Annotated in this window: 48 protein-coding genes (2 of these 48 only partly in view); 46 read left to right on the top strand and 2 right to left on the bottom strand. The window is 73.2% G+C overall.

Annotation, left to right across the window (positions count from 1 at the left end; genetic code table 11):
- From rpoB to JQT67_RS06145, 34 genes are all read left to right on the top strand, one after another.
- A protein-coding gene (gene rpoB, locus JQT67_RS06310; RefSeq protein ID WP_021010939.1) for a DNA-directed RNA polymerase subunit beta crosses the window boundary here: on the top strand, positions 1-2,910 show its 3' portion. Its footprint begins 561 nt before the window's first position; the window shows 2,910 of its 3,471 coding nt (coding positions 562-3,471); its start codon lies off the left edge, out of view; it ends in the stop codon at positions 2,908-2,910.
- A gap of 43 nt (positions 2,911-2,953) precedes the next feature.
- Positions 2,954-6,838 carry a DNA-directed RNA polymerase subunit beta' gene (gene rpoC / locus JQT67_RS06305; protein ID WP_208063940.1) on the top strand — a complete coding sequence of 1,295 codons (3,885 nt, stop codon included), beginning with the start codon at positions 2,954-2,956 and terminating at the stop codon, positions 6,836-6,838.
- A gap of 239 nt (positions 6,839-7,077) precedes the next feature.
- Positions 7,078-8,463 (top strand): DMT family transporter, encoded by a 1,386-nt coding sequence (locus JQT67_RS06300; RefSeq protein ID WP_208063939.1) that lies wholly within the window; start codon positions 7,078-7,080, stop codon positions 8,461-8,463.
- Positions 8,464-8,656: 193 nt separating this feature from the next.
- Entirely contained in the window at positions 8,657-14,785 is a 6,129-nt protein-coding gene (locus JQT67_RS06295; protein ID WP_208063938.1) for an Ig-like domain-containing protein, read from the top strand.
- A gap of 16 nt (positions 14,786-14,801) precedes the next feature.
- Entirely contained in the window at positions 14,802-15,782 is a 981-nt protein-coding gene (locus tag JQT67_RS06290; protein ID WP_208063937.1) for a MoxR family ATPase, read from the top strand.
- Positions 15,779-17,149, top strand: a complete 1,371-nt coding sequence (locus JQT67_RS13755; RefSeq protein ID WP_208063936.1) for a DUF58 domain-containing protein — start codon at positions 15,779-15,781, stop codon at positions 17,147-17,149. The genes JQT67_RS06290 and JQT67_RS13755 overlap by 4 nt, the downstream gene beginning before the upstream one ends.
- Positions 17,146-19,452 (top strand): transglutaminaseTgpA domain-containing protein, encoded by a 2,307-nt coding sequence (locus JQT67_RS06280; RefSeq protein WP_208063935.1) that lies wholly within the window; start codon positions 17,146-17,148, stop codon positions 19,450-19,452. The genes JQT67_RS13755 and JQT67_RS06280 overlap by 4 nt, the downstream gene beginning before the upstream one ends.
- A complete protein-coding gene (locus tag JQT67_RS06275; protein ID WP_208063934.1) occupies positions 19,449-20,957 on the top strand; it encodes an RDD family protein in 1,509 nt (502 codons plus the stop codon). Before JQT67_RS06280 ends, JQT67_RS06275 begins: the two co-directional genes overlap by 4 nt.
- Positions 20,954-21,781, top strand: coding sequence for a PP2C family serine/threonine-protein phosphatase (locus tag JQT67_RS06270; RefSeq protein WP_021010931.1), 828 nt, complete (start codon positions 20,954-20,956; stop codon positions 21,779-21,781). The genes JQT67_RS06275 and JQT67_RS06270 overlap by 4 nt, the downstream gene beginning before the upstream one ends.
- Positions 21,778-23,241: an FHA domain-containing protein gene (locus JQT67_RS06265; protein ID WP_208063933.1), complete on the top strand. Its 1,464-nt coding sequence runs from the start codon at positions 21,778-21,780 to the stop codon at positions 23,239-23,241. Before JQT67_RS06270 ends, JQT67_RS06265 begins: the two co-directional genes overlap by 4 nt.
- Positions 23,238-24,731: a serine/threonine-protein kinase gene (locus JQT67_RS06260; protein ID WP_208063932.1), complete on the top strand. Its 1,494-nt coding sequence runs from the start codon at positions 23,238-23,240 to the stop codon at positions 24,729-24,731. Before JQT67_RS06265 ends, JQT67_RS06260 begins: the two co-directional genes overlap by 4 nt.
- Positions 24,724-25,464, top strand: a complete 741-nt coding sequence (locus tag JQT67_RS06255) for a hypothetical protein (RefSeq protein ID WP_021010928.1) — start codon at positions 24,724-24,726, stop codon at positions 25,462-25,464. Before JQT67_RS06260 ends, JQT67_RS06255 begins: the two co-directional genes overlap by 8 nt.
- A gap of 9 nt (positions 25,465-25,473) precedes the next feature.
- Positions 25,474-30,072 carry an FtsK/SpoIIIE domain-containing protein gene (locus tag JQT67_RS06250; RefSeq protein ID WP_208063931.1) on the top strand — a complete coding sequence of 1,533 codons (4,599 nt, stop codon included), beginning with the start codon at positions 25,474-25,476 and terminating at the stop codon, positions 30,070-30,072.
- 106 nt (positions 30,073-30,178) lie between these two features.
- Positions 30,179-30,466, top strand: coding sequence for a WXG100 family type VII secretion target (locus JQT67_RS06245; protein ID WP_021010926.1), 288 nt, complete (start codon positions 30,179-30,181; stop codon positions 30,464-30,466).
- A gap of 161 nt (positions 30,467-30,627) precedes the next feature.
- Complete coding sequence (locus JQT67_RS06240; RefSeq protein WP_021010925.1) at positions 30,628-30,936, top strand: hypothetical protein; 309 nt, start codon at positions 30,628-30,630, stop codon at positions 30,934-30,936.
- Between the two features lie 23 nt (positions 30,937-30,959).
- The gene (locus tag JQT67_RS06235) at positions 30,960-32,177 is read left to right on the top strand and encodes a hypothetical protein (protein ID WP_208063930.1); all 1,218 of its coding nucleotides are present in this window, start codon (positions 30,960-30,962) and stop codon (positions 32,175-32,177) included.
- Between the two features lie 34 nt (positions 32,178-32,211).
- The gene (locus JQT67_RS06230; RefSeq protein ID WP_208063929.1) at positions 32,212-32,823 is read left to right on the top strand and encodes a hypothetical protein; all 612 of its coding nucleotides are present in this window, start codon (positions 32,212-32,214) and stop codon (positions 32,821-32,823) included.
- Positions 32,820-33,608, top strand: a complete 789-nt coding sequence (locus tag JQT67_RS06225; protein WP_208063928.1) for a hypothetical protein — start codon at positions 32,820-32,822, stop codon at positions 33,606-33,608. The genes JQT67_RS06230 and JQT67_RS06225 overlap by 4 nt, the downstream gene beginning before the upstream one ends.
- 61 nt (positions 33,609-33,669) lie before the next feature.
- A complete protein-coding gene (locus JQT67_RS06220) occupies positions 33,670-34,293 on the top strand; it encodes a hypothetical protein (protein WP_021010921.1) in 624 nt (207 codons plus the stop codon).
- Between the two features lie 97 nt (positions 34,294-34,390).
- On the top strand, positions 34,391-34,663 hold the full coding sequence (locus JQT67_RS06215) for a hypothetical protein (protein ID WP_208063927.1): 273 nt from the start codon (positions 34,391-34,393) through the stop codon (positions 34,661-34,663).
- Complete coding sequence (locus JQT67_RS06210) at positions 34,660-36,351, top strand: hypothetical protein (protein WP_208063926.1); 1,692 nt, start codon at positions 34,660-34,662, stop codon at positions 36,349-36,351. The genes JQT67_RS06215 and JQT67_RS06210 overlap by 4 nt, the downstream gene beginning before the upstream one ends.
- Position 36,352: 1 nt before the next feature.
- The gene (locus JQT67_RS06205) at positions 36,353-36,703 is read left to right on the top strand and encodes a hypothetical protein (RefSeq protein ID WP_208063925.1); all 351 of its coding nucleotides are present in this window, start codon (positions 36,353-36,355) and stop codon (positions 36,701-36,703) included.
- Positions 36,700-37,326 carry a hypothetical protein gene (locus JQT67_RS06200; RefSeq protein ID WP_208063924.1) on the top strand — a complete coding sequence of 209 codons (627 nt, stop codon included), beginning with the start codon at positions 36,700-36,702 and terminating at the stop codon, positions 37,324-37,326. The genes JQT67_RS06205 and JQT67_RS06200 overlap by 4 nt, the downstream gene beginning before the upstream one ends.
- Before the next feature lie 236 nt (positions 37,327-37,562).
- Positions 37,563-37,937, top strand: a complete 375-nt coding sequence (gene rpsL / locus JQT67_RS06195) for a 30S ribosomal protein S12 (protein WP_021010916.1) — start codon at positions 37,563-37,565, stop codon at positions 37,935-37,937.
- Entirely contained in the window at positions 37,937-38,407 is a 471-nt protein-coding gene (rpsG, locus tag JQT67_RS06190) for a 30S ribosomal protein S7 (RefSeq protein ID WP_021010915.1), read from the top strand. Before rpsL ends, rpsG begins: the two co-directional genes overlap by 1 nt.
- 83 nt (positions 38,408-38,490) lie before the next feature.
- A complete protein-coding gene (fusA, locus tag JQT67_RS06185) occupies positions 38,491-40,605 on the top strand; it encodes an elongation factor G (RefSeq protein ID WP_021010914.1) in 2,115 nt (704 codons plus the stop codon).
- 146 nt (positions 40,606-40,751) lie between these two features.
- Positions 40,752-41,945 carry an elongation factor Tu gene (gene tuf / locus JQT67_RS06180; RefSeq protein WP_021010913.1) on the top strand — a complete coding sequence of 398 codons (1,194 nt, stop codon included), beginning with the start codon at positions 40,752-40,754 and terminating at the stop codon, positions 41,943-41,945.
- A 113-nt stretch (positions 41,946-42,058) separates the two neighbouring features.
- Positions 42,059-42,838, top strand: coding sequence for a hypothetical protein (locus JQT67_RS06175; RefSeq protein WP_021010912.1), 780 nt, complete (start codon positions 42,059-42,061; stop codon positions 42,836-42,838).
- A gap of 39 nt (positions 42,839-42,877) precedes the next feature.
- Positions 42,878-43,303: a DUF1801 domain-containing protein gene (locus JQT67_RS06170; RefSeq protein ID WP_208063923.1), complete on the top strand. Its 426-nt coding sequence runs from the start codon at positions 42,878-42,880 to the stop codon at positions 43,301-43,303.
- On the top strand, positions 43,296-43,526 hold the full coding sequence (locus tag JQT67_RS06165) for an SCO4848 family membrane protein (RefSeq protein ID WP_208063922.1): 231 nt from the start codon (positions 43,296-43,298) through the stop codon (positions 43,524-43,526). The genes JQT67_RS06170 and JQT67_RS06165 overlap by 8 nt, the downstream gene beginning before the upstream one ends.
- Before the next feature lie 101 nt (positions 43,527-43,627).
- A complete protein-coding gene (locus JQT67_RS06160; protein WP_021010909.1) occupies positions 43,628-43,981 on the top strand; it encodes a hypothetical protein in 354 nt (117 codons plus the stop codon).
- Between the two features lie 81 nt (positions 43,982-44,062).
- Positions 44,063-44,623, top strand: coding sequence for a hypothetical protein (locus JQT67_RS06155; protein ID WP_208063921.1), 561 nt, complete (start codon positions 44,063-44,065; stop codon positions 44,621-44,623).
- An 11-nt stretch (positions 44,624-44,634) separates the two neighbouring features.
- Positions 44,635-44,925 (top strand): hypothetical protein, encoded by a 291-nt coding sequence (locus tag JQT67_RS06150; protein WP_021010907.1) that lies wholly within the window; start codon positions 44,635-44,637, stop codon positions 44,923-44,925.
- 123 nt (positions 44,926-45,048) lie between these two features.
- On the top strand, positions 45,049-45,588 hold the full coding sequence (locus JQT67_RS06145) for an OsmC family protein (protein ID WP_208063920.1): 540 nt from the start codon (positions 45,049-45,051) through the stop codon (positions 45,586-45,588).
- A gap of 15 nt (positions 45,589-45,603) precedes the next feature.
- Here JQT67_RS06145 and JQT67_RS06140 read toward each other — a convergent pair whose 3' ends face one another.
- Positions 45,604-46,365: an IclR family transcriptional regulator gene (locus JQT67_RS06140; RefSeq protein WP_307864237.1), complete on the bottom strand. Its 762-nt coding sequence runs from the start codon at positions 46,363-46,365 to the stop codon at positions 45,604-45,606.
- 43 nt (positions 46,366-46,408) lie between these two features.
- On the opposite strand from JQT67_RS06140, the gene hutH reads away from it, so the two are divergent.
- Genes hutH through JQT67_RS06110 form a run of 6 tightly spaced genes read left to right on the top strand, consistent with a single transcriptional unit; the run spans position 46,409 to position 53,925 of the window.
- Entirely contained in the window at positions 46,409-48,013 is a 1,605-nt protein-coding gene (gene hutH / locus JQT67_RS06135; RefSeq protein WP_208063918.1) for a histidine ammonia-lyase, read from the top strand.
- 49 nt (positions 48,014-48,062) lie between these two features.
- The gene (gene hutU, locus JQT67_RS06130; protein ID WP_026374201.1) at positions 48,063-49,721 is read left to right on the top strand and encodes a urocanate hydratase; all 1,659 of its coding nucleotides are present in this window, start codon (positions 48,063-48,065) and stop codon (positions 49,719-49,721) included.
- 2 nt (positions 49,722-49,723) lie between these two features.
- The gene (gene hutI, locus JQT67_RS06125; RefSeq protein WP_208063917.1) at positions 49,724-50,932 is read left to right on the top strand and encodes an imidazolonepropionase; all 1,209 of its coding nucleotides are present in this window, start codon (positions 49,724-49,726) and stop codon (positions 50,930-50,932) included.
- Positions 50,933-50,965: 33 nt separating this feature from the next.
- Positions 50,966-52,111, top strand: a complete 1,146-nt coding sequence (locus JQT67_RS06120) for a type III polyketide synthase (protein WP_208063916.1) — start codon at positions 50,966-50,968, stop codon at positions 52,109-52,111.
- 3 nt (positions 52,112-52,114) lie between these two features.
- Entirely contained in the window at positions 52,115-52,825 is a 711-nt protein-coding gene (locus JQT67_RS06115; RefSeq protein ID WP_307864236.1) for a methyltransferase domain-containing protein, read from the top strand.
- Entirely contained in the window at positions 52,822-53,925 is a 1,104-nt protein-coding gene (locus tag JQT67_RS06110) for an NAD(P)/FAD-dependent oxidoreductase (RefSeq protein WP_208063915.1), read from the top strand. The genes JQT67_RS06115 and JQT67_RS06110 overlap by 4 nt, the downstream gene beginning before the upstream one ends.
- Here JQT67_RS06110 and JQT67_RS06105 read toward each other — a convergent pair.
- A complete protein-coding gene (locus JQT67_RS06105) occupies positions 53,922-54,839 on the bottom strand; it encodes an arginase family protein (RefSeq protein ID WP_021010898.1) in 918 nt (305 codons plus the stop codon). The genes JQT67_RS06110 and JQT67_RS06105 overlap by 4 nt on opposite strands.
- Before the next feature lie 112 nt (positions 54,840-54,951).
- Here JQT67_RS06105 and JQT67_RS06100 point away from each other — a divergent pair, with 112 nt between their 5' ends.
- From JQT67_RS06100 to rplB, 6 genes are all read left to right on the top strand, one after another.
- Positions 54,952-55,164 carry an Rv0909 family putative TA system antitoxin gene (locus JQT67_RS06100; RefSeq protein WP_021010897.1) on the top strand — a complete coding sequence of 71 codons (213 nt, stop codon included), beginning with the start codon at positions 54,952-54,954 and terminating at the stop codon, positions 55,162-55,164.
- 356 nt (positions 55,165-55,520) lie between these two features.
- Complete coding sequence (rpsJ, locus tag JQT67_RS06095) at positions 55,521-55,829, top strand: 30S ribosomal protein S10 (protein ID WP_021010896.1); 309 nt, start codon at positions 55,521-55,523, stop codon at positions 55,827-55,829.
- A gap of 8 nt (positions 55,830-55,837) precedes the next feature.
- Positions 55,838-56,488: a 50S ribosomal protein L3 gene (rplC, locus tag JQT67_RS06090; RefSeq protein WP_021010895.1), complete on the top strand. Its 651-nt coding sequence runs from the start codon at positions 55,838-55,840 to the stop codon at positions 56,486-56,488.
- Positions 56,489-56,490: 2 nt separating this feature from the next.
- A complete protein-coding gene (gene rplD / locus JQT67_RS06085; RefSeq protein ID WP_021010894.1) occupies positions 56,491-57,174 on the top strand; it encodes a 50S ribosomal protein L4 in 684 nt (227 codons plus the stop codon).
- Complete coding sequence (rplW, locus tag JQT67_RS06080) at positions 57,171-57,467, top strand: 50S ribosomal protein L23 (RefSeq protein ID WP_021010893.1); 297 nt, start codon at positions 57,171-57,173, stop codon at positions 57,465-57,467. The genes rplD and rplW overlap by 4 nt, the downstream gene beginning before the upstream one ends.
- 19 nt (positions 57,468-57,486) lie before the next feature.
- A protein-coding gene (rplB, locus tag JQT67_RS06075; protein WP_021010892.1) for a 50S ribosomal protein L2 crosses the window boundary here: on the top strand, positions 57,487-57,671 show its 5' portion. Its footprint extends 655 nt past the window's final position; 185 of the gene's 840 nt are visible here — the first part of the coding sequence; the start codon lies at positions 57,487-57,489; the stop codon falls past the right edge of the window.

The raw sequence follows: 57,671 nt of genomic DNA, 5'->3' as shown, positions 1-57,671 counted from the left end.
AGCCGCGGCGCGTGGCTCGAGTTCGAGGTCGACAAGCGCGACGCCGTCGGCGTGCGCATCGACCGCAAGCGCAAGCAGTCGGTCACCGTCTTCCTCAAGGCGCTCGGCCTCACCGCCGAGGACATCGCGCGCGAGTTCGCCGGCTACGAGTCGATCCTGGCGACGCTCGAGAAGGACGCGCCGATGACGAAGGAGGACGCCCTCCGCGACATCTACCGCAAGCTGCGTCCGGGCGAGCAGGTGGCCGCCGAGGCCGCTCGCGCGCTGCTCGACAACTTCTACTTCAACCCGAAGCGCTACGACCTCGCGAAGGTCGGCCGCTACAAGATCAACCGCAAGCTCGGCATCGACGTGCCCATGAGCGACTCGGTGCTCTCGGTCGAGGACATCGTCGCGACGATCAAGTACCTCGTCGCGCTCCACAACGGCGACTCGACCCTCCCGGGCGTCCGCAAGGGCGAGCCGGTCGAGATCCGCCTCGACGTCGACGACATCGACCACTTCGGCAACCGCCGCATCCGCGCGGTCGGCGAGCTCATCCAGAACCAGGTCCGCACGGGCCTGGCGCGCATGGAGCGCGTCGTGCGCGAGCGCATGTCGACGCAGGACATCGAGGCGATCACGCCCCAGACGCTCATCAACGTGCGTCCGGTCTCGGCGGCGATCAAGGAGTTCTTCGGCACCTCGCAGCTGTCGCAGTTCATGGATCAGAACAACCCGCTCGCGGGCCTGACCCACAAGCGCCGCCTCTCGGCGCTCGGCCCCGGCGGCCTCTCGCGCGAGCGGGCGGGCGTCGAGGTGCGCGACGTGCACCCCTCGCACTACGGCCGCATGTGCCCGATCGAGACCCCCGAGGGCCCGAACATCGGCCTCATCGGCTCGCTCGCGACCTTCGCGCGCATCAACTCGTTCGGCTTCATCGAGACCCCGTACCGCCGGGTCGAGAACGGCGTCGTGAGCGAGAAGATCGACTACCTCACCGCCTCCGAGGAGGACGAGTTCGTCGTCGCGCACGCGAACAACCGACTCGACTCGAGCCAGCGCTTCGTCGAGGACCGCGTCGTCGCCCGTCGCAAGGGCGAGGAGGTCGAGCTCGTCGTGCCGACCGAGGTCGACTACATGGACGTCTCGCCGCGCCAGATGGTGTCGGTCGCGACGAGCCTCATCCCGTTCCTCGAGCACGACGACGCGAACCGCGCCCTCATGGGTGCGAACATGCAGCGCCAGGCCGTGCCGCTCGTCCGCTCCGAGTCGCCGTTCGTCGGCACCGGCATGGAGGGCTTCGCCGCGATCGACTCCGGCGACGTCATCACGGCGGATGCGTCGGGCGTGGTCGCCGAGGTCTCGGCCGACCTGGTCACGGTGCAGCTCGACGAGGGCGGCACGCAGCAGTACTTCCTGCGCAAGTTCGACCGCTCGAACCAGGGCACGTCGTACAACCACCGCGTCATCGTCTCGGCGGGCGACCGCATCGAGGCCGGCGAGGTCATCGCCGACGGCCCCGCGACCGACCAGGGCGAGCTCGCCCTCGGCCGCAACCTGCTCGTGGCGTTCATGCCGTGGGAGGGCCACAACTACGAGGACGCCATCATCCTGAGCCAGAACCTGGTGAAGGAGGACGTGCTCTCGTCGATCCACATCGAGGAGTACGAGGTCGACGCCCGCGACACGAAGCTGGGCAAGGAGGAGATCACCCGTGACCTCCCCAACGTCGGTCCCGACCTGCTCGCCGACCTCGACGAGCGCGGCATCATCCGCATCGGCGCCGAGGTCGTGCCGGGCGACATCCTCGTCGGCAAGGTCACGCCGAAGGGCGAGACCGAGCTGAGCGCCGAGGAGCGCCTGCTGCGCGCGATCTTCAACGAGAAGAGCCGCGAGGTGCGCGACACGTCCCTCAAGGTGCCGCACGGCGAGCAGGGCACGGTCATCGCGGTCAAGCAGTTCCGCGCTGAGGACGGCGACGACGAGCTCGGCTCGGGCGTGCACGAGAAGGTCGTGGTCTACATCGCGCAGAAGCGCAAGATCACCGAGGGCGACAAGCTCGCCGGCCGCCACGGCAACAAGGGCGTGATCGCCAAGATCCTGCCCGAGGAGGACATGCCGTTCCTCGCCGACGGCACGCCGGTCGACATCGTGCTCAACCCGCTCGGCATCCCGAAGCGCATGAACTTCGGCCAGGTGCTCGAGACGCACCTCGGCTGGATCGCGAAGACGGGCTGGAAGGTCGAGGGCACCCCCGACTGGGCCGAGGGCCTCGACCCGCGCACGCTCGAGGCGCCCGCGAACACGAAGGTCGCGACCCCGGTGTTCGACGGCGCGACCGAGGAGGCCATCATCGGCCTGCTCGACGCGACGCTCCCGACGCGCGACGGCCAGCGGCTCGTCGACGGCTCCGGCAAGGCCGACCTGTTCGACGGCCGCTCGGGCGAGCCCTTCCCGTACCCGATCTCGGTCGGCTACATGTACATCCTCAAGCTCCACCACCTGGTCGACGACAAGATCCACGCGCGCTCGACCGGCCCCTACTCGATGATCACGCAGCAGCCCCTGGGCGGGAAGGCCCAGTTCGGCGGCCAGCGGTTCGGTGAGATGGAGGTCTGGGCGCTCGAGGCGTACGGCGCCGCCTACACCCTGCAGGAGCTGCTCACCATCAAGTCGGACGACATCGTCGGCCGCGTGAAGGTGTACGAGGCGATCGTCAAGGGCGAGAACATCCAGGAGCCCGGCATCCCCGAGTCCTTCAAGGTGCTCATGAAGGAGATGCAGTCGCTGTGCCTGAACGTCGAGGTGCTCAACGCCGCGGGTGACGTCGTCACCCTGCGCGACGACGAGGACGAGGCGCTCCGCACGGCCGAGGAGCTCGGCATCAACCTCTCGCGCCCCGAGATGTCGTCGATCGACGACATCTGATCCGGCAGCCGCAGAACAGAACTCGAAGACAAGAGGAAAAGCATTGATCGACGCAACCACGTTCGATGAGCTGCGGATCGGCCTCGCCACGGCCGACGACATCCGTGCATGGTCCTACGGCGAGGTGAAGAAGCCGGAGACCATCAACTACCGCACGCTGAAGCCCGAGAAGGACGGCCTGTTCGGCGAGCAGATCTTCGGCCCCAGCCGCGACTGGGAGTGCGCGTGCGGCAAGTACAAGCGCGTGCGCTTCAAGGGCATCGTCTGCGAGCGCTGCGGTGTCGAGGTCACGAAGTCGTCGGTGCGCCGCGAGCGCATGGGCCACATCGAGCTCGCCGCCCCGGTGACGCACATCTGGTACTTCAAGGGCGTGCCCAGCCGCCTCGGCTACCTGCTCGACATGGCGCCGAAGGACCTCGAGAAGGTCATCTACTTCGCCGCGTACATGATCATCCGGGTCGACGAGGAGGCTCGCCACGAGCGCCTGCCGGCGCTCGAGCAGGAGCTCCGCCTCAAGATCGGCGAGATCGAGAAGCGTCGCGACGCCGACATCGCCGAGCGCCTCGCGCAGCTCGAGGCGGATGTCGCCGAGCTCGAGCAGGAGGGCGCGAAGGCCGACCAGAAGCGCAAGGTCCGCGACGCGGGCGAGCGCGAGATGGCGCAGCTGCGCAAGATCGCCGACGACCAGATCGCCCACATGGAGCGGGTCTTCGACGACTTCCGCTCGCTCAAGGTCGGCGACCTGAAGGCGGAGGACGCGGTCTACCACGACCTCGTCGACCTCTACGGCGAGTTCTTCGAGGGCCACATGGGCGCCGAGGCGATCAAGCTGCGCCTGCTCTCGTTCGACCTCGCGGCCGAGTCCGAGGACCTGCACCAGCAGATCGCCGAGGGCAAGGGCCAGCGCAAGATCCGCGCGATCAAGCGCCTCAAGGTCGTCAACTCGTTCCTGCAGACGGGCAACAGCCCGGCCGCGATGGTGCTCGACGTCGTCCCGGTCATCCCGCCGGAGCTGCGCCCGATGGTGCAGCTCGACGGTGGCCGCTTCGCGACGAGCGACCTGAACGACCTGTACCGCCGGGTCATCAACCGCAACAACCGACTCCGCCGCCTGCTCGACCTCGGTGCTCCCGAGATCATCGTGAACAACGAGAAGCGCATGCTGCAGGAGGCGGTCGACGCCCTGTTCGACAACGGCCGCCGCGGCCGCCCCGTCACGGGCACCGGCAACCGCGCGCTCAAGTCGCTCTCGGACATGCTCAAGGGCAAGCAGGGCCGGTTCCGCCAGAACCTGCTCGGCAAGCGCGTCGACTACTCGGGCCGCTCGGTCATCGTCGTCGGCCCGCAGCTGCAGCTGCACCAGTGCGGCCTGCCCAAGCAGATGGCGCTCGAGCTGTTCAAGCCGTTCGTCATCAAGCGCCTCATCGACCTGGGCCACTCGCAGAACATCAAGCACGCGAAGCGCATGGTCGAGCGGTCGAAGCCGCAGGTGTGGGACGTGCTCGAGGAGATCATCCGCGAGCGCCCCGTGCTGCTGAACCGCGCGCCCACGCTGCACCGCCTCGGGATCCAGGCCTTCGAGCCGCTGCTCGTCGAGGGCAAGGCCATCCAGCTGCACCCGCTCGTGTGCTCGGCGTTCAACGCCGACTTCGACGGCGACCAGATGGCTGTGCACCTGCCGCTCTCGGTCGAGGCGCAGGCCGAGGCCCGCGTGCTCATGCTCGCGTCGAACAACATCCTGAAGCCGTCCGACGGCCGACCGGTGACGCTCCCGACCCACGAGATCGTCTCGGGCCTCCACCACCTCACGTCCGTCAAGGCGGATGCGGTGGGCACGGGTCGCGCGTTCTCCTCGGTCGCCGAGGCCATCATGGCCATGGACCAGGGCACGCTCGACCTCAACGCCGTCGTGCGCATCCGCCTGACGGGCCTCGTCTTCCGGGACCAGGACCGTCCGGAGGGCTTCGTCGACGGTGAGCCGTTCCTGCTCGAGACGACCCTCGGCCGCGCGCTCTTCAACGAGCTGCTGCCGGAGGACTTCCCGTTCGTCGCCGAGGTCGCGGCCAAGCCGGTCATCTCGCTCATCGTGAACGCGCTCGCCGAGCGCTACCCGAAGACCGTGGTGGCGGCGACGCTCGACAAGATCAAGGACGCGGGCTTCCACTGGGCGACCCGCTCCGGCATCACGGTCGCGCTCTCCGACGTCATCACCCCCGCGCGCAAGGACGAGATCGTCGGCGCGGCGGAGGAGGCGGCCCGGAAGATCCAGGACAAGTTCGAGAAGGGCCTGCTGACCGACGCCGAGCGCCGCAGCGACCTCACCGAGCTCTGGACCAAGGCCACGAACGACGTGCAGAAGGCCACCCAGGAGGCGTTCGACGAGGGCAACTCCATCTACCGGATGGTGACCGCCGGCGCGAACGGCAACTGGATCCAGGTGCGCAACATCACCGGCATGCGCGGTCTCGTGACGAACCCGAAGGGCGAGGTCATCCCGCGCCCGATCATCTCCTCGTACCGCGAGGGGCTGACGGTCGCCGAGTACTTCATCGCCACGCACGGCGCGCGCAAGGGCTCGGCCGACACCGCGCTCCGCACCGCCGACTCGGGCTACCTCACGCGTCGACTCGTCGACGTGTCGCAGGACGTCATCATCCGCGAGGACGACTGCGGCACCGAGCGCGGCCTCGACGTGCCCATCGCCGAGACGATCGACGGGCAGCTCGTGCTGCACGAGAACGTCGAGTCGGCGGCGTTCGCCCGCAACCTCGCGGTCGACGTCGTGGCTGCCGACGGCACGGTGCTCGCCACGGGCGGCTCCGACATCGGCGACCGCGAGATCCGCGCCTTCATCGGCGCCGGTGTCGAGACGGTCAAGGTGCGCTCGGTGCTCACGTGCGAGTCGTCGGTGGGCGTCTGCGCCCACTGCTACGGCCGCTCGCTCGCGACCGGCAAGCTCGTCGACATCGGCGAGGCGGTCGGCATCATCGCCGCCCAGTCGATCGGCGAGCCCGGCACGCAGCTCACGATGCGCACGTTCCACACCGGCGGATCGGTCGGCGCGAGCGACATCACGCAGGGTCTGCCCCGCGTGACGGAGCTCTTCGAGGCCCGCACCCCCAAGAACGCCTCGCCCATCGCAGAGGTGGCCGGCCGGGTGCGCATCGAGGAGGACGAGAAGTCGAAGCGCGTCGTCATCACGCCCGACAACGGCGACGAGGAGCTCACCTACCAGGTGCTGCGCCGCGCGACGCTCGAGGTCGGCGACGGCGACCACGTCGAGCAGGGCCAGCAGCTGCAGGTCGGCTCGATCGACCCCAAGGAGGTGCTGCGCGTGCGCGGCGTCCGCGAGGTGCAGAAGCACCTGGTCTCGGGCGTCCAGGACGTGTACCGCTCGCAGGGTGTGCCGATCCACGACAAGCACATCGAGGTCATCGTGCGGCAGATGCTGCGCAAGGTCACCGTCGTCGACCACGGCGAGACCGACCTGCTGCCGGGTGAGCTCGTCGACCGCTCGCGGTACAACGAGCTCAACCGTGCCGCGCTGACCGAGGGCAAGAAGACCGCCTCGGCCCGCCAGGAGGTCATGGGCATCACGAAGGCGTCGCTCGCGACAGAGTCGTGGCTCTCGGCCGCATCCTTCCAGGAGACGACGAAGGTGCTCACCGAGGCGGCCCTCGCCGGCAAGCGCGACCCGCTGCTCGGCCTCAAGGAGAACGTCATCATCGGAAAGCTCATCCCGGCCGGCACCGGCCTGGCGCGCTACCGCGACGTCACGGTCGAGGCCACCGAGGAGGCGAAGGCGGAGCGCTACCCGAACCGCCTGTTCGCCGACGCCGGCGGCGTCGACGAGTCCGACCTGTCCTACCTCGACTTCGACGCCTTCACGGGCGGCGAGCTCGGCGAGGAGCCCGGGCAGTACGTCTGAGTGCGAAGCGCTCGATGCGACGCAGTCGCGTTGAGCGCGGAGCACCCAGGATCGAGTAGCGCGCGGCGAAGCCGCACGCGCATCGAGATCCACACGCGGAGGGCCGTTCCCGAGAGGGAGCGGCCCTCCTCGCGTCCCGGCGCGATTCGCCCGCTCACGGTGCGCCGCCCGATCCCTGCCTCGCCGCGCCCCTAGGATCGCCCCGACCCGGCACCGTGCCGGCGCAGGAGGTTCCACCCATGAGCGACCAGCAGTCCACGTCGTGGCGCGACCGCTTCTTCGGCACCGCGCCGCTCGCCGAGGCGACGCCCGACGAGCGCGGCGGAGCGCCCGCGGATGCCGACGTCGACGCGTCCGAGGTCTCGGCGGCGCACTCCGCGGAGCTCGCGCCCGACTCGACGGAGGCCGCGACGACGACGGTCGACGAGCACGACGAGCACCAGCCGCTCGTCGAGCACGAGCCCGAGGCGGACACCGCGGTGCTCGAGCGACCGGCCGCGAGCGACAGCCCGATCGAGCCGACGGTCATCGCGCCCTCGTCGCTGCGCGGCCCCTCGCACTCCGCGGCGCACCCTGACGACGCCGCTCGCCCCTCCGCCGAGGAGGTGCACGGCGAGGCCGCATCCAGCTCGCTCGAGAGCGAGCCGGTGGCCGAGCCGACCGAGCCCCCGGCGCTCGTCGAGCCCCGCCGCCCCTCCTTCGGCCTGCGTCGCCACGGCGACGCCGACGCCCCCGGCGCCGCGAGCGGCGACCGCGACCGGGAGTTCGTCGAGCCCGAGCCGACCCAGGCGATCGACGCCCAGCGCCGGGACGACGACGACGCGACGCGCGCCATGGACACCGTCGGCGACGACCGCGACGCCGACGCGACCGATGACGCGCCGACGCGCGCGATGGACTCGCAGGCCGACGAGCCGACGCAGTCGCTCCAGCAGCCGCTGCGCGACCGCTCCAACCGCTTCGGCATCGTGCGCGACGATGTCCGCGACGAGGTGCCGGACTCCGCGATCGGCGGGGATGCCACGACGACCGGCGCCGGTGCGCCGATCGTGCTCGTCGAGGAGCCGGTGCCTCCGCGCCGCAAGGGTGCGCGCGGCGTCGGCGTCGCGGTCGTGCTGCTCGCGACGCTCGTCTTCGGGCTCCTGCACGCCGCTGCCTTCTTCGCCGTCGGCTACCTCTTCGACCGGCAGTTCGACGCCGCCGAGACGCTCCAGTCGCTCTGGCTGCGCCCCTCGTACCTGCTTCCCGTCGTCGTCTTCTTCGCCGGCTACCTCATCCTCAGCCTCATCGCGAACCGCGCCGGCTGGTGGGCCCACGTGCTCGGAGGCTTCGTCGTCGCGCTGCTCACCTACGCCGCCCACATCGCGGGCGCGTTCATGGAGTCGGAGGGCGGCTGGGGCAGCTTCACCGCCGTCCTCGGCATCGACGCCGCGTCGCTCGGGCAGCTGCTGCTCGCGCCGCTCTCGGTGCTCGCCTTCGTCATCGCTCGCGAGGTGCCCATCTGGATCGGCGGCATCCAGTCGCGTCGCGGCCGCCGGGCGAAGGAGCGCAACCGCCAGGCGATGGACGATTTCAACAGCGAGCACGCCGAGCAGCTCGCCGCGTACGAGCGCGCACGCGGCTGAGTCGTGCGGAGCTGAGGGGCGGCCCGATCGGTCGCCCCTCGCTCGTCTCCCGCGTCGATCTCCAGCGGATTCGCAGCAAGTCGACACCGTCGCGACCCTCATCAGGCGATTGGCGTTTGCTCAGGTCTGACACAATGGGGCCGCCGTTCCCCAGCCGGGTGCGGCTACCCGTGCCGTCGGAAGGGGCAGTCCTGTGCTCAGGTCTCTCTCGCGCCATCGCAAGTCGACGGCCGCCGGAGCCCTCATCACCGCCGTCTCCGTCGCACTGGGCATCGTCGCGTTCACGCACGAGGGATTCACGACGACCGACGTCGACCTCAACGACGGCGGCGTCTGGGTCACGAAGCAGTCGTCCCAGCAGCTCGGCCGCATCAACGTCCAGGCCGAGGAGCTCGACGCCGGCCTGATCTCGCCCACCGCGACCTTCGACGTGCTGCAGGACGGCGACGACGTCATCCTCCACAACCAGGAGGCATCCGTCGCCCTGCTCGTCGACCCGACGCAGGTCGTCACCGGCACCGCCGTGCAGCTGCCGCCGCAAGCCGGCATCGCCCTCGGCGGCGGCATCGTCGCGATCGTCGACCCCGCCGACGGGGCGCTGTGGGCGATGCGGTTCCCCGACATCGGCGGCTTCTCGCCCGAGCACACCGACCCGGTCGCGGAGCTCGGCGCCGGTGCGGCCGTCACGGTCGGGCGCGACGGCACGGTGCACGCGGTCTCGATCGCCGATGCGCAGGAGCTCACGCTGCCGCTCGTCGACGGCGCGCTCGGCGAGCCCGAGCTGCGCGGGCGCGAGGAGCTCGGCGCGATGGAGGAGCCGATCGTCACGACCGTGGGCGACCGCGCGGTCGTGCACGACGAGGCCACCTCGACGCTGCTGCTCCCGGGCGGCGCGGTGCCGACCCCCGAGGGTGCCGCGGTGCAGCTCGACGGCGATCGCTCCGACCGCGTCATCCTCGCGACCCCCGACAGCCTCATCCGCCAGCCGCTCGGCGGCGGCGACGCCGAGGTCGAGGAGATCGCGGGCGGCGGCGAGGCGGTGCGCCCCGTGCAGCTCGGCGGATGCGTCTACGGCGTGTGGCCCGGGAGCGCCCAGTTCGTGCGCGACTGCGACGACGACGCGCGCGACCTCCGCGCGCAGGTGCCGGAGATGGACGGCTCGCCCGCGACGTTCCGCATCAACCGCGATGCGGTCGTGCTCAACCAGTTCGTCGAGGGCGCGTCGTGGCTGCTCTCGGACACGCTCATCCTCGTCGACAACTGGGAGGACCTCGTGCCGCCGCAGGACGAGAGCCGCTCCGACGAGGAGGACTCGGAGTCGACCGACGACCTGCTGACGAACCAGCCGCCGCCCATCAACGAGGAGAACACCGAGCCGAGCGCCGAGGACGACCGCTTCGGCGCGCGCCCCGGCGCCTCGACGCTCCTGCCGGTGCTCTGGAACGACGTCGACGCCGATGGCGACGTGCTCACCGCGCGCGTCGTGGGCGACCTGCCGACGGGCGTCTCGGTCGCGCCGGTCGCGAACGACTCGCAGCTGCAGGTCGAGCTGCCCGCCGATCAGGCGGCCGGCACGTTCACGTTCGGCTACGAGATCCACGACGGCCGCGAGGGCCGCGACCAGGCGACGGTCACGCTCACCGTGCGCGGCGAGGGCGAGAACGCGGTGCCGGAGCCGCTCCGGGCCCAGGCATTCGCCGTCGAGCAGGGCGGGGAGTACGAGTACCAGGTGCTCGCCGACTGGGTCGACCCCGACGGCGACGACATGTACCTCGTGAGCGCCACGACCGACTCGGGCGACACCATCCAGACCGACCCGTCCGGCCGCCTCGTCTACACCGCCACGGGTGAGGTCGGCCTCCAGAGCGTCTCGATCACCGTCTCCGACGGTCGCGCGGAGACGACGGGCGAGATCACGGTCGACGTGCGGGAGCGCGGCACGGCGAACCCGCTCGCGAACGCCGACTTCGTCACGACGATCGAAGGCCGCGAGGCGACGATCCGACCGATGCTCAACGACTTCTCGCCGTCCGGGCGGCCGCTGCGCCTCGCGTCGGTCGAGCCCGCCGCGAGCCTCGACATGACGTGGGACGCGACCACCGGCACGGTCAAGGTGCAGGGCGGGCCGGTCGGCACGCACTACTTCACCTACCTCGTCGCCGACGGCGCGCTCTCGAGCCAGGGCCGAGTGCGCGTCGACATCCGCACCCCCGATGAGGAGTCGCGGCCCGTCGCGGTGCGCGACATCGCGCTCGTGCCGCAGCAGGGCACGGCGCTCGTCGACCTGCTCGCGAACGACGTCGACCCGGCGGGCGGCGTGCTCGTCGTGCAGCAATTCGAGATCGAGAACGGCGCGCCGATCAGCGTCGAGCTGCGCGACCGTCGGATCGTGAGCATCACCGACAACCGCGGGCTCGAGTCGCCCTTCCAGTTCACGTACACCGTCTCGAACGGGCGCTTCTCCGAGACCGGCACCGTCGAGGTCATCCCCGTCGTGCCGCCCGCGCAGCCGCGCGCACCGAAGGCGGTCGACGACGCGATGACCGTGCGCGCGGGCGACTACGGCACCCTCGACGTGATCGACAACGACTTCTCGCCCGACGGCACGCCGTTCCGGGTCGCCGAGCGCGTCGTGTCGACGAGCTTCGCCTCGGAGGCGGAGGGTGTTGCCTTCATCTCCGAGGGCCGGCTGCGCGTGCACGCGCTCGAGGGCGGACCGACGCGCGCGACGGTCGTCTACGAGGTCGAGGACGACCTCGGGAACCGCGACTCCGCGACGGTCGCCGTGACGATCGTGCCGCGCGACGCGGAGTCGAACTCCTCGCCCGCGCCGCAGACCGTCACGTCCCGCGTGCTCGCGGGCTCGACCGTGCGCATCCCGATCCCGCTCGACGGCATCGATCCCGACGGCGACGGCGTCGAGCTCGTCGGCTACGACACCGCTCCCGAGGGCGGCCGCATCCTGCCGACCGTCGGCCCCGACTACTTCGACTTCGAGGCGTTCCCCGACAGCGCCGGCACCGTCGAGTTCACCTACCGCGTGCGCGACCGCTGGGGCGCCGAGGGCACGGCGACCGCGATCATCGGCATCGCCCAGGCCGCCGACATCAACCAGACGCCCTTCGCCCAGCCCGACTACGTCGACGTGCGCCCCGACCGGCAGATCGCGATCCCGGTGCTCGAGAACGACTCCGACCCGGATCAGGATGCGCTGACGCTCGTCGCCGACGGGCTCGAGGGCACCGAGCAGCTGCCCGACGCCGAGGTCAACACCGAGCGCGACACCGTCGACCTGCGCTCGCCCTCCGAGCCGGGCACCTACCAGTTCACCTACTCGGTCGTGGATGCGCGCGGCGCGCGCGCGACGGGCTCGGTCATGCTCACGGTCACCGAGGACGCCGAGTTGCTGGCGCCCATCGCGCGCGACGATCCGCTGCCGCGCGACCAGGTGGAGCTCGGCCAGGCGTTCGACGTGCCGGTGCTCGACAACGACCTCGACCTCGACGGCGACCCGAGCGAGCTCGAGCTCTCGATCGTGACGGGAGAGGCGGATGTCGTGCGGGGCACCGTGCAGGTGATCCCGACCGAGTCGTTCCAGGTCATCACCTACCGCGTGACCGACATCGACGGGCTCACCGCCGAGGCGTTCGTCGCGGTGCCGCCGGTGCGCGACCGCGCGCCCTTCCTCTCGAAGACCGAACCGGCGCAGATCGGCTCGGGACTGCCCCTCGAACTGCCGCTGCGCAACTACGTCACGACCTCGAACGGCGCGGCGCCCCGCATCACGACCGGTGACAGCGTCTCCGCCGTCAACCACGACGGCTCCGAGAACATCCTGGACGAGCACACGCTGCGCTTCCAGTCCCCGCAGGGCTACGTCGGCCCCGCATCCATCACGTTCGAGGTCACCGACGGCACCGGCCCGGATGACCCGGACGGCAACACGGCCGTGCTCACGATCGCGATCGAGGTCACGCCCTCGAGCGTCGTCGCACCCACGTTCGCGGGTGCCATCCTGCGCCCCGAGGCGGGCGAGCGGGCCGCGACCTTCGACCTGCGCGACGCGACCTCCGATCCCGATGTCGGCGACCTCGAGGCGATGGTCTTCGAGCAGCGCGGCGGATCGATGGCCGGCGTCTCGGTGTCGCTGCAGGGCAGTGTCTTCACCGCGACCGCCGATCTCACGACGCCGCCGGGCTCGAGCGGCTCCTTCCAGATCGTCGCGATCGACCCGCACGGCAACGAGGCGCCGGGCACGGTCGTCGTCGAGGTCGTCGCCACGACGAGGCCGCTCGCGGAGGCGCGCCCCGACAGCGGCGAGGCCACGCAGGGCGTCGCGCTCACGACCGATGTCATCGCCAACGACTTCAACCCCTTCGCCGACCGCGGCGAGCCGCTGCGCGTCATCTCCGCCGAGACCGTCGCGGGGCAGGGCCAGGTCTCGCACAGCGACCGCGAGGTGACCGTCACCCCTGGCGCCGACTTCCACGGCGTGCTCACGGTGCGCTACACGGTCGAGGACGCGACCGAGCTCACCGCCCGGCACGTGACGGGCACCCTGACGCTCAACGTCAAGGGCCGCCCCGACGCGCCGCCGCGCCCGAACGTCGACGCGACGGGCGATTCGGAGGTCACCCTCACGTGGGGCGCGCCGCCGTCGAACGGCGCGCCCATCACCGGCTACGTCGTGCAGTCGACCGACGGCGCCATCAGCTTCCCGTGCCCGGCCACGACGTGCACGGTCACGGGCCTCACGAACAACGTGACGTACCGCTTCCAGGTCGTCGCGCAGAACGAGGTCGGCGACTCCGATCCCTCGGCGGCGTCGAACGAAGCGCGCCCCGACGTGCGCCCCGAGCAGCCGGCGCCGCCCTCAGCCGTCGACGGCGACACGCAGGTCGCGCTCACGTGGGAGCCGCCGGTGAACCGAGGCTCGCCCATCCAGGAGTACCGGATCGAGATCTCCCCGCCCGCGCCGGGCGGCGTCGTGCAGCAGACCGTCAGCGGAGGCTCGACCAACTACACCTGGACCGGCCTCGTCAACGGCACGTCGTACACCTTCCGCATCCAGGCGGTGAACCTCGCCGACGAGCCGAGCGACTTCTCCGCGTACTCGCGCGCCGTGACGCCTGCCGGTCCGCCGATGCAGGTGACGAACGTCTCCGCGACGCCCGACCGCTCGATCCCGGGTGAGGTGCAGGTGCGCGTGACGTGGGATGCCCCGAATGAGAACGGCGCCCCGATCCAGACGTACACGGTGACGCCGAGCGGCGTGCCGGGCGCGAGCCCGCAGACCGTGTCGGGCACGACGGCGAGCTTCCGCTTCGATGCAGCCGACAACGCCGCGAGCTTCACCGTCACCGCGACCAACCGAGCGGGCACGAGCGTGCCCTCGGCGGCCTCCGCGCCGGTGCGCACCTTCACGGCACCCGACGCGCCGACCGGGGTGACCGCGACGGACGGCAACGGCAACTCCGTCGTCTCATGGACGCCCGGCAACCCGAACGGCCTGCGCGCGAACGAGGTGCGCTTCGAGGTGCGCGGCGGCGGCAATGGCGTGCAGTCGTTCGGCCCGGGCGGCACCTACACCGGCATGAACAACAACGGTGGGCCCTACACCTTCGAGGTGCGGGCGGTCGCGGTGGTGGACGGCTTCGGCGAGGCGAGCGGCTGGACGCGCGCCGCTGCACAGGTCCGGCCCTATGGCGAGATCGGGGCGCCGAGCGTGAGCGGCAGCGGACAGGTCGAGCAGGTGACCTTCACGATCAGCGCGCCGGGGCGCAACGGCAGGGACATCACGACCCGCTACCGCATCGGCAACGGCGGCTGGGTCAACTGGTCCGGCGGTGCCGTGACGCAGGCCGCGAACGGCGGTCAGACGGTCACGATCACGGTCGAGAGCAGCACGGGCCTGCCCGACGGCGGCGGTCACGGCCGCCAGACGACGACCGCGACCGCGCAGGCGACAGCGCAGGAACGACTCCGACCGAGCGTCTCGCTCAGCGACGGCGGCGTCGCCCATGCGGGCTCGTGCCAGGGCGCGAACGGTGAGCAGTGCAGGTGGTTCCGGCTCAACTGGACCGACTTCGAGCCCGGCATCTACAACTTCAGCTGCCACAACACCGGCTCGGGCAACGGCCCCAACAGCCCGTTCGAGAGCGGCCGCGTGAACATCACGAGCCGCAACGGCAGCACGATCACCGAGTACCAGGGCGAGGCCGGGGACAACAACACCTGCTACTCCGGGTTCTCCGGCCAGGCGTGGATGCGCGTCTGGGGCAACGGGGTCGACCTCAACACCCCGAGGGTGAACTGGCCATGATGAAGATGGGAACACGATGACGAGCACCATGACCCGCGAGCAGGCCGCCTGGTTCGCCGAGACCTTCACGCGCCTCGTCGACAACGTCGGCAGCGTCGTCCTCGGCAAGGAGGACGTCATCCGCCTCGCCTTCACCGCGATGCTCTCGGAGGGCCACCTGCTGCTCGAGGACGCGCCGGGCACGGGCAAGACGCAGCTCGCGAAGTCGATGGGCGCGACGGTGCAGGGCACGAACCACCGCATCCAGTTCACGCCCGACCTGCTGCCCTCCGACGTCACCGGCGTCACGGTCTACGACCAGAAGACGGGCGAGTTCGAGTTCCACAAGGGCCCGATCTTCGCCTCGATCGTGCTCGCCGACGAGATCAACCGAGCGAGCCCGAAGACGCAGTCGGCGCTCCTCGAGGTCATGGAGGAGGGCCGCGTCACGGTCGACGGCACGCCCTACTCGGTCGGCCGCCCGTTCATGGTCATCGCGACGCAGAACCCGATCGAGCAGGCGGGCACCTACCGGCTCCCCGAGGCGCAGCTCGACCGCTTCCTCATGAAGACGTCGATCGGCTACCCCGGCCGCGAGCAGACCGTCCGCATCCTCGCGGGCGCGTCGAACCGCAACGCCTCCTCGACCGTGCAGCCCGTCATCACGACGAGCGCGATCGCCGAGATGATCGACCTCGCCGCGACCGTGCACGTCGACGACGCGGTGCTCGACTACGTCGCGCAGCTCTCGGAGCACACGCGCGACTCGAAGGACACGCGCCTGGGCGTCTCGGTGCGCGGCGCGATGGCGCTCATGCGCGCCGTGAAGGTGTGGGCCGCGGCGAAGGGCCGCGCGTTCGTGCTGCCGGACGACGTCAAGGAGCTCGCGCAGCCGGTGTGGGCGCACCGCGTCGTCATCGACCCCGAGGCGGAGTTCTCGGGCGTCACGGGCGACCGCATCATCGACCGCGCCATCGCCGACATCGCGGCTCCGCAGGACCGGCAGCACGCTGCGTGACGACGGCGCCCGAGCGGGCGACGTCGACCCCCGCACCTGACCCAGACACCGGTTCGACGACCGGCGCCCCGTCGGAGACGACGCGGCTGCGCCGCGCCGTCGAGCGCGAGCGCACGCCGTGGCAGCGCTTCGTCGCGCGCGTCGTCGGCGACGAGTCGGCGACGGCCGAGGGGCTGCGCCGAGCGGGGCGCATCGCGCGCGAGCGGGTGTGGCCGGCGATCGAGCCCATCACGGGCTTCGGCTGGGCCGTGCTCGTCGGGACCGCGCTCGCGCTCGCGACCGGGATCGCGCTCGGCTGGAAGGAGCTCATCGTCATGGGCATCGCCGGCGCGCTCCTGCTCGGCGCCGCGATCGCCTTCATCGTCGGGCGCAACCGCTACCGGATCGAGCTCGACCTCGCCTACACGCGCGTCGTGGTGGGGGAGCGCGCGCTCGGCCGGATCGAGATCCACGCCGCCTCGACGAAGCCGCTGCTGCCCGCGACGATCGAGGTGCCCGTCGGCAAGGCGCTCGCGTCGTTCCACCTGCCGCGCATGCAGCCGGGCGACGTGCACGAGGACGTCTTCGCGATCCCCACGAGCCGCCGCACGATCCTGCAGGTCGGGCCCGTGCGCTCGGTGCGGGGCGACCCCGTGGGACTCCTGCGCCGCCAGGTGCGGTGGACGGATCCCGTCGAGCTCTACGTGCACCCCAAGACGGTGCAGCTCGACGAGACGGCGCCGGGCCTCATCCGCGACCTCGAGGGCATCACGACCCGCGACCTCACGAACAGCGACATCGCCTTCCACGCGCTGCGCGACTACGTCGCGGGCGACGACCGGCGCTACATCCACTGGAAGTCGTCGGCTCGCACCGGCCAGCTCATGGTGCGGCAGTTCGAGCAGACCCGGCGCAGCGTGCTCGCGCTCGGCCTGTCGACCTCGCCCGACGACTACGCCGACCCAGCGGAGTTCGAGACGGCCATCTCGATCCTCGGCTCGCTCGGCCTGCAGGCGATCCGCGACGAGATGGACGTCGCGGTGCAGACCTCGCGCAGGACCGTGCCCGCGAGCACGGGCAAGCGGCTGCTCGACGCGCTCTCGGGCGTCGAGTGGTCGCCGCGCGACGACCGCTTCCTCGACCTCGCCGCGACGATCGCGCGCGACCACGCCGGCGCATCCGTCATCATGCTCCACGCGGGTGCCCCGATCGACGCCGCGCTCGTGCGCCGCGCGCGCACCCTGCTGCCGCCGCAGGCGCGCGTCATCGTCTTCTCGGTCGTGCAGGGCGCGAGCCCGAGGCTGCAGCCGATCGGCGACGTCGCGCTCGCGACGATCGGCTCGGTGAGCGATCTCCCGCGCGTGATGCGAGGGGTGGCGCTGCAATGAGCGACGAGCGCATGCTGCCGCGCACCCCGCGGCAGGCCGCGATCGACTGCGCGGCCGTCTTCGCCGTGATGCTCGCGGCGACCCTCTCGTTCGGGCCCGTCTTCGGCGGCACCGCCTACCTCGTCGCGGGCCTCGGCGGCGCGATCCTCGGGATCGCGGTCGGCGTCGTGACCTCGCTGCGCCCGCTGCGCGGCTGGCTCATGACGGCGGCGGGCTTCGTGCTCGCGCTCGTCGTCTTCGGCCCCGCGCTCGCGGTGCCGCGGCGGACGATCGCGGGCGTCATCCCGACCCTCGAGGGATGGCGAGAGCTGCTGCTGGGCGTCGTCTTCTCGTGGAAGGGACTGCTGACCGCCGAGCCGCCCGCCGAGGGCTTCCCGAGCCTGCTCGTCGTGCCGTTCCTCACGACGCTGCTGTGCGCGACGATCGCCACGGTGCTCGCGCTGCGCCTCGACCGCGGCGCCCCCTTCGCGATGGTGCCCGGCGTCGTCGCCCTGCTCGTCGGCATCGCCTTCGGCACGAAGATCGCCTTCTGGCCGGCCCTGCTCGGCGCGCTCGTCGCGGGCGTCATCCTCGCGTGGTGCGCGTGGCGGCGGGCGACGTGGCGCACGGGGCTGAACGAAGAGGTCGAGGTCACGAACGACAGCCGCTTCCGCGTCAAGGCGCGCAAGCAGCGCGCTCGCGGAGCGATCGCGATGATCGCGGGCGCCATGCTCGTCGCGGGCCTCGTGAGCATCCCGGTGCAGCCGGCGAGCCGCGCGGTGCTCCGCGACGCCGTCGAGCCGCCGATCGAGCTCGCCGAGTACCCGAGCCCGCTCGCGGGCTTCCGCAGCTGGCACAAGAGCTTCGAGGACGACACGCTCCTCACGGTGAGCGGCATGCCGGAGGGATCGCGGCTGCGGCTCGCGACCTTCGACCACTACGACGGCACCGTCTTCGCGGTCGCCGGCTCCCAGCAGTCGAGCGGTTCGGGCTCGTTCGCGCGCATCGGCGACGAGGTGCTCGTCGCGCAGTCGGGCGAGCCCGCGACCGTGCGCGTCGAGGTGCAGGACTACTCCGGCATCTGGGTGCCCGACGTCGGCTACCTGCAGTCGCTCGCCTTCGAGGGGGAGCGCGCCGCGGGCCTGCAGGGATCCCTGCACTACAACGGCCAGACCGGCACGGCGATCGCGCTCGACGGGCTCGGCGCGGGCGACGCCTACGAGCTGCAGGCGATCGTGCCGCGGCAGCCCTCGCACGAGGAGCTCGAGGGCGTGCCGATCACTCGCGTGCAGGTGCCGGAGCCCGCGGTGGTGCCCGACCTGCTGCAGGCGTGGGTCTCGGAGCACGGCGCGGGCGGGCAGAGCGCGTTCGAGAACCTCGAGACGATGCTGCGCCTCATGAACAACGGCAGCTTCAGCCACGGGCTCGAGGGGGACATCCCCTCGCTCGCGGGGCACGGGGCCGCGCGCATCCAGGACATGTTCGACCAGGAGGTGCTGCTGGGCGACGACGAGCAGTACGCGACCGCGTTCGCGCTCGCGCTCTCGCGCATCAACGTGCCGTCGCGGGTCGTGATGGGCCTCTATCCCGACGACGGCTTCAGCGGCGGCTCGGAGCCCGTCGAGCTGACGGGCAGCGACGTGCACGCGTGGGTCGAGGTGCCGTTCGAGGGCTACGGATGGGTGCGGTTCGATCCGACGCCGCCCGAGGACAACGACGAGATCCAGCCGGAGCCGGAGCCGCAGCCCGAGCCGAAGCCGCAAGTGCTGCAGCCGCCGCAGCCGCCGGAGGAGCCGGCCGAGATGTCGCCCGACACCGTCGCCGACGAGGGTCAGGAGGAGGACGACGAGGAGCTCGAGGACCGCTCGTGGGTCGTCTGGCTGTGGGTCGCGGGTGGCGTGCTGCTCCTGCTGCTCCTGCTGCTGCTCCCGTTCATCGTCGTCGGTGCGCTCAAGGCCGCGCGGCGGAAGCGGCGCCGCAGGGCGGAGCGCGAGAGCGACCGGCTCTCGGGCGGCTGGCACGAGGTCGTCGACGAGGCCGTCGACCTCGGGCTGCCGGTGCCCGCGGGCGTGACGCGGCGCGAGGTCGCCCGCGCGGTGGCGGATCGCTACCCTCGATCGAGAGCGACCGACATCGGCGACTTCGTCGACGAGGGCGTGTTCGGGCCCGGCGAGCCGGATCCGGCGGACGTCGATGCCTTCTGGCTCGACGTCGAGCGGAGCGTGCAGGGCATGCGCGCCGAGGCCACGCCGCGGGAGCGCCTGCTCGGCAGGCTCTCGATGCGGTCGTTCGCCCGGCGGAGGCGAGAGCGGAGACGACGGTGATCTGGGAGATCGACGAGGGGCAGAAGCGCATCGAGGGCCTCGACGAGGCCGGTCGCCCCGACCCCGCCTACGCGGCCGCGCTCGGGCTCCGCCCCGCGCCGCTCGGCCGTCGCGCGCTCGCGTCGATCATCGAGCTCTCGCTCTACGCGCTGCTGCAGCTGCCGTACTGGCTCGTCGCCCTGCCCTCGCTCGTGCGGCTCGCGACCGGCGCGCTGCAGCCCTACGGCCTCGCGACGCATCCGGACCTCGTCTGGATGATCGTCGCGACCGCGGTCTCGTTCGTGCTCTCGACCGCGTTCGTGATCGTGCAGATCGTGCTGCACGGCCGCCGGGGCGTCACGCTCGGCAAGGCCTTCACGGGCATCCGGTCGATCCACGTCGCGACGCTCGAGCGACCGGGGATCAAGCGCTCGCTCGGTCGTGCGCTGCTGCTCTACGCGTTCTTCCTCGTGCCGATCGTCGGGCCCGCGCTCGTGTTCTGCTCGGTCTGGTTCGACAGCGAGAAGCGCGGCCGCAGCTGGCTCGACAAGGCCGCTCGCACCTGGTTCGTCGACGTTCGCGACGGCCTGGACCCGTACCACGAGAAGAAGATGCGCATCGCGCGCAAGACGGTGCAGGCGGAGCCGGAGGCCGCGAAGGCGCCGCTGCCCTCGCTCGCGACGCCCGCCGAGGCCGCGGCCGCCGCGTACCGCCCCGGCGCTCGCACGAGCTCCGGCGTCGTCGGTGCGGCGAGGCCGCAAGCGCCGGGAGCGCCGCAGATCGGCCTCGCCTCCTCGGCGTCGGGGCCGACGCCGACCCACACCGTCCCCGGCATGCCCGCGGGCGGCGCGCGCCTCGGCGGCTACCGCCCGGGCGAGCTGAGCGGCTCCGCCCCCGCGCGGTCGGCGCCGCGACCGAGCGCGCCCGAAGCCCCCGAGCCGCAGCAGCCCGCGGCGCCGCGCTACGCCCCGCCGATCACCGGCGGCATCGTCGACAGCGTGCCCGGTCGGACGCCCGCGCAGCCGGTCGCGCACGTCGCGCCGATCGACGAGCAGACGATCATCGAGCCCGATCTCGAGCACGGCCCGGACGCGGGCCTCGACGACGCGGGCGAGATCGACGATCGCACCGTGCGCCGCATCGAGGTCGCCGAGCCGGAGGAGGACCTCGAGGCGACCCGCGCGCGCCCGTCGTCGCGCGCCGCGGTCGCGACGCTCGCGTTCGACACCGGCGACCGCTTCGCGATCACCGGCGCGGCGCTCATCGGCCGCAACCCGGCTCCGAGCGCCGGGGAGGTCGTCGACCACCTGCTGCCGATCGCCGACGACACCCGCTCCATCTCGAAGACGCACCTGCTCCTGACCGCCTCGCCGCTCGCCGCGGTCGACCGCGCCTCGACGAACGGCTCGAGCGTCGTGCGCGGGGGCGCCGAGACGCCGCTCGAGCCGGGCCGCGCGTTCCCGCTGCAGCCGGGCGACGTCGTGCGCTTCGGCGACCGCTCGCTCACGGTCGAGGCCGCGTCGTGAGCGCGATCGGCGAGTTCCGCTACAGCCACCCGTCGATCGCGCTGCGCTGGGCGGCGACGACGCACCCCGGGATGCGCCGGAGCGTCAACGAGGACTCGGTCTTCGCATCCTTCCCCGTCTTCGTCGTCGCCGACGGGATGGGCGGCCACGCCTCGGGCGACGTCGCGAGCGCGCTCGCGATCGAGGCGTTCCGCGGCTTGAAGGGACGCACGCTCGCCGACGTCGCGTGCGTCGAGACGGCCGTGGAGCACGCCTTCGAGAGCGTGCACGCGAACGCGGTGGGCGAGCCGGCGGGCGGCTCGACCCTCTCGGGCACCGTGCTCGTCGACGTCGACGGCGTCGCGCACTGGCTCATCCTCAACGTCGGCGACTCCCGCACCTACCTGTACGAGCAGGGCCGGCTCGAGCAGGTGACCGTCGACCACTCGATGGTGCAGGAGCTGGTCGAGACCGGTGCCCTGCGCCGCGCCGACGCGCGTCGGCACCCGAACCGCAACGTCATCACGCGCGCGCTCGGCGCCGGCGAGCGCCAGCCCGCCGACGTGTGGCTGCGCCCGGCCGAGCGGGGCCAGCGGCTCGTCGTCTGCTCCGACGGCCTCACGGGCGAGGTCGACGACCACGAGATCGCCGAGCTGCTCGGCGACGTCTCGTCGCCCGCGGCCGTCGCGGCGCTCCTGCTCCGCCGCGCGCTCGACGCGGGCGCGCCCGACAACGTCACGGTCGTCGTCGTCGACGTGGATGCCGTGGCGCTCGCCGACGAGGAGCTGCACGACACGCACGCGCACACGATCGACGACACCATCCCGAGGGAGGCCCTGCGATGAGCGCACGCCTGGAGTACGCGCCCGGCGAGGCCTGGTGCGTCGCGGCGGGCGCCGCGGTCGTCGTGTGCGAGCGCGACCTGCCGCCCGTGCGGGCCCGGGCGCTCTACGACGCCGCCGCGACCGTGCGCGACGCCGAGGGGCTGCGGACGATCCTCGGGCTCGAGCCGACGGCGCTCATCGGGCTCGTCGACACCCCGGGCGCGCGCGTGCTGCTGCGCCGCCACGGCGTGCCCGCGACGGCCGACGACGCGACGCTGCCCGATCGCTTCGGCGAGGAGTGGGCGCTCGACGAGACCGCGCCCGACGCGGTCGTCGACGCCGGCGGGCTCGCCGCGCTCGCGGGTCAGACCCTGCCGCTCGAGGGCGGCGTCGCGCGCGTCGCCGCCGTGCGCATCGCGCCCGGGAGCGCGGATGCGGCGAGCGAGCCGGCCCCGCCCGCGCCGGTCGCCGAGGCTCCCGACGACGAGGCGCGCTTCGGCGCCTTCGGCCAGACCCTGCCGCCCCGCGCGGTCGCCGCCGAGCGCGCCGAGGCGGAGGCCGGCGGGGCGCCTGCCGAGGCGCCCGCCGAGCCGAGCGCTCCGGAGCCCGCGCCGAGCGCGCCTGCCGAGCAGGCCGCGCCGAGCGCTCCGGAGCCCGCGAGCCCTCCCGCCCGGGAGCCGGAGCCGGACGGCCCGATCGGCGGGCTCATCGACTCGGTGCCGGGGTTCATCAAGCCCGCGATCGACGTGAGCGAGATCGCGCCGGCGCCGCGCGCCGCCGCCCCCTCGCGCGAGGCGGCCGAGGCGCCGCAGCGATCGGACGCCGACGCGACGCGGCCCGTCCCGGTCGCCGAGCCCGCCGCATCCGCCCCCGGCGCCCTCGACATGGGCGACCACGACGGCATGACGATCACCGCCGAGCAGGCGCGCCGGCTGCAGGCCGAGCGCGCGGCGGCCGCGCAGCCGCCGGCAGCCCCGGCGCAGCACGCCGGGCCGCCCGCGACGGGTCCGCTCGTGCTCTCGACGCTGTGCGCCTCGGGCCACGTCAACGCGCCGGGCACGACGGCGTGCACGACGTGCGGCGCGCCGGTCGACGACCGCAGCGCCGCCCAGCGCCGCCGACCCGAGGTCGCCGTCGTCGTGCTGCCCTCGGGCGAGCGCGTGCCGCTCGGCCGCGGCGTCGTGCTCGGCCGCAGGCCGCGATCGCGCCGCGTCGAGGACGGCCGCGTGCCGCGGCTCGTGACGGTCGAGAGCCCGGGCGAGGACATCTCGCGCAGCCACCTCGAGCTGCGCGTCGACGACTGGAACCTCGTCGCCGTCGACCTCTCGTCGACGAACGGCACGCTCCTGCTGCGCGAGGGCTCGGCGCCCCAGCGGCTGCGGCCCGAGGCGGCGACGATCCTGCAGCTCGGCGACCGGCTCGACCTCGGCGACGGTGTCGTCGTCGCGATCGAGCCCGCTCGCGCGGAGGACGCGCAGTGAGCCCGAAGCGCGCCCCCTCCGCCCCGCCCGAGCTGCCCGGCTACGAGTACGTCTCGCTGCTCGGCTCGGGCGGCTTCGCCGACGTGTTCCTCTACCAGCAGCTGCTGCCGTCGCGGCAGGTGGCGATCAAGGTGCTGCTGCCCGACGCGGTCAACCGCGAGCTCATCGAGAACTTCCGCCACGAGGCGAACGTCATGGCGCAGCTCTCGACGCATCCCTCGATCGTGACGATCTACGGCGCGGCCGTCGCTCCCGACGGGCGCCCGTACCTCGCGATGGAGTACTGCTCGAAGCCCAACCTCGGCGTGCGCTACCGCCGCGACCGCTTCGCGGTGCCCGAGGTGCTCTCGCTCGGCGTGCAGATCGCGGGCGCGGTCGAGACCGCCCACCGCGCGGGGATCCTGCACCGCGACATCAAGCCCGCGAACATCCTCGTCACCGCCTACAACCGGCCGGCGCTCACCGACTTCGGCATCGCGACGAGCTCGGGCGGCGCCGACGACGCGAGCGGCATGTCGATCCCGTGGTCGCCGCCCGAGGCGTTCCAGGATCCGCCGAGGTCGACCCCCGCATCCGACGTCTTCTCGCTCGCCGCGACGCTCTCGACGCTCCTCGCGGGCAGGACGCCCTTCGAGCTGCCCGGCGGCAGCAACACGAGCGTCGACCTCATCGACCGCATCCAGCGCGGTGAGATCTCGCCGCTCGCGCGCCACGACGTGCCGCCGCGGCTCGAGGCCGTGCTCGCCTCGGCGATGGACCCCGACCCCTCGCGCCGCTACGCGACCGCGATGGCGTTCGGCCGCGCGCTGCAGCAGGTCGAAGCCGAGATGGCGCTGCCCGTCACGCCGCTCGACGTGCTCGACGACTCCCTCGACGCCGGCGCCGTCGACGAGGAGGACGGCGGCGCGACCCGCATCCGGGGCGTCGTCTCGATCGACCCGCACGCGGGCGAGCCGGCTCCCGCGATCCCCACGGGCGCCGCGGCGCCCGACGCGACGATCCGGCGGCCGAGGCCCGGCCAGGCCGCGGGCGCGCCGGCCCCGGCGGCCGTCCCGGAGCCGGAGGCCCCCGCGCCCGATCGCCGTCGCCGCACGATCGCGTCGGCCGTCGGCGCCGGCCTCGTCGTGCTCGTCGGCGGGGGCATCGTGTGGTTGGCGGTCGCGGGCAGCGCGCCGAGCCAGCCGCCCGCGAACCCGAGCCAGACGATCGCGGCGCCCGCCGCCCCGCAGCGGCCGCCGGCGCCCATCAACGTCACGGGCACCGTCGAGGGCGACTCCGTCACGTTCACGTGGGTCAACGCGCAGCCGCAAGCGGGCGACAGCTTCCGCTACCGCTACGAGCCGAGCGACGCCGACCCGACGATCGCGACCGCCGCGGGCGAGACGGTCACCGTGCAGCGCGACAGCGACGGCGAGTCGTGCATCCTCGTCACGCTCGTGCGCTCGGACGGTCGGCAGTCGAACGATGCGAAGGGATGTGTCGATGGTTGAGCAGGCACGGGCCGGCCAGGCGCCCAGGCTGCAGCTCGAGTTCGCGGGGGAGTGGTTCACGCTCGACCCCTCGCGGCCGTTCGTCATCGGCCGCGAGGGCGACCTCACGGTCGACGACAACCAGTACCTGCACCGCGCGTTCCTCGAGGTGCACCACCGCGACGGCCTGTGGTGGCTCGCGAACGTCGGCTCGCGGCTCTCGGCGACCGTCTCGAGCGCCGGCGGGGCGGTGCAGTCGTGGCTCTCGCCCGGCGCGCGCCTGCCGATCGTCTTCTCCGACGCATCCATCGTCTTCACCGCGGGCCCCACGACCTACGAGATCGGCGCGCACATCGACGACGCGTCGTTCTCGCTCTCGACCGAGCACCGGCGCCGCTCGTCGGGCGAGACGACCGTCATGCCCGTCGGCCTCACCGAGCTGCAGAAGCTGCTCATCGTCGCGCTCGCCGAGCCGATGCTGCGCCGCGACGGCGTGGGCGTGAGCGAGCTGCCCTCGAGCGCCGCGGCCGCCGACCGGCTCGGCTGGACGATGAGCCGCTTCAACCGCAAGCTCGACAACGTGTGCGACAAGCTCGACCGGATGGGCGTGCAGGGCCTGCGGGGCGGCGTCGGGAAGCTCGCGAGCAACCGCCGAGCTCGGCTCGTCGAGTACGCCGTCTCGTCGCAGCTCGTCACCCGGGCCGACCTCGCCCTGCTCGACGACGCGGCGCTGCGCGAGACCGACGAGGACTGAGGACGACGCATGAAGGTCAAGCTCACCCTGCACCGCCCGACGACCGAGGCGACCGACGTCGTCATCACGGCCGACTCGACCGCGACCGTCGAGGACGTCGCGCGGCAGATCGCGCTCGCCGACCCCGCGCGCTCGATCCCCTTCGCCGACGGCGACACCCTCTCGCTCGCGGTCGCCCCGCCGACCGAGCAGCAGCTCGTGCAGCTGCAACCCGACGCGCTCATCGCCGAGGCGCCGATCGGCAGCGGCTTCCACACCCAGGTCGTCAACCTCGGCGCCGACGCCCGGCGCCGCGGCGGGCCCGCCGGGAGCGCGCTCGAGGCGATCGCGGTGCTGCGGGTCATCGGCGGCCCGCTCGCGGGCCAGGAGTTCCAGCTCGGCCGCGGCCATGCCTCGATCGGGCGCGACGCGGCGAACGACATCGTGCTCGCCGACCCGCTCGTCTCGAAGCGGCACGCCCGCATCGAGGTCGGCACCCACATCGAGGTCGTCGACCGGGGCTCGGCGAACGGCGTCGTCGTCGACGGCTCTCCTGTCTCGCGCTTGCGCGTCGTGCCGGGCGCGCCGTTCACGCTCGGCGACTCGACGCTCGCCGTCTGGCTCGTGGGCGCCTTCGACGCCTCCGGGCCCGACCCCGTGCTCGAGCGCGGGGGCGCGCTCATGTTCAACCGCTCGCCGCGCGTCGAGGCGCGCTACCCCGGCACCGCCTACAAGGGCCCGCGGCTGCCGAAGGAGATGGTCGAGCGCATCTTCCCGTGGCCGATGCTCGTCACGCCGATCCTGCTCGCGGGCGCGATGTTCGCGATGACGAACAACCCGCGATCGATCCTCATCGCGCTCATGACGCCGCTCATGCTGCTCGGCAACTTCATCAACATGCGCACCCAGAACGGGCAGAAGCGCAAGCTCGAGACGCAGCTGTTCGAGACGCGCTACGAGGAGCTCGAGGAGACGCTCTACCGCGAGAAGCCGATCGAGGAGCGGATCCGCGGCCTCGAGGTGCCGCCCGTCGCGGAGGTCTTCGAGCACGCGATGCGGCTCGGCCCCATGCTCTGGACCCGCAGGCCCGAGCACTGGAACTTCCTCTCGGTGCGGCTCGGCACGTGCCGCGCCGAGTCGCGGAACTCCATCAAGGACGAGGAGTCGCAGGACGGGCTGCCGGAGTACATCGAGCGCGTCGAGCGGCTGCGCGAGCGCTACCGCTACGTCGACGACGTGCCGATCGTCGAGTCGTTCGCGACCGTCGGCTCGATCGGCATCGCGGGCCCGAAGTCGCTCGCGTCGGACGCGCTGCGCGGCATGGCCGTGCAGCTCTACGGCCTGCACGCGCCCAACGAGGTCGTCACGGTCGCGATCTGCGACGCGGAGTGGACGGGCGAGCTCGAGTGGATGAAGTGGCTGCCCCACACGACGAGCGAGACGAGCCCGTTCAAGGAGATGCCGCTCGCCGACTCGGCGACCGCGGGCGCCGCGCTCCTGAGCGCGCTCGAGGAGCTCGTGCTCGGCCGCTCGAAGCAGGCCGCGGCCGACCGCAAGACGCCGTTCGACGAGGACTGGCACCCCATGCGCTACGGCTCCGACGTCGAGCGCGCCGCGAAGGACACCGTCACGAGCGTGCAGACCTCGGTCGTGCTCGTCGTCACGAACGACGCGCCCGTCGACCGGCCGCGGCTCACGCAGATCCTCGAGCGCGGCGCCGCGGTCGGCGTCTACGGCGTCTTCGTCGCGCCCACGGTCGAGTCGCTGCCCGCGGTGTGCCGCAGCTACATCGACGTCTCGGGCGGGCTCGAGGATGCTCGGGTCGGCACCGTGCGCTCGGGCGTCGAGTACGAGGGCGTCAAGGTCGAGGGCGTCTCGAGCGAGTACATGGACATGCTCGCGAAGCGCCTCGCGCCCGTCGTCGACGCGAGCATCGTCATCAACGACTCCTCCGACATCCCCGACAGCGTCATGTTCCTCTCGCTCGTCGGCCCGGAGCTCGCGGAGGACCCGAACGCGGTCATCGACCGCTGGCGGCAGAACAACACGATCCTCGACCGCTCCGGCGAGCCGAAGCCGAGGCTCAAGAAGGCCGGGAACCTCCGCGCGATCATGGGCCAGGGCGCGAGCGACGCGATGACGCTCGACCTGCGCACGCAGGGCCCGCACGCGCTCGTCGGCGGCACGACCGGCGCCGGCAAGTCGGAGTTCCTGCAGGCGTGGGTGCTCGGGATGGCGAGCGCGCACAGCCCCGACCGCGTCACGTTCCTCTTCGTCGACTACAAGGGCGGCTCCGCCTTCGCCGACTGCGTCGACCTGCCGCACTGCGTCGGCCTCGTCACCGACCTCAGTCCCCACCTCGTGCGCCGCGCGCTCACGAGCCTGCGCGCCGAGCTCCACCACCGCGAGCACCTCTTCAACCGCAAGAAGGCGAAGGACCTGCTCGAGCTCGAGAAGCGCCAGGACCCCGAGACGCCGCCCGCGCTCGTGCTCGTGATCGACGAGTTCGCGGCGCTCGCGGGCGAGGTGCCCGAGTTCGTCGACGGCGTCGTCGACATCGCGCAGCGCGGCCGCTCGCTCGGCATCCACCTCATCATGGCGACGCAGCGCCCCGCCGGCGTCATCAAGGACAACCTGCGCGCCAACACCAACCTGCGCGTCGCGCTCCGGATGGCCGACGAGTCCGACTCGAAGGACGTCGTCGACGATCCCATCGCGGCGTCGTTCCCGCCCTCGATCCCCGGCCGAGGCATCGCGAAGACGGGCCCCGGCCGCCTCGTGCCGTTCCAGTCGGCGTACGCGGGCGGCTGGACCCGCCGCGACGAGGTCAAGGTCGCCGACGTCAAGGTCGCCGAGCTCCGCTTCGGCTCCGTGCAGCGCTGGGAGCCCGAGGCGGCGCCCGAGTCGGACTCGCACGACGAGGACCTCGGCCCCAACGACCAGAAGCGCATCGTCGCGACGCTCATCCGGGCGACCGAGCGCGCCGGCATCCCCGCCCCGCGGCGACCGTGGCTCGACGACCTCGAGACGACCGTCGACCTGCGCGACCTCGCGATCGAGGGCGACAGCCGCATCGTGCTCGGCAAGGCCGACATCCCCGAGCGGCAGCGGCAGGACCCCGTCTACTTCCACCCCGACCGCGACGGCTCGCTGCTCGTCTACGGCACCTCCGGCTCGGGCAAGTCGACGCTGCTCAAGACGATCGGCATCGCGGCGGGCATGCGGCCCGAGCTCGGCGGCGCCGAGGTCTACGGGCTCGACTTCGCCTCCGGGGCGCTCAAGTCGATGGAGCAGCTCCCGCACGTGGGCTCGATCATCGCGGGCGACGACGCCGAGCGCGTGCAGCGGCTGCTGCGCTCGCTCGGCCGTGAGCTCGACCGGCGCGGCAAGGCCTTCGCCGAGGCGAGCGCCGCGAGCCTCACCGAGTACCGCGACCTCGTCGACCCGAAGGCGACCCGCATCTTCCTGCTGCTCGACAACTACCCGCAGTTCAAGGCCGATTGGGAGGTGACGAGCGCGCGCTCGCCGTTCTACCAGGTCTTCATGCGCATCCTCGGCGAAGGGCGGCCGCTCGGCATCCACGCGATCGCGACCGCCGACCGCTCGGGCGCCGTGCCGACCGCGGTGAGCTCGAACATCTCGCGCCGCGTCGTGCTGCGGCTCTCGGACGAGTCGGGCTACACGCTCGTCGGCGCGCCGAAGGACGTGCTCGACGACCAGTCGGCGCCCGGCCGCGCGATCATCGACGGCCTCGAGATGCAGGTCGCGACCCTCGGCGGCACGCCGAACGTCGCCGAGCAGACGAAGCTCATGGGCCAGCTCGCCGACGCGCTGCGCGCGCAGGGCGTGCGCGACGTCGAGGAGATCGGCGCGCTGCCGACGCGGCTCGAGCTCGGGCAGCTCCCCGCGCGGGTCGACGACTTCCCGGTGCTCGGCGTCGCCGAGGACACGCTCGCCGCGCGCGACTTCGACCCCATCGGCACCTTCGTCGTCGCGGGCCCGCCGGGCTCGGGCAAGACCAACGCGATGAAGGCGCTCGTCATCGCGATGGAGCGGTTCGACCCCGAGGTCAAGCTCTTCCACTTCGCGGGCCGCCGCTCGGTGCTCGCGGGCTTCCGCCCGTGGGTGCGCAGCGCGACGCGACCCGACGACGCGAAGGCGCTCGCGACCGAGCTCGCCGAGATCGTCGCCGACGAGTCGATCCCCGGCCGCATCATGATCGTGATGGAGAACGTGCCGCAGTTCGCCGACTCCGACGCGGAGCGCGCGCTTAAGGGCCTCTTCCAGGCGATCAACCGCAGCGACCACCTGCTCATCGGCGACGCCGACGTCACGCAGGTCACCGGCGGCTTCGGCTTCATCGGCGACTTCAAGGCGGGCCGCAAGGGCATCGTCCTCAAGCCGGATGCGTACGACGGCGACGCGGTCTTCAAGGTGCCGTTCCCGAAGGTCAAGCGCGCCGACTTCCCCGAGGGGCGCGGCATCTTCGTGCAGCAGGGGCGCGCGGTCACGGTGCAGCTGCCGCTCGTGCCCGACGACGCGGCCCGGCCCCCGGCGCCCGTCGGGGCGGATGCGTCGTCGGCGCCGGCCGCGGAGCCCGAGGCCGCGTCGGTGGGCGCGGAGGGCTGAGGCCATGGGGACTCCTCCCCATTGAGTCCCCAGGCTCGCTTTCGTACCTTGGCTCCAGGGCGGCCCGCAGCGGGCCCGCGAACCAGACCTCGAGAGGATCAGATCCATGAGCGATTTCGGCGCATCGTATGCAGAGATGGAGTCCGTGGCGGGCAAGCTCGACACGGGCAAGGAGGACATCTCGGGTGTCCTGAAGGACCTGAAGAGCCAGGTCGACACCCTGCTGGGTGAGGACTTCAAGACGCAGCACGCGTCGGGCAAGTTCGGCGAGGGCTACGAGGAGCTCACGTCGGGTCTCGAGAAGGCGATCGAGGGCATCTCCGAGATGGGCGAGGCGCTGCGGGGCATGATGCAGGCGATCCAGTCGCTCGACGAGCAGCTCGCCGGCAGCTGAACCACCGATCGAGAGGGGCCGGCCGCGAGGCCGGCCCCTCTCGGCGTCCGCGGACGCGAGCCGAGCGGGCGGTGGGGAGTCCTCCCCATCGTCCGCGACGCATCCGCCGCCTACGTTGAGGAGCAGGAGCGGCGCCGCCGCCGAGGGACTCGGGGAGAGACATGGACGACGTGCTCATCACGTTCGACGAGCTGCTCGCGCTGCGGCAGCAGCTCGACGGGATCATCGTCGAGCTCGAGAGCGCGGGCGACCGGTCGAACGAGCTCGAGGCGGCCATCGGCACGCCCTACGGACGCTGGGAGCTGCGCTCGGGCGCGGGCGACTTCGAGCGCCGCTGGAACGACAAGCGCGTCGACCTCGCGCGCGACATGACGAAGGTGCGCGACCACGTGCAGGGCGTGCTCGAGGGCTTCGCGGAGTTCGACGAGGAGGCCTCGCTCAAGCTCGAGGCCGCCTCCGCCGAGGGCTGACCCAGGACGACGAGGAGACGACGATGCACACGGGAGCGCAGTCGCCGAAGGGCCGCTGGATCGAGTACGTGGAGGGCGACCCCGAGGGGATCGTCGCGCGCGGCCGGTCGATCGAATCGCTCGGGCGGGTCATGCAGGCGAGCGCGACGACGCTCGAGCAGGTCAAGGACGGCGCCGACGGGCAGAAGGGCCTCGCGGTCGAGAAGCTGCGCGAGGTCGTCGGCGACTCGCACGGGCTGCTGCGGCAAGCGGGAGAGCTCTACGAGCCGACCGGCCCGGTGCTCGTCGCCTACGGCGAGGCGCTCGCCGACGTGCAGCCGAAGATCAAGGCGCACGCCGACAGGTGCGCCGAGCTGTGGGCGGCGTTCGCCGCGCTCCCCGGCTCGGTCGAGCCGCGCGGCACGGGCGGCTGGTTCCAGCCCGAGCCCGACAGCCCCGAGGCCGAGCAGCAGGCGGAGGAGGATGCCGCGAAGCTCGCGGCCTACCGCGCGTGGGAGGACGAGGCCGGCTACTGGGACGCCGACTACGACACGTGGGAGGAGGCCTTCGAGACGGCCGCGAACGACATCGGCGACGTGCTCGAGGGCAAGGTGAAGGACGGCTTCTGGGACAACGTCGACGGCTTCGTCGCGGGAATGCAGAAGGCCCTCAGCTGGGCGGGCCTCGCCGTCGGCATCCTCGCGATCATCTTCGGCGGCCCGATCCTCGCGCTCATCGGCGGCATCATCGGCCTCGTCGCCCTCGGGCTGACGATCTACCAGAAGATCCGCGGGGACGCCGGGTGGCTGCAGCTCGGACTCGCGATCGCCGGCGTGCTGCCGTGGGGGAAGCTCGGCAAGATCGCGGGCGGCAAGTTCAGCTTCGCCGACGACATGTTCGGCGGCGTGCTCGGCGCGACCGCCTGGCGCAACGCCGGCTCGCAGGCGAGGGAGCTCGGCTTCGCCTACCTCTTCCACGGCCGCGGCGCGACCGGCGCGCTCGGGAGCCTGCGCCAGCTCGCGACCGGCGACAACCCCAACGGCTTCGGCGACGTGTTCCTGCGCCTGCTGACGGGGAAGGACGTCGCGGCCTACGAGAAGCTCGGCGACGTGACGACCGGGGTGCTGCCCGCGCTCGCCACCGCATCCGACCTCCTGCACGGCCTCTTCGCCGTGCCGCTCAAGTACGACGGCTGGATCTCGATGTTCACGGGGCATGAGACGATCAAGAAGAAGGTGCCCGTGCTGGACGTCGTCTGGTGAGCGGGCCGCGCTCGGGCGACGAGGGGTGTGATCGGTGACGGCCACGTGGCGGATCTCCGCGAGCTCGGCCGCCCCCGGCTGGCTCGGCATGCCGCCGCTCGGCGGCGATGACGCGGCGTGGGTCGCCGAGAGCACGACCGCCCTCCGCGCCGCGTTCGGCGAGCGCTGGAACGACGAGCTCGACCGCGCCGTGCCCGCGCTGCTGCAGGCGGGGCTCGACCGGCGCGAGGCCGACGACCTGCTCTCGTGGCAGCTGTGGCCCCTCGCGCTGCCGCTCTTCTCGATCGTCCGGGCGCGCGTCGTCGGCAGCGCGGCACTGCCCGACTTCCATGCCGCCGGGGCGGCCGTGCAGCCCATCGAGAGCGCGAGCCTCGGGCCCGGCGTGCAGGTGACCGCGCGCGTGCGGCTCGAGGAGGCCGACGCCTCCGCGGCGCTCGCCGTGCTCGCCTTCGACGACGGCGAGCACGCCCTCGCGCTCTCGATCGACCCGACGGTCGCCGAGGTCGTCGACCTCTCGGCGCCCGCGCTCCTCGACCTCGCCGGCCGCATCGACCTCGAGCGCCCCGACGGCTCGGCGTTCCGCGCCGCGCCGCCCGCGGGCCTCGTCGTCGACGAGCCCGGCTGGAGCCTGGGGGGCGCCGCGTGAGCCTCCGCCACGAGAGCGCCCTCGCGTGGGCCGACGACCTCTCGGCCGCGGCCGAGCCGCGGCTCGGCATCCTCGAGGCCTACGCGCTGCAGCGGCACCCGGCCGCGCTCGAGCACATGGGCGACGACGGTGCCGGGCTCGCGCGCGTCGCGGGCGCGAAGGGCAGCGGCATGGCGGGCCTGTGGCTGCTGCTGCCGCTCCTGCTCGCGGTCGTCGCGCCCGTCATCGGCTTCGCGGCGCTGCTCGGCGACCCGCTCGGCTACCACCGCCTCGACGGCGACGCCTCGGTGCCGATCGCGGGCTTGTGCTTCGCCGTCGCCGCGATCGTGCAGGTCGTCGCCGCCGTGCGGTGGCTGCGCGGGCCGCGCCCGCGCGATCGGCAGCTGCTGCTGCTCGGCCTCGGCACCGCGGTCTTCGCCGCGCTCAGCTGGTGGGTCATGGGCTCGGCCGCCTCGCTCGCGTCCGTCGCTGGCGCCGGCGGCTGGCGCGCCGCCGTGCTCGTCGCCGGCGCGCTCGGCCTCGTGCTCGCCGCGCTCGTGCTCGCGCTCGGTCGCGGCGACGCGACCGCCGCTGCTCCGCACGGCGCTCCCGCCGACCGCGACGCGCTCGCGGCTGCGCTCGCGGCCGTGCCCGACGACGAGCTGCGGCGCATCCGCGACGATCGCGACGCCGCGATCGCGCTGCTCGCCGAGCGCGGCCGGCTCGCGCCCGAGATCGCCGACCGCGCCCGGCGGGCAGAGCTCGGGACGCTGCACCGCATCGACGCCGAGCTGCGCGCGCAGTGACCGCGCGATCAGGGGCTCCGCGCGCGGGCCGGCACGACGCATCCACGACCGAGGAGGACGCATGAGCGAGCAGCCCGACCTGCGCGCGGAGCTCGGAGCCGCGCCCGACCCCGAGTTCGAGCTCGAGCTGCCGCCCGGCTGGGCGAGGCACGCGCCCGACCGCGCGACGCAGGACGCGATGGCGGCGGGCATCCGGGAGCGCATGCTGCGCGCCCACCGGCCCGACCTCTACGCCCAGGCGCAGCGCATGCTGCAGGACTCGTTCGAGGCCATGCAGCGCGGCGACGTCGTCGCGTTCTTCACGCCGACCGAGGAGGGCGATGACACGCTGTGGCTCTCGTCGTCGATCCTCGCCTCCATCCGCCGCGCCCAACCGGACGTGACGCTCGACGAGGTCGTGCGCCACGCGATCCTCGAGTACGACGCCGCGCCGCTCGACGAGTCGAAGCGCATCGTGCGCTTCGAGCGCGACCGGCTCGAGACCGTGCAGGGGGAGTCGCTGCGGGTGCTCACGGTCGTCTACCTCACGCCCGTGCCCGGCACGCAGCGACGGCGCGCGCTGCAGCTGACCGCGACCATCAACCGGCCGGTCGACATGGATGTCGAGGATCCGCTCGTCGACGGCCAGCGACTCCTGCTCGACGCGTGCGTCTCGACGCTGCGCTGGCGGCGCCCGCGAGCCTGACCTCCGTGCCCGGCGCCGCGACCGCTGTCCATGGGCACTCCTGCCCATTCACTGCCGCGGCGGGGGATGCGTAGCGTCGGCTCCACGAGGAGGCGCAGTGGCCGACATCCGCATCACCTACGGCGACCTGGACGCCGCGGTCGCCGAGCTCGGCTTCGTCGCGCGCCAGCTCGGGGGCTCCGACCGCTCGAGCGCCGCGGCCGCGGACGCCGTCGGGCACGACGGGCTCGCCTCGAGCGTGCTCGCGTTCGCCGACACGTGGGACGACAACCGCGAGCGGTACCGCGAGGCGGCCGACGCGCTCGCCGAGCGCATCGCGGGCATCGCGACCGGCTTCCGCGAGGTCGACCGGCAGCTGGCGGCGGGATGACCCTCGAGCAGCTCAGCGGGGAGTGGCAGGCGGTCGAGGGGCACGGCGACGCCTACCTCCGCACCGCCGCGGCGATCGAGCAGGCGATCGAGCACCTGCTCGCCATCCGCGACGAGGACGCGACCGTCGCCCGGGCGTTCGACCGCGTGCGCGAGGACGCGGCGGAGGTGTCGGGCCAGCTCGGCTCGGCGACCTCCCGCTACCGCGTCACGGGGCAGGCGCTCGTCGACTACGCCGAGGAGCTGCGCGCGGCGCAGCAGGGCGCCGACGCGGCGATCGACGAGTGGCGGATCGCCGAAGCGGCGAGGGCGGAGGCGCTCGCGGAGCGCGACCGGCTCGCGGCGCTCGCGAGCGGTGCCGACGCGGCAGCCGCGCTCGAGCGCGCCGCGGCCGAGCAGCAGTCGCTCGCCGAGCTGCACGATCGCCGCCGCGCCGAGGCGGAGGCCGACTGGCGCGCCGCGGCCGAGCGCAAGCGGCGGGCGGCCGAGGAGGCCTCGGCGCGCATCCGCGCAGAGATCGAGCACTCGGCGATCGGCGACTCGTGGTGGGACGACGTGCGCGGCACCGTCTCCAGCCTCCTCGACGCGATCCGCGACGCTGTCGTCGACGCCCTCGCGTGGCTCGGCGCGGCGGTGCTCGCGGCGATCGGGGCGCTCGTCGCCGCGGCGCTCGCGATCGCGCTCGCGGCGACGGGCCTCGTCGGCGCGCTGCTCGCCGGCGTCGCGCTCGCGCTCGTCGCGACGTGGGTCGCGAACGGCGGCGCCGCCGCCTTCGTCGGCACGCTCGCGCGCACCGGCTCGATCGATGCGGCGCTCGTGAGCGGCACGATCGCGTGGCTCCACGGCACGCTGCCCGGCGTCGTCGACTGGCTCATCGCCGGCGACGCGGGCGCTCCCGTGCTGCTGTGGAGCGGCGCGCTCGAGCCGCGCACCGGGACCGCGGGCAGCGCCGGCGACCTGCTCGCGCGGCTGCAGGCCGACAACCGCGCGGTCGACGCGCACGCGGGCGCGCCGGACGACGCGGCCCTGCCCGACCCCGACGCATCCACGATGGTGACCGTGACGGCGGTGACGGGCGCCGACGGCTCGACGGCCTACCGCGTGAGCATCCCGAGCACGCAGGCGTGGCGGCCCGGCTCGTCGTCGATCGACGACGTGCACTCCGACGTCGCCGCGAAGCTCGGCACCGCGCCCACGCAGCTCGAGCAGGCCGTCGCGCTCGCGATGGCCGAAGCGGGCGTGCCGCCCGGCTCGAGCGTGCTGCTCTCGGGATGGAGCCTCGGCGGCATCACCGCCGCGAACCTCGCCGCCGACCCCGCCTTCACCGCCCTGTACGACGTCGACGCCGTCATCGTTGCCGGCGCCCCGATCGACGACGCGCCCATCCCGACGCACATCCCGGTGCTCTCGATCGAGCACGCGGGCGGCGGACTGCCCGACCCCGTGCCGCTCGCCGAGGCGCCCGGCAAGCTCGACCTGAGCGGCGACCCGAACCGGCTGAGCGTGCGCGTGCCGCCGCCGCCCGGCGCCGGGCTCGTGCCCCACGAGGGCCTCGCCTACCAGGTGACGATGCAGCGACAGGGCGATGCGCCCGGGCCGGCCGCCACCTGGATGGCGCTCCACGACCTCGACCGCTTCTTCGTCGGCGTCGAGCGGGCCCACGCGTCGATCTTCGAGCGGGGCCGGTGACGTGGGCGCGACGGGGAGGGAGCCCGAGCTCGAGCGGCTGCTCGAGTCGATCGAGGGCGTCGCCGCGGCGCGCGCCGCGGTCGCGGTCGACGGGCTGCCCGGCAGCCGGTCGGTGCGGGTCTCGCTGCTCGTCGACGACGAGGGGGCGGATGCGGCGGGCCGCGTCGTGCGCGCGGCGGTCGACGCGCTGCGCGCGACGATGCCCGGCGTGCCCGCGAGCCTGGCGCTCGAGCGGCTCGACGGCGGCGTCCGGCATCCGTTCGACGCGCGCGCCGCGCTCGGCACGGCCTCGGTCGAGGGAGCGGTCGCGGCGGGCGGCGAGATCCTGCTGCTCGCGGGGAGCGGCTCGTGAGGCTCGCGCTGCGGCTGCCGGGGGAGTGGGTGCGGCTGCCGGTCGGCGAGGCGGGCGCGCGCGAGCGCATCCGCGAGCTCGCGGCCCGACTGCTCGGGGCCGGCGACGAGCGGGCGCCGCTCCGCATCGCCCTGCGGCAGCGGCTCGAGGCGGCGCTCGAGCGCTCCGAAGCCGCGGGCGCGGCCGAGGTGCACGTGGGGATCGCCCTCGAGGCCGACGTGCCCCTGCCCGCCGTCGCATACGTCTACCGCGGGGTGCCGGTGCCGACCGCCGCCTCCACCGAGCCCGACGCGGTGATGGCGGCGCTCGTGCCGCTCGTGCTGCGCGCCGCGCACGAGGGCGCGGGCGGCACCGCGGCGCCCGGCCCCGACGACCGGGTGCTCGACGCGGGTCGCTCGCGCATCCTGCGCCGACCGGGCGTGCGCGACGTGCCGCACGGGGAGGGCGCCGCGCCCGCGCTCGCGGTCGACTACTGGGTGACGGTGCCCGGCGAGCGCCGCGCCGCGCTCCTGCACGTCGACGTGCCGCTCATCGCGCCCGCCGCGCTGCTGCTCGCGCTGTGCGACGCGATCGCGACCGCCGCCCGATTCGAGGCTCCGGATCGAGTCGCGGCCGACGCTTGACCGTGCATGGGCGGTGGCCCTACCATTGACCGGGTGTGCGCACACGCGCGCCCTGCGTCATGCGCGGGGAGCGGGCGGGCAGCACTCGGGCAGCGGACACCGGTCCGCGAGCCCCCACGGCATATCCACCACCTGAGAAGAGCGCGCGAGAGCGCGTGCGGTGGATCACCGATGGAGCCGGCCGAGCCGGCGAACCACATCGAAATCGCTGTCACCGTGCAGCAGGAAGAAGCAACGTGCCCACCATCCAGCAGCTGGTCCGCAAGGGCCGGTCGCCGAAGGTCTCGAAGACCAAGGCGCCGGCGCTCAAGGCGAACCCCCAGCAGCGCGGCGTCTGCACCCGCGTCTACACCACCACTCCCAAGAAGCCGAACTCGGCGCTCCGCAAGGTCGCGCGCGTGAAGCTCTCGAACGGCACCGAGGTCACCGCCTACATCCCCGGTGAGGGCCACAACCTCCAGGAGCACTCGATGGTGCTCGTGCGCGGCGGTCGAGTGAAGGACCTCCCCGGCGTGCGCTACAAGATCGTGCGCGGCGCGCTCGACACCCAGGCCGTGAAGAACCGCAAGCAGGCTCGCAGCCGCTACGGCGCGAAGATGGAGAAGAAGTAATGCCTCGCAAGGGTCCCGCTCCCAAGCGCCCGGTCGTTGCTGACCCCGTCTACGGCGCACCGATCGTCTCGCAGCTCGTCAACAAGATCCTCCTCGACGGCAAGAAGGGCCTCGCCGAGCGCATCGTCTACGGCGCGCTCGCCGGCGTCGGCACCAAGTCGGGCCAGGACGCCGTGACCGTGCTCAAGAAGGCGCTCGACAACATCCGCCCCACCCTCGAGGTGAAGTCGCGCCGCGTCGGCGGCTCGACCTACCAGGTGCCCGTCGAGGTCAAGCCGCACCGCGCGAACACGCTCGCGCTGCGCTGGCTCGTCTCGTACGCCAAGGCGCGTCGCGAGAAGACGATGACCGAGCGCCTCATGAACGAGATCCTCGACGCCTCGAACGGCCTCGGCGCCGCCGTGAAGCGTCGCGAGGACACGCACAAGATGGCCGAGTCGAACAAGGCCTTCGCGCACTACCGCTGGTAATCCAGCACTGGTGAGGGCGGAGCCCACCGGCGCCGCCCTCACCTCACCAACTCACCCGCTCCATCCACCATCGGAGGAACCCTGTGGCACAGGACGTGCTCACCGACCTGAACAAGGTCCGCAACATCGGCATCATGGCCCACATCGATGCCGGCAAGACCACCACGACCGAGCGCATCCTGTTCTACACGGGCGTCAACCACAAGATGGGCGAGACGCACGACGGCGGAGCGACCACCGACTGGATGGAGCAGGAGCAGGAGCGCGGCATCACGATCACGTCGGCCGCCGTGACCTGCTTCTGGGACAAGAACCAGATCAACATCATCGACACCCCCGGTCACGTCGACTTCACGGTCGAGGTCGAGCGCTCGCTCCGCGTGCTCGACGGCGCGGTCGCCGTCTTCGACGGCAAGGAGGGCGTCGAGCCCCAGTCCGAGACGGTGTGGCGCCAGGCCGACAAGTACGACGTGCCGCGCATCTGCTTCGTCAACAAGATGGACAAGCTCGGTGCCGACTTCTACTTCACGGTCGACACGATCGTGAACCGCCTCGGCGCGCGCCCGCTCGTCATCCAGCTGCCGATCGGCGCGGAGAGCAGCTTCGAGGGCATCGTCGACCTGGTCGAGATGAACGCGAAGACCTGGCGCGGCGACGCCAAGGGTGACGTGAAGATGGGCGCCGAGTACGCCGTCGAGGAGATCCCGGCCGACCTCAAGGAGAAGGCCGAGGAGTACCGCGCAGCCCTCATCGAGACGATCGCCGAGAGCGACGACGCGCTCATGGAGAAGTTCTTCGAGGGCGAGGAGATCTCGGTCGCCGAGATCAAGGCCGCCATCCGCAAGATGACGATCAACTCCGAGCTCTACCCCGTGCTGTGCGGCTCGGCGTTCAAGAACCGCGGCGTGCAGCCGATGCTCGACGCGGTCGTCGACTACCTCCCCTCGCCCGTCGACGTGCCGGCCATCCCCGGCCGCGACGTGCGCGACGAGGAGGTCGTCATCGAGCGCCACGCCGACCGCGACGAGCCGTTCGCCGCGCTCGCGTTCAAGGTCGCCGTGCACCCGTTCTTCGGCCGCCTCACCTACGTGCGCGTCTACTCGGGCCACGTGGAGTCGGGCGCCGCGGTCGCGAACTCCACGAAGGGCAAGAAGGAGCGCATCGGGAAGATCTTCCAGATGCACGCCAACAAGGAGAACCCGGTCGACTCGATGACCGCGGGCCACATCTACGCGGTGATCGGCCTCAAGGACACGACGACCGGCGACACGCTGAGCGACCCGTCGAACCAGGTCGTGCTCGAGTCGATGACGTTCCCCGCGCCCGTGATCGAGGTCGCGATCGAGCCGAAGACGAAGGCCGACCAGGAGAAGCTCTCCACGGCCATCCAGAAGCTCGCCGAGGAGGACCCGACCTTCCGCACCGAGAACAACCCTGAGACGGGCCAGACCGTCATCAAGGGCATGGGCGAGCTGCACCTCGACATCCTCGTCGACCGCATGAAGCGCGAGTTCAAGGTCGAGGCCAACGTGGGCAAGCCCCAGGTGGCCTACCGCGAGACGATCAAGGGCACGGTCGACAAGTACGACTACACCCACAAGAAGCAGACGGGTGGCTCCGGCCAGTTCGCCAAGGTGCAGATCAAGCTCGAGCCGCTCGAGATCACCGCGGAGCAGACGTACGAGTTCGTGAACGCCGTCACCGGCGGTCGCGTGCCCCGCGAGTACATCCCCTCGGTCGACGCGGGCATGCAGGACGCGATGCAGGTCGGCGTGCTCGCCGGCTTCCCGACGGTCGGCGTGAAGGCGACGCTGCTCGACGGCGCCGCGCACGACGTCGACTCGTCGGAGATGGCGTTCAAGATCGCCGGCTCGATGGCGTACAAGGAGGCCGCGCGCAAGGCGCAGCCGGTGCTCCTCGAGCCGCTCATGGCGGTCGAGGTGCGCACGCCCGAGGAGTACATGGGCGACGTCATCGGCGACCTGAACTCGCGTCGCGGGCAGATCCAGTCGATGGAGGACGCCCAGGGCGTGAAGGTCGTCAAGGCCCTCGTGCCGCTGTCGGAGATGTTCGGCTACGTCGGCGACCTGCGGTCGAAGACGTCCGGCCGTGCCGTCTACTCGATGGAGTTCTCGACCTACGCCGAGGTGCCGAAGGCCGTCTCGGACGAGATCGTCCAGAAGAGCAAGGGAGAGTGAGTGCCCGGGGCGGCGAGCGCCGCCCCGGCCCCACCGACCTGCCGCGGTTTCTCTGAGCCCGCGGCGCAAGTACCATAGTTCAACACCACCGAACGCTCTGCCGCGAAGCGGCGGTGCACTCATGAGAACAGTCCTAGGAGGACATAGTGGCTAAGGCCAAGTTCGAGCGGACCAAGCCGCACGTCAACATCGGAACGATCGGTCACGTCGACCACGGCAAGACGACGCTGTCGGCTGCGATCTCCAAGGTCCTGGCGGACAAGTACCCGTCGGCGACCAACGTGCAGCGCGACTTCGCCTCGATCGACTCGGCTCCCGAGGAGCGCCAGCGCGGCATCACGATCAACATCTCGCACATCGAGTACGAGACGCCGAAGCGCCACTACGCGCACGTCGACGCGCCGGGTCACGCCGACTACATCAAGAACATGATCACGGGTGCGGCGCAGATGGACGGCGCGATCCTCGTGGTCGCCGCCACCGACGGCCCGATGGCGCAGACCCGCGAGCACGTGCTGCTCGCGAAGCAGGTCGGCGTGCCGTACCTGATGGTCGCGCTCAACAAGTCGGACATGGTCGACGACGAGGAGATCCTCGAGCTCGTCGAGCTCGAGGTCCGCGAGCTGCTCTCGAGCCAGGACTTCGACGGCGACAACGCGCCCGTCATCCGCGTCTCGGCGCTCAAGGCGCTCGAGGGCGAGGAGAAGTGGACGCAGGCGATCCTCGACCTCATGCAGGCCGCGGACGACAACATCCCCGACCCCGTGCGTGACCGCGACAAGCCGTTCCTCATGCCGATCGAGGACGTCTTCACCATCACCGGCCGTGGCACGGTCGTGACGGGTCGCGCCGAGCGCGGCACGCTCGCGATCAACTCCGAGGTCGAGATCGTCGGCATCCGCCCGACGCAGAAGACCACGGTCACGGGCATCGAGATGTTCCACAAGCAGCTCGACGAGGCATGGGCCGGCGAGAACTGCGGTCTCCTGCTCCGCGGCACCAAGCGCGAGGACGTCGAGCGCGGCCAGGTCGTCGTGAAGCCGGGCTCGGTCACGCCGCACACGAACTTCGAGGGCACGGCGTACATCCTCGCCAAGGACGAGGGCGGCCGCCACAACCCGTTCTTCACGAACTACCGCCCGCAGTTCTACTTCCGCACCACCGACGTCACGGGCGTCATCTCGCTGCCCGAGGGCACCGAGATGGTCATGCCCGGTGACACCACCGACATGACGGTCGAGCTCATCCAGCCGATCGCCATGGAGGAGGGCCTCGGCTTCGCGATCCGCGAGGGCGGCCGCACGGTCGGCGCCGGCACGGTGACGAAGATCATCAAGTAGTCTCCGGACGGCCCAACGGGGGCTCCTGCATTCGCAGGGGCCCCCGTTTTCGTCGTGCAGCGTGCTGCTCCGGGTCTGCGGCGGAGACCACCGCACTTCGATATCGTGCACGGATGCAGCCGAACGACTACGCCGCGCTCTCGGAGGCGCTGACCGGGTGGGCCGCTCAGGCGGACGGCGTGCTGGGCCTCGTGCTCGTCGGCAGCACCGCCGACGGCGCCCGCTCACCCGACGCCTGGAGCGACCACGACTTCTTCGTCGTCGCCGCACCGGGGGCGGCCGAGCAGCTCCGGGCGAGCAGCGCGTGGTTGCCGCCGCGCGGCACCCGGATCGTGCTGCACGAGCGCGACACCGAGCACGGCGCGTGGGTCGTCTTCGATGACGGGCACCTGCTCGAGTACGCCGTCTTCACGCCCGAGGAGCTCGCCCTCGCCCGCGCTGACGCGTACCGGATCGCCGTCGACCGCATCGGCGGCCTCGAGTCGCGGCTGCGCCACTCGCTCGAGCCGCCGCGCCGAGACGCGCGTACCGCCGCGACCCGGCTGCACCGCGCGCTCCTCGTCGGCGGCGGCCGTGGCGCGCGCGGCGAGCGGCTCGCGGCGCGCAGGCACCTGCTCGACGCCGCCGGCGCGCTCCTCGAGCTCGCGGGAGCGCTGCCCGCGAGCGGCACGGACGCCGACGCGCTCGGCCCTCGCGATCCGCACGATCCGTGGCGGCGCGCCGAGGCAGCGCAACCGGCGATCGCCGCCGAGCTCGAGGCGGCCCTCGCCAGGTCCGACCTCGGCGCCGCGGTGGCGATCGCCGACCTCGCCGCGCGCGTCGCCGGGTCTGCGCCCTGGTGGCCCGCGTCGCTCGCGACCGCCGTGCGCGATCGGCTCGCTGCCGGGCTGTGAGGAGCGCGCGCCCGCGCGTGGGGCGACTAGCCTGTCGGCATGGCAGAGGCGAAGACGAAGCCGACCGACGCGAGCGTCGCCGACTTCCTGGACGCCGCGCAGCCCGCGCGGCGCGCGGAGGACGCGAAGCGGCTCGTGGCGCTCATCCGCGAGGAGACGGGCGCCGAGCCCGTCATGTGGGGGCCGTCGATGGTCGGCTTCGGCTCGTTCCGCTACGTCTCCCCCTCCGGCTCCTCGACCGGCGACTGGCCCAAGGTCGCGCTGTCGCCGCGGAGGGCTGCGCTCACGCTCTACGGGCTCAAGGACCTCCCCGAGGGCGCGGCGCTGCTCCCCGAGCTCGGCGAGTACACCGAGGGCGCGGGGTGCGTCTACGTCAAGCGGCTCGAGGCGATCGACGAGGACGTGCTGCGCAGGCTCGTGCGCATCGCGTGGCAGCGCGAGGACGACGGGCCGCGCGATGCCTGAGGCCGTCGGCACGCTCGGCGCCATCCTGCTGCTCGTCGGGGCGGCGTTCAGCGCCGTCGTCTGGCCCGCGTTCCTCCGGCGCGTCGCGCGCGACGAGCGCGCCCGCGACGCGGCGGGTCGACCGACGCGCTTCCTCACGGTGCACGTGACCCTCGTCGCGATCGCGATCGTCATCGCGATCGCGCAGGCCGTCGCCGGCATCTGGTGGCTCGCCGTCTCCTGAGCACGGCCGGCGTCCCGAGCCCGGGGAGCGCGCTCCCAGCCGCATCCGCTTGGCTGGTCGCAGCGGTCGCGACCGCGGCCGCGCGAGAGGAGAGCTGCAGCATGGCTGGATTCGAGGACCTCGCCGACGAGGCGCGCGAGCCGCGCGACGACGAGATGCCCGGCACGCGATCGCCCGCGAACGAGCTCATCGGCGCCGACGGCGCCGGATCGGACGAGTCGAGCACCGACCCGAACGTGCCGAGCGCCGACACCGAGGCGACGAGCGGCGCCTGGGCCGCGGCAGACCACACCGGCTCGGAGGAGGGCGGCGACGGCTTCGGGCCCGAGGGCACCCGCTCGCCTGCGACCGAGCCCGACGCGATGGGCACGGGCGAGCCCGGCGACGCCGACATCGACGCGAGCGGCTTCGGCGACCCCTTCGACGGCGGCGCCGTCGACGTGCGCGGCGACTGACTGATGCCGCTCCCAGCCGGCGGTGCTTGGCTGGGAGCGGAGCCGGCGCACCGGTGCCGGCCCTGACCTGGAGGTGCGAGCATGGCAGACAGCCCCATCCGCGACGGCGGCGACCAGCCCCTCGACGACGAGCCGAAGCGCCCCGACGGCACCGACCCGCTCGACACGGTGCCCGTGCGCCGAGGCGGCGACCACCCGCCGGAGGACGACCGGCAGCTGCCCGCGGGCGGCGAGCCCGGCCTGCCGTACCCGAACGCGGATCGCGACGGGCAATCGGACTTCGTCGCCGACGCGACCGGCGAGCGCTACGAGCGCACCGTCGACGAGGGGCTCGAGCGCATCGACGAGCACCGCGCGCGCATCGAGGAGCTCGAGGCCGAGCAGCCGGGCGCGGCCGTCGGCTCCTCCGGCTCGTCGCTGCCGGCCGGCCCGGGCGCGCCCGACGTGCCGGGCGGCCCGGTCGGCTCCGGCGACGCCGGCGTCGCCGAGCCCGACCCCGCCGCTCCCGACCCGACCGCGCCCGGCGCGCCCACGGCGCCCACGGCGCCGCGGGGCCCGGGCACGCTCGACCCCGCCGCGCCGGTCGGCGACCCGGCGGGCGACGCGAGCGCGCTCGACGACATCGACAGGGCGCAGTCCTGAGAGGGGGAGACGTGCAGCACGACGACATCGAGCCCATCGACGGCATCGAGGACATCGAGGAGCCCGAGCGCTCCCGCGACGACGACGAGGCGCCGGAGCTCGCGCTCGACGCCGACGTCCCGGACGGCATCTCGGGCGACCTCTCGGGCCGCTCGTACGACGAGCTCTCGGACCTCGCCCGAGCGGCGATCGAGCGCGACGATGCGACGGCCAACGCCGAGCTCGAGCCCGACGACGCGGCCGCGGCGGTCGTGGAGGGCTCCGAGCCCCCGGGGCCCGATGCGGACGAGCGGCCGGTCTGACGCTCGGCCTCGAGCGGCGCCGCGTGACGTCGCGTGACCCGGCATGACGGCGCGTGACGCGGCGGGCTGCACGGCCCGCCGCGCGCGTGCGAGCGTGTGGATCCCGAACCGAAGGAGCACCGCATGCCCGTCACCACCGCATCCGCCGTCACCGTCACCGCCGCCGATCGCGCGGGCCGCCTCGAGCGCGCCGAGCGCGCATGGGGCGACCGGCTCGCCGCGGACCCCCGCGATGCGCGACTCGCGGTCGCCGTCTCGGGCGACCCCGAGGGCGCCGTCGCGACGCGCATCACCGCGGGACGGCACTCGTGGCTCATCGACGAGCCCGCCGGCCTCGCGGGCGACGACGCCGGGGCGAGCCCCGTCGAGGCGGCGCTCGGCGCCCTGCTCGCGTGCCAGACGGTCGTCTACCGCCTCTACGCGCAGCGGCTCGGGGTGACGATCGACCGGCTCGAGCTGCGCGCCGAGGGCGAGCTCGACGTGCGCGGGCTCTTCGGCGCCGACGACGTGCGGCCCGGGTTCGCGGGCGTGCGCGTCGTCGTCGACATCGACGGACCGCACGAGCGCGAGCGCTTCGAGGAGTTGCGGCGCGTCGTCGACGCCCACTGCCCCGTGCACGACCTGTTCTCGAACCCGACGCCGATCGAGACGCGCCTCGCGTGAGCCTGGGCCGCCGGCTCAGCCGCCGCCGAGCCTCCGCGTGAGCTCGGCGGCGGCGTCGGCGCAGCGCGCGCCGAGCGCGGCCCAGTCGGCGGGGTCCGCGTCGGCGAGCCGGAACGTCAGCCCCACCGCGGCCGCGGGGTGCCCCGCGGCATCGCGCGCGGCGGCCGCGACCGAGCCGTAGGACGCATCCACCTCGCCCTCCTCGATCGCGAAGCCCCGCCGACGCACGGCCGCGAGCATCGCCGTGAGCGCCGCGCGCGTCGCCGGTCGCTCGCCCTCGAGGTCGCGGTCGTGCGGCAGCAGCGCCCGCACCTGGTCGGGACCGAGCGCCGCGAGCATCGCGCGTCCCGTCGCGGTGCGCACCGCAGGCAGCCGCACGCCCACGCGCGAGACCGTCGCGGGCGAGCGCCGGCCCTCGCCGCGGCCCGCGTAAGCGACGTCGCGGCCCGCGAGCACGGCGAGGTGGCTCGTCGCCGGGAGGCCCGCGGCGGCGACAAGCCGGTCGAGGATCGGCTGCGCGAGCCGCTCGAGCCGCGTCGCAGCCGCGACGCGCGAGCCGAGCTGCTGCACGCGGGCGCTCGCTCCCCACGCGCCGAGCTCGGGGTAGTGCACGAGGAAGCCCTCCTCGCGCATGACCTGCAGCAGCTGGTAGGCGCTCGAGCGCGGCAGTCCGAGCTCGCGCGCGATCGTCGCCGCGCGCACGGGGCCGGGCTGCTCGGCGAGCAGCGCGAGCACGCGCAGCGCGCTGCGCGCCGCCGGCATCCTCGGGGCTCCCACCGTGCCGCCTCCCGCAACAGAGTCTGAGATCTCAGACACCAGTATGCGGCGAGCGGGTGCGCGGAGCGGTCGAGCGCGCTGGGATGGGGTCGTGGCAGTGGTCATCGGCGACAACCCCCTCACCCGACGCGAGGTCGTGCAGGTCGCGCGCTTCGACGCCCCCGTGGCGCTCAGCGACGCGGCGCTCGCGCGCATCGACGCGGCGCGCGACGTCATCGACGCGCTCGCGGCCGACGAGCGGCCCCACTACGGCATCTCGACCGGCTTCGGGGCGCTCGCGAACACGGCGATCGCGCCCGGCGACCGCACGCGCTTGCAGCAGTCGCTCATCCGCTCGCACGCCGCCTCGAGCGGCGAGGCGGTCGAGCGCGAGGTCGTGCGCGGCCTCATGCTCCTGCGGCTCCAGACGCTCGCGACGGGCCGCACGGGCGTCCGCCGAGCGACCGCCGAGCGCTACGTCGGCATGCTCAACGCCGGCATCACGCCGGTCGTCGGCGAGTACGGCTCGCTCGGCTGCTCGGGCGACCTCGCGCCGCTCTCGCACGTCGCGCTCGCGGCGATGGGGGAGGGGGTCGTCGAGCTCGGCGGCGAGGTGATGGATGCGTCGACCGCGCTCGAGCGCGCCGGGCTCGCTCCCGTCGTGCTCGCCGAGAAGGAGGGGCTCGCGCTCGTCAACGGCACCGACGGCATGCTCGCGATGCTGTGCCTCGCGCTCGCCGATCTCGACAAGCTGCTCGACGCGGCCGACCTCGCCGCGGCGATGAGCGTCGAGGGGCTGCTCGGCACTGACGCGCCGTTCGCGCCCGAGCTCATGGCGCTGCGCCCGCACCCCGGGCAAGCGGCGAGCGCGGCGAACATCGCGGCGCTGCTCGAGGGCAGCCCGATCGTCGCGAGCCACAAGGGCCCCGAGGACACGCGCGTGCAGGACGCCTACTCGCTGCGCTGCGCGCCGCAGGTGCACGGCACCGCGCGCGACACCGCCGCCCATGCCGCGCGCGTCGCCGAGATCGAGCTCGCGAGCGCGATCGACAACCCGGTCGTGCTGCCCGACGGCCGGGTCGTCTCGAACGGCAACTTCCACGGCGCGCCGATCGCGGCGGTGCTCGACTTCCTCGCGATCGCGATCGCCGACGTCGCCTCGATGAGCGAGCGCCGCTCCGACCGCTTCCTCGATCCCGCGCGCTCCTTCGGCCTGCCGCCCTTCCTCGCCGACGACCCGGGCGTCGACTCGGGCCTCATGATCGCGCAGTACACGCAAGCCGGCATCGTCTCCGAGCTCAAGCGGCTCGCGGCGCCCGCCTCGGTCGACTCGATCCCCTCGAGCGCGATGCAGGAGGACCACGTCTCGATGGGCTGGGGCGCTGCCCGCAAGCTGCGCCGCGCGATCGACGGGCTCGGCCGCGTGCTCGCGATCGAGGTCATGACGGCGGCGCGCGGCATCGAGCTGCGCGGCGACCCGCCCGGGCCCCGGACCGGCCGCGTCGTCGAGCAGCTGCGGAGGAGCGTGCCGGGCATCGGGCCCGACCGCTTCCTCGCCCGCGACATCGAGGCATCCGTCGCCTTCGTCGTCGGCGGCGGGGCGCTCGCGGCGGCGGACCTGCTCGGCTCGGCCGACGCTTGGGCTCCCGCTGCCGCCGCCGCGCGATGACGCGCTTGCACGACGGAGACGGAACGATCGACAGGGACAGGAGGACGCCATGGAGGGCGCACGAGAGGTGAGGGCGCACCTCGGCAGCGAGCTGCACGCGAAGGGCTGGCCGCAGGAGGCGGCGCTGCGGATGCTGCAGAACAACCTCGATCCCGAGGTCGCCGAGCACCCCGACGAGCTCGTCGTCTACGGCGGCACGGGGCGCGCGGCGCGCGACTGGCGCTCGTTCGACGCGATCGTGCGCGAGCTCGAGTCGCTCGAGGCCGACGAGACGCTGCTCGTGCAGTCGGGGCGGCCCGTGGGCGTCATGCGCACCCACGAGTGGGCGCCGCGCGTGCTCATCGCCAACTCCAACCTCGTCGGCGACTGGGCGACGTGGCCCGAGTTCCGCCGGCTCGAGGCCGAGGGGCTCACGATGTACGGCCAGATGACGGCCGGCAGCTGGATCTACATCGGCACCCAGGGCATCCTGCAGGGCACGTTCGAGACCTTCGCGGCCGTCGCGCGGAAGCTCGGGCGCGAGTCGCTCGCGGGCACCATCACGCTCACCGCGGGGCTCGGCGGCATGGGCGGCGCTCAGCCGCTCGCGGTGACGATGAACGACGGCGTCGCGATCTGCGTCGAGGTCGACCGCTCGCGCATCGCGCGCCGCATCGAGCACCGCTACCTCGACGTCGAGGCGGAGGACGTGGCGGATGCGCTCGCTCGCGCGATCGAGGCGAGGGACGCCGGGCGGGCGCTCTCGATCGGCCTGCACGCGAACGCCGCCGACGTCGTGCCGGCGCTGCTCGCGATGGGCGCGCCGATCGACGTCGTCACCGACCAGACGAGCGCGCACGACCCGCTCGCGTACCTCCCGAGCGGCGTCGCGTTCGACGACTGGACGGCCGAGCGCGAGAGCGACCCCGCGGCCTTCACCGAGCGCGCCCGCGCCTCGATGGCGCGCCACGTCGAGGCGATGGTCGGCTTCCAGCGCGCGGGCGCGGAGGTCTTCGACTACGGCAACTCGATCCGCGCCGAGGCGCAGCTCGGCGGCTTCGCCGACGCGTTCGCGTTCCCCGGCTTCGTGCCCGCCTACATCCGGCCGCTCTTCTGCGAGGGGAAGGGCCCCTTCCGCTGGGCGGCGCTCTCGGGCGACCCCGAGGACATCCGCCGCACCGACGAGGCGATCCTCGAGCTCTTCCCCGACGACGCGCACCTGCACCGCTGGATCCGCATGGCGCAGGAGCGGGTGCACTTCCAGGGGCTCCCCGCGCGCATCTGCTGGCTCGGCGCCGGCGAGCGCCACCGCGCGGGGCTGCGCTTCAACGAGATGGTCGCCGACGGCACGCTCTCGGCGCCGATCGTCATCGGCCGCGACCACCTCGACTCCGGCTCGGTCGCGAGCCCCTACCGCGAGACCGAGGCGATGCGCGACGGCTCCGACGCGATCGCCGACTGGCCGCTGCTCAACGCGCTCGTCAACACCGCCTCGGGCGCGAGCTGGGTCTCGATCCACCACGGCGGCGGCGTCGGCATCGGCCGCTCGATCCACGCGGGGCAGGTGACGGTCGCCGACGGCTCGCCGCTCGCAGCCGCGAAGCTCGAGCGCGTGCTCTCGAACGACCCGGCGATGGGCGTCATCCGCCACGTCGACGCGGGCTACGACGAGGCCGAGCGGTTCGCGCAGCTGCAGGGCATCCCGATCCCCATGCGGCGAGGGGCGTGACGATGGCGACCCTCGTGACCGGCATCGGCGAGCTCACGACGAACGACGACGAGCTGGGCCGGATGCGCGACGCGGCGCTCGTGCTCGAGGGCGAGCTCGTGGCGTGGGTCGGCCCGGCCGCCGAGGCGCCGGCGGCCGACGACGCCGTCGACGTCGGCGGCCGCGCGGTGCTGCCCGGCTGGGTCGACAGCCACACGCACCTCGTCTTCGCGGGCGACCGCACCGCGGAGTTCGAGGCGCGGATGGCCGGCGAGCCCTACGCCGCCGGGGGCATCGCAGCGACGGTCGCCGCGACGCGCGCGGCGAGCGACGCCGAGCTCGCGGCGACCCTCGACCGGCTCGCCGACGAGGCGCTGCGCGGCGGCACGACCGCGATCGAGGTCAAGACCGGCTACGGCCTCACGATCGCCGACGAGGCCCGCTCGGCGCGCATCGCCCGCGGCCGCGCCGACGCGGTCACGTTCCTCGGCGCGCACCTCGTGCCCGAGGGGGCGGATGCCGACGGCTACGTCGACCTCGTCGCGGGCGAGATGCTCGAGGCCGTCGCGCCGCTCGTCGACGCCGTCGACGTGTTCTGCGAGCGCGGCGCGTTCGACGAGGCGCAATCGCACCGCGTGCTCGAGGCGGGGAAGGAGCGCGGCCTCGCGATGCGCGTGCACGGCAACCAGCTGGGCCCGGGCCCGGGCGTGCGGCTCGCGGTCGAGCTCGGCGCGCTGAGCGTCGACCACGTCGCGTTCCTCGGCGACGACGAGGTCGCGCTGCTCGCCGACTCGTGGCACGGCGGCCGCGGCACGGTCGCGACGGTGCTGCCCGCGTGCGACCTCTCGACGCGCATGCCGCTCGCGCCCGCGCGGCGGCTCCTCGACGCCGGCGCCGTCGTCGCGATCGCGAGCAACTGCAACCCCGGCTCGAGCTACACGACCTCGATGGCGTACTGCGTCGCGACCGCCGTGCTGCAGATGGGGCTCACGGTCGAGGAGGCCGTGCGCGCCGCGACCCTCGGCGGCGCCGTCGCGCTCGATCGCGACGCGCCCCGCTTCGACCGGCACGGGCAGCCGCTCCCGCCGCTCGGCCGCCTCCGCCCCGGCGCCCGCGCCGACCTGCAGGTGCTCGACGCCCCCTCGGCGACGCACCTCGCCTACCGACCGGGCGTGCCCCTCGTGCACGCGGTGTGGCGCCGCGGCGAAGCGGTCCTCCGCCCGCGCTCCTAGGTTCCTCAGGGACGCGCGCCGTAGTCTCGCGCCATGACGGTGCGACTTCGCGGCCTGTCGACGGCAGTGCCGCCGACGCAGCTCCAGCAGACCGAGGTCGCGGAGGTCTTCGGCGGCCAGCCGGGGCTGAGCCGCCTCGCCCAGCGCATCGTCTCGACCTCCTTCGGCCTCTCGGGCATCGAGCGCCGCTACACCGTGCTCGAGGAGCTCTCGACGAGCGGCCCCGAGGTCGCGGAGCCCGAGTTCTACGACCGCTCGAGCGGGCTCATCCTCGACCCCGGCACGCGGCTGCGCAACGACCGCTACGCCGAGCACGCGACGCGCCTCTACGTCGAGGCCGGCCGGGCGGCGCTCGCGGCGACGCCCGGCATCGAGGCGGGCGACGTCACGCACGTCATCACCGTCTCGTGCACGGGCTTCTACGCGCCCGGGCCCGACTTCGTGCTCGCGCGCGACCTCGGCCTGCCCGCCGGCGTGCAGCGCTACCACCTCGGCTTCATGGGCTGCTACGCGTCGATGCCCGCGCTGCGGCTCGCGGCGCAGCTGTGCGAGGCGGATGCGTCGGCGGTCGTGCTCGTCGTGAGCGTCGAGCTGTGCACCCTGCACCTGCGCACCTCCAACGACCCCGACACGATCGTCGCGACCTCCCTCTTCGGCGACGGCGCGGGCGCCGGCATCGTCACGGCGAGGCCGCTCGAGCCGGGGGAGCGCGCGCTGCGCCTCGACGGCTTCGCGACCCGCACGACGCCCGAGGGCGAGGGCGACATGGCGTGGCGCATCGGCGACCACGGCTTCGAGATGGTGCTCTCGAACGCGGTGCCCTCGCTCATCGGCGAGCACGTGACCGGCGCGATCGAGCCGCTGCTCGAGCCCGAGCCGTCGCTCGTCGAGGCGCTCCGCGGCGGCCGCGTCGGCAGCCCGATCGAGCACTGGGCGATCCACCCCGGCGGCCGCAGCATCCTCGACCACGTCGAGTCGACGCTCTCGCTCTCCGAGGCGCAGCTCGAGCCCGCGCGCGACACGCTCCGCGACTTCGGCAACATGTCGAGCGCGACCGTGCTGTTCGTGCTGCAGCGCATCCTCGAGGGCGGCGCCGCGCAGGACGGCGATCGGGTCGCGGCGATGGCCTTCGGGCCGGGCCTCACCGTCGAGTCGGCGCTCCTGACCGTCGAGGGCTGAGGCGTGCTGCCGCAGCTGCGCCGGCGCGACCCCGACGTGCGGGAGGAGATGGACGACCCCGCGTGCGACCCGCGGGCGCTCGAGCGCACCTACGCGCGCTTCGGCATCGTCAACGCCGTCGTCTCGGCGCCCCGCGCCGTCTACCGCGAGTGGGTGCGGCCGCGGCTCCGCGCAGGCGGGACGGTGCGGCTGCTCGACGTCGGCACGGGCGGCGCCGACCTCCCGCGCCGGCTGCTGCGCTGGGCCGCCGCCGACGGCGACCTGCGCGTCGTCGCGATCGACCCCGACGCGCGCTCGGTCGCGTACGCGCGCTCGCTCTCGCCGGTGCCGGGACTCGAGCTGCGGCAGGCGACGACGCTCGACCTCGCGCGCGCGGGCGAGCGCTTCGACGTCGTGCTCTCGAACCACGTGCTCCACCACCTCTCGGGCGCCGAGCTCGGCGCGATCCTCGCCGACTCCGAGGCGCTCCTGCGGCCCGGCGGCGTCGCGGTGCACGGCGACATCGCGCGCTCGGCGCTCGCCTACGCCGCGTTCGCCGCGGGCACCGCGCCGTTCCAGCCGACGCTCCTGCGCGGCACCTTCATCCGCGCCGACGGGCTCGCCTCCATCCGCCGCAGCCACACGGCGCGCGAGCTCGCCGCCGCCGCGCCGCCCGGCTGGTGCGTGCGCCGCGGCATCCCGTACCGGCTCGAGCTCGTCCGGCGAGTGCCGTGACCGAGCGCCGCGACGTCGCGATCGTCGGCGGCGGCGCCGCCGGCCTGCTGCTCGGCTGCCTGCTCGCGCAGCGGGGCATCGACGTCGTCGTGCTCGAGCGCCGGGCGTCGCCGTCGCGGAGCTCGCGCGCGATCGGCATCCACCCGCCCGGCCTCCGCGCCCTCGACGCGGCGGGCGTCGGCACCGCCGTGCGGGCCGAGGGGCACCGGGTGCGGGGCGGCATCGCGCTGGCCGCCGGCCGGCAGCTCGCGCGGCTGCGCTTCGACGACCTCATCCACACGCTGCCGCAGCACCGCACCGAGGCGCTGCTGCGCGAGCGGCTCGCGGCGCTCGCTCCCGGGGCGCTGCGACAGGGCACGGAGGCCACCGGCGTCCGCGCCGCGGCCGACCGCGTCGCGCTCGAGACGGCGGAGGGCCGCGTCGACGCCCGCTGGCTCGTCGGCGCCGACGGCATCCGCAGCACCGTGCGCGAGCTCGCCGGCATCGGCGTGCGCGTGCACCGCGGCACGGGCCCCTACGCGATGGCGGACGGCCCCGACGGCACGGGCGCGCGCGGCATCGCCCTGCTCCACCTCGAGCGCGACGGCATCGTCGAGTCGTTCCCGCTCCCCGGCGGCGACCGCCGGTGGGTCGCGCGGCTGCGCGAGCCCGAGCCGGCCATGACCGCCGAGCGCCTGCAGGCCATCCTCGCCGCGCGGCTCGCCGAGCCGCCCCGACTGCCGTCCGATGCCCCCGCGAGCGCGTTCGTCGCGCGGCAGCGGCTCGCGACGACGTTCGCGCGCGGCCCGATCGCACTCATCGGCGACGCGGCCCACGAGGTGAGCCCGATCGGCGGGCAGGGCATGAGCCTCGGCTGGCTCGACGCGCTCGAGCTCGATCGCGCGATCGCGGCCGCGACGGGCGACGACCCCTTCGCCGCCTACGCGGCGGCGCGGCGGCGCGCCGCCCTGCGTGCCATGCGGCGCGCGGCGTGGAACATGGGCATGGGCGCGCCCGTGCCGCCCGCGGGTCGCGCCGCGCGCCTCGCGCTCGCGCGAGCGCTCGGGCTCCCGCCCGCCCGCGGCGCGCTCGCCGCCGCGTTCACGATGCGCGGGCTCTAGGCCGCGCTCGCCGGGGGCCGCGAGGCGAGGCCCGCGAGCGCCTCGAGCACGCACACGGCGACGAGCCGCACCGTGCGGCCGTCGGGGGCGTCGGCGGATGCGTCGACCTCGGTGAAGTCGATCGACGTCACCGCGGGCGACGACGCGAGCGCCCGCACGAGCTGCCGCAGCTGCCACGCGGAGAGGCCCCCGGGCAGGGAGGCCGGGCAGCCGGGCGCGACCGCCCGGTCGCACGCGTCGACGTCGACGTCGACGTGCACCGGGCCGCCGGCCGCGCCCGCGATCGCGAGCGCCCGAGCGGCGATCTCGCGCATCGGCGCCTCCTCGCACGCGTCCCGCCCGATGACCGAGATGCCGGCCTCCGCCGCCCGGCGCGCGTACGCATCCGAGTTCGCGAAGTCCTGGATGCCGATCTGCACGACGCGCCGGCCGTCGAGGCCCGCCTCGAGCAGCCGCCGCACCGGCGAGCCGTTGCTGCGGCCGTCGCGCAGGTCGTGGTGGGCATCGATCGTGATGAGGCCCGCGGTGCCGATGCGCTCGCCCCACGCGCCGAGCGCCGCCGGCACGGTCGCGGCGTTGTCGCCGCCGAGCGCGAGCACGAGCCGAGCGCGCGCCGCGGCACGCGCGACGAGGCGCGCCGCTGCCGGCTCGTCGCCGTCGGGATCCGGGGCGTCACCCGCGTCGGCGATGCGCAGCGCCGCGACGTCTGCGCCCTCGGCGTGCGGCGAGCTGCGGCGGAGCGCCGAGCGCACGGCGCCCGGAGTGCCGTGCGCCGCGGTCGGGCTGATCGAGGTCGCGTGCGTGCCGATGCCGACGAGGGCAGCGTCGAGCGGGCCGTCGACCGCATCGAGCGCGGGCCAGCCCCCCGCGCGGGGCCAGCTCGGGTCGTGGGGGAGCGTCGACGGCGGGGGCATGCCCGCGACGCTAGCAAGTCGCACCGCACTCCCAGCCGCGCGGCCGCGGATCGTGCTTCTGTGGTCGGGCAGCGCCGCCGCCGGCGGCGCGCGGAGTGGACAGGAGGTGCGCATGGGTCTCGACGACCTCGTGGACAAGGGCAAGGCCGCCATGAACAGCGAGCACGGCGAGCAGGCGAGCGACAAGGGCATCGCGGGCGCGGGCGACGCGTTCGACTCGATGTCGGGCGGCCGCTTCGCCGAGCACACGGATCGCGTGCAGGAGCACGTCGACGGCGCCGTCGGCCAGGGCGACCAGCAGGCGCGGCAGGAACAGCAGCAGTAGTCGCTGCGCGACGGGGGCGGGCTGCGGCCCGCCCCCGTCGTCATGCCCCGGATCCCCGCGTCGTTCCGCGGTCCAAGCCGCGACACGCCCGGGTTGCACGGACATTCGCATCCGTGCGAGAATCGTCAGGTTGCAAACGCGGCGCTCTCCGCCGCTCACTGCCCTGCAGTGCACTGGACGATCACGATCCTGGGCCGCGGGCAGCCAACAAGAACTTCGCCGATGCAGAGCAGGGCTCGTCCATGCTCCGCGGCGGTGCGCGCTCCGCGAGGGGCATTGACAGAAGAACAGCGGTGCACTGACAGGTGCGTTGCGAGCAGCCGTAGAACGCTGCGTCGACAGGAAGAGAGTCAGCCATGGCGGGACAGAAGATCCGCATCCGACTGAAGTCGTACGACCACGAGGTCATCGACTCGTCGGCGCGGAAGATCGTCGACACCGTGACCCGTGCGGGCGCGACGGTGGTGGGCCCCGTGCCGCTGCCGACCGAGAAGAACGTGGTCGTCGTGATCCGTTCGCCGCACAAGTACAAGGACAGCCGCGAGCACTTCGAGAAGCGCACGCACAAGCGTCTCATCGACATCATCGACCCGACGCCGAAGGCCGTCGACTCGCTCATGCGCCTCGACCTGCCTGCTGACGTCAACATCGAGATCAAGCTCTAAGGAACGCCATGTCGAAGATCATGACGACGCGGGGCCTGCTCGGCACGAAGCTCGGGATGACCCAGGTGTGGGATGAGCAGAACAAGCTCGTCCCCGTCACGGTGCTCGAGATCACGCCGAACGTGGTCACGCAGATCCGCACGCCCGAGAAGGACGGCTACGCCGCGATCCAGATCGCCGCGGGCCAGATCGACCCGCGCAAGGTGAACCAGCCCTCGGCCGGTCACTTCACCGCTGCCGGCGTCACGCCGCGCCGCCACCTCGCCGAGGTCCGCACGGACAACGCCGGCGAGTACGAGCTCGGCCAGGAGCTGAGCGTCGACCTCTTCGCCCCCGGGCAGAAGATCGACGTCGTCGGCACCTCCAAGGGCAAGGGCTTCGCCGGTGTGATGAAGCGCCACAACTTCGCCGGCGTCTCCGCATCGCACGGTGCGCACCGCAACCACCGCAAGCCGGGCTCCATCGGCGCCTCGGCCACGCCGAGCCGCGTCTTCCGCGGCACGCGCATGGCCGGCCGCATGGGCGGCGCCCGCGTGTCGGTGCTGAACCTCACGGTCCACTCGATCGACGTCGAGCAGGGCCTCATGCTCGTCAAGGGCGCCGTCCCCGGCGCTCGCGGCCGACTCGTGTTCGTCCGCAACGCTGTGAAGGGAGCCTGAGCATGACCGCACAGGTCGCCATCGTCAACGCCGAGGGCCAGCAGGCCGGCTCCGTCGAGCTGCCCGCGAGCATCTTCGACGTCCAGACGAACGTTCCGCTGATCCACCAGGTCGTCGTCGCGCAGCTCGCCGCCGCGCGCCAGGGCACGCACTCGGCCAAGGGCCGCGGCGAGGTCTCCGGCTCCGGCACGAAGCCCTTCAAGCAGAAGGGCACCGGCCGCGCGCGCCAGGGCTCGATCCGCATGCCGCAGCACCGCGGCGGCGGCATCGTCCACGGCCCCGTGCCGCGCGACTACGCGCAGCGCACCCCCAAGAAGATGATCGCCGCAGCCCTGCTCGGCGCGCTCTCCGACCGCGCTCGCGGCGGCCGCCTGCACATCGTCGAGGCCTTCGGCGCCGCCGAGGCCCCGAAGACGCGCGTCGCCGTCGAGACGCTCAAGGCGCTCGGCGTCGCGAAGAACGTGCTGGTCGTGCTCGACCGCTCGGAGGAGAACGCGTTCCTGTCGGTGCGCAACCTCGCCGAGGTGCACGTGCTCGCGTGGGACCAGCTCAACGCGTACGACGTGCTCGTGAGCGACGACATCGTCTTCTCCAAGACCGCCTTCGACGCGTTCGTCGCGGCGAAGACCAAGGGCGAGGCGCCCGCCGCCGCGGCCGCCGAGGCAGACAAGGACGAGAACCGATGAGCGGCAACAAGGACCCTCGCGACATCATCATCCGACCCGTCGTGTCCGAGAAGAGCTACGCGCTCATCGACATGGGCAGCTACACCTTCGAGGTCGACCCCCGCGCGTCCAAGACCGAGATCAAGCTGGCGATCGAGAAGATCTTCGGCGTCAAGGTCGCCCGCGTGAACACCCTCAACCGCGTCGGCAAGGCGCGCCGCACCCGCTTCGGCATCGGCAAGCGCAAGGACACCAAGCGCGCCATCGTCAAGCTGAAGTCCGGCTCGATCGACATCTTCACGGCTGTCGGCTGAGGACGGAAGGAACAAGAGCATGGCAATCCGCAAGTACAAGCCGACGACCCCCGGTCGTCGTGGCTCCTCCGTCGCCGACTTCGCTGAGATCACCCGGTCGACGCCCGAGAAGTCGCTGCTGCGCCCGCTGCCCAAGACCGGCGGCCGCAACAACACCGGTCGCATCACGACCCGCCACATCGGTGGCGGCCACAAGCGCCAGTA

The sequence above is a fragment of the Agrococcus sp. TF02-05 genome (assembly GCF_017565345.1).
GTDB classification, from domain to species: Bacteria; Actinomycetota; Actinomycetes; order Actinomycetales; family Microbacteriaceae; genus Agrococcus; species Agrococcus pavilionensis.
Note: the sequence above shows the minus strand (reverse complement) of the source record. Positions and strands in the feature narration are given on the sequence as shown.

Excerpts from the sequence above, each read along its gene's own strand:
- JQT67_RS06300 (WP_208063939.1), top strand. The coding sequence starts at position 7,078 with ATGAGCGACCAGCAGTCCACGTCGTGGCGCGACCGCTTCTTCGGCACC.
- JQT67_RS06290 (WP_208063937.1), top strand. The coding sequence starts at position 14,802 with ATGACGAGCACCATGACCCGCGAGCAGGCCGCCTGGTTCGCCGAGACC.
- JQT67_RS06280 (WP_208063935.1), top strand. The coding sequence starts at position 17,146 with ATGAGCGACGAGCGCATGCTGCCGCGCACCCCGCGGCAGGCCGCGATC.
- JQT67_RS06265 (WP_208063933.1), top strand. The coding sequence starts at position 21,778 with ATGAGCGCACGCCTGGAGTACGCGCCCGGCGAGGCCTGGTGCGTCGCG.
- JQT67_RS06255 (WP_021010928.1), top strand. The coding sequence starts at position 24,724 with ATGGTTGAGCAGGCACGGGCCGGCCAGGCGCCCAGGCTGCAGCTCGAG.
- JQT67_RS06250 (WP_208063931.1), top strand. The coding sequence starts at position 25,474 with ATGAAGGTCAAGCTCACCCTGCACCGCCCGACGACCGAGGCGACCGAC.
- JQT67_RS06245 (WP_021010926.1), top strand. The coding sequence starts at position 30,179 with ATGAGCGATTTCGGCGCATCGTATGCAGAGATGGAGTCCGTGGCGGGC.
- JQT67_RS06240 (WP_021010925.1), top strand. The coding sequence starts at position 30,628 with ATGGACGACGTGCTCATCACGTTCGACGAGCTGCTCGCGCTGCGGCAG.
- JQT67_RS06235 (WP_208063930.1), top strand. The coding sequence starts at position 30,960 with ATGCACACGGGAGCGCAGTCGCCGAAGGGCCGCTGGATCGAGTACGTG.
- JQT67_RS06220 (WP_021010921.1), top strand. The coding sequence starts at position 33,670 with ATGAGCGAGCAGCCCGACCTGCGCGCGGAGCTCGGAGCCGCGCCCGAC.
- JQT67_RS06210 (WP_208063926.1), top strand. The coding sequence starts at position 34,660 with ATGACCCTCGAGCAGCTCAGCGGGGAGTGGCAGGCGGTCGAGGGGCAC.
- rpsG (WP_021010915.1), top strand. The coding sequence starts at position 37,937 with ATGCCTCGCAAGGGTCCCGCTCCCAAGCGCCCGGTCGTTGCTGACCCC.
- JQT67_RS06175 (WP_021010912.1), top strand. The coding sequence starts at position 42,059 with ATGCAGCCGAACGACTACGCCGCGCTCTCGGAGGCGCTGACCGGGTGG.
- JQT67_RS06170 (WP_208063923.1), top strand. The coding sequence starts at position 42,878 with ATGGCAGAGGCGAAGACGAAGCCGACCGACGCGAGCGTCGCCGACTTC.
- JQT67_RS06165 (WP_208063922.1), top strand. The coding sequence starts at position 43,296 with ATGCCTGAGGCCGTCGGCACGCTCGGCGCCATCCTGCTGCTCGTCGGG.
- JQT67_RS06160 (WP_021010909.1), top strand. The coding sequence starts at position 43,628 with ATGGCTGGATTCGAGGACCTCGCCGACGAGGCGCGCGAGCCGCGCGAC.
- JQT67_RS06155 (WP_208063921.1), top strand. The coding sequence starts at position 44,063 with ATGGCAGACAGCCCCATCCGCGACGGCGGCGACCAGCCCCTCGACGAC.
- JQT67_RS06145 (WP_208063920.1), top strand. The coding sequence starts at position 45,049 with ATGCCCGTCACCACCGCATCCGCCGTCACCGTCACCGCCGCCGATCGC.
- hutH (WP_208063918.1), top strand. The coding sequence starts at position 46,409 with ATGCGGCGAGCGGGTGCGCGGAGCGGTCGAGCGCGCTGGGATGGGGTC.
- hutU (WP_026374201.1), top strand. The coding sequence starts at position 48,063 with ATGGAGGGCGCACGAGAGGTGAGGGCGCACCTCGGCAGCGAGCTGCAC.
- hutI (WP_208063917.1), top strand. The coding sequence starts at position 49,724 with ATGGCGACCCTCGTGACCGGCATCGGCGAGCTCACGACGAACGACGAC.
- JQT67_RS06120 (WP_208063916.1), top strand. The coding sequence starts at position 50,966 with ATGACGGTGCGACTTCGCGGCCTGTCGACGGCAGTGCCGCCGACGCAG.
- JQT67_RS06105 (WP_021010898.1), bottom strand. The coding sequence starts at position 54,839 with ATGCCCCCGCCGTCGACGCTCCCCCACGACCCGAGCTGGCCCCGCGCG.
- JQT67_RS06100 (WP_021010897.1), top strand. The coding sequence starts at position 54,952 with ATGGGTCTCGACGACCTCGTGGACAAGGGCAAGGCCGCCATGAACAGC.
- rpsJ (WP_021010896.1), top strand. The coding sequence starts at position 55,521 with ATGGCGGGACAGAAGATCCGCATCCGACTGAAGTCGTACGACCACGAG.
- rplC (WP_021010895.1), top strand. The coding sequence starts at position 55,838 with ATGTCGAAGATCATGACGACGCGGGGCCTGCTCGGCACGAAGCTCGGG.
- rplD (WP_021010894.1), top strand. The coding sequence starts at position 56,491 with ATGACCGCACAGGTCGCCATCGTCAACGCCGAGGGCCAGCAGGCCGGC.
- rplW (WP_021010893.1), top strand. The coding sequence starts at position 57,171 with ATGAGCGGCAACAAGGACCCTCGCGACATCATCATCCGACCCGTCGTG.